A 55,099-nucleotide genomic window follows, 5' to 3' on the forward strand; every position below is an offset into this window, starting at 1 on the left:
GTGAACGCGAGCGACGCGACCATCGCGGCGAGCATCCGCAGCGTGGTGCGCAACGCGTATTCGGGCAGGTTCGACGGATCGAGCGAGATCTTCTGCGTCTGCAGCACGGCGATCGGCGCCATCGTCTGATGAAAGCCAACGATCGCCATTGCGAGTATGCCGATGATCAGCGGAAACGCGACCGCATCCCAGCGGTTGGGGAGCACGCGCCACGCGGACGCGTTGGCGGTGCGATTCGGATCGAAGAAACTGATATCCATCGGTAGCGTCTTGGTCGAATTGAAAATCGATGGGATCGGCCGCGTGACGCGCGGCCGGATGCGCCGTTAGCCGGCGCGGCTCAGAACGGCTTGTGGCGGGCCCGGCACAGGACCGCCGAACGCGCGATCGACGCAGGCAAGACCAGCACCCGCGCGACGGCGGGCAGCATGATCGGCAGGACCGAACCTTCCTTGACCGGACCGGGATCCGCGCTCAGGTGAACGCCGACATAGACGATGCCGCAGGCAACGATCGGCACGAACGGCGCGAAGCCGATGGTGCGCGTGCGATGACCGCCCGCACCGCTGGTTTCCGTTGCCGCGAGATTCGGCATGAGGGGCTCCGGAGAAGTGATTCGGTGTCGCAGGCTATCGGGCGGACATGACGCAAACGTGACGTGTCACTTACAGGACATTGACAGGTCATCCGCCGGTGGTCGGTCATTGCGCCGCAAGCCGCGAGCAACCTCGCAACGCGCGGGAATAAATCCGCCGCCGCAGCGGTATGGCATACGAAGGCGCCGGCTTATTCCAGGACGATCCGGCCGTCCGGTTCCGTCACACGAATGCGAGGCTCACATGTCTTCATCGAATCCCACCCGCCCGTCGCGTCGCAAGGCCCTGCAATGCATGGCGTTCGGCGGCCTCGGCACGCTGTTTACACTGTCGGGCGGCATCCTGACGCCGTTCGACCTCGCGCTCGCGCAAAGCGGCGCCGCACTCCCCGCGGACAAGGGCCGGCCGCTGTTCGTGCAGATCAGCGACACGCACATCGGCTTCAACAAGGACGCGAATCCCGACGTCGCGGCCACGCTGCGGCAGACCATCGAGCTCGTCAACGCGATGCCTGCCACGCCCGCGCTCGCGATCCATACCGGCGACATCACGCACCTGTCCAAGGCAGCGGAGTTCGACCAGGCGTCGCAGCTGCTGTCCGCGCTGCGCGTGCCGGAGCTGCATACGGTGCCCGGCGAACACGACGTGACCGACGGCTCGGGTGCCGAATATTTCAGCCGCTTCGGCAAGGCGTCGGACAACCGCGGCTACTACAGCTTCGATCACGCGGGCGTGCACTTCGTCGCGCTCGTCAACGTGATGCACTTCAAGCCGAACGGGCTCGGCAGCTTCGGCGACGAGCAGCTCGCGTGGCTCGCGCAGGATCTGAAGGGGCAATCGTCGAGCACGCCGATCGTCGTGTTCTCGCACATGCCGATGTGGACCATCTACGAGCCGTGGGGCTGGGGCACCGGCGACGCACCTCAGACGATGGCGCTGCTGCGCCGCTTCGGCTCGGTCACCGTGCTGAACGGGCACATTCACCAGATCGTGTCGAAGGTCGAAGGCAACGTGACGTTCCACACCGCGCGCTCCACCGCGTTCCCGCAGCCGACCGCCGGCAACGGCCCCGGCCCGGTGCCGCTCACCGTGCCGCGCGACCGGCTGCCCGCGATGCTCGGCGTGACGACCGTCGACTTCGCCGGCCATCCCGTGGCGGCGTCGCTGCGCGACACGACGCTGGCCTGATCCCTCGCCCGATTCCGCTACGCAAGGAGACCGACATGACCATCCTCAAGCCCTCGACGCTGCTGGCGGCGCTGACCCTGTGCGCGGCCGCCGCCGGCACGCCGCTCGCCGCATTCGCGCAACCCCCGGCCGGCCCGCTCGTGACGATCCACAACTTCATGTTTTCGCCGATGTCGACCACGATCAAGGCCGGCACGACGGTCACGTGGAAGAACCTCGACGCGGAACCGCATACCGTCGTCAACGACGCGGGCATCTTCCATTCGAATGCACTCGACCAGGACGAGACCTACTCGTTCCGCTTCGACAAGCCGGGGGTCTACAAGGTGTTCTGCGGGATTCATCCGTACATGAAGGAGACCATCACCGTGGAATGATGCGGCGCGGCGCGCCGCGCCACGCGCGCGAAGGTCCGGCACCGCGGAGCGACGCCCGCCGATCGCCTACACTGGTTCCAACCGGCCGGCCCCCGCCGGCCGTCACCGACCACGAGGCAAGCGATGACGGCAAGTCAACCCGCACACCCGAAGCTACCCGGGCAGGTCGTGCTCGTGCTCCAGGGCGGCGGCGCACTGGGCGCATACCAGCTCGGCGTATTCGAGGCGATGGACGCGGCGGGCATCCAGCCCGACTGGGTGATCGGCACGTCGATCGGCGCGATCAACGCGGCGCTGATCGCCGGCAACGCGCCCGCGCACCGCGCGCAGCGAATGGCCGAATTCTGGCGCCACGTCACCGAACGGCCCGCCGTGACCGTGCCGGGCTTCCCGACGACCTGGGACAAGATCGGCTCGGAACTCGCGGTGATCGGCGCGGGCCTCACGGGATTCTTCCGGCCGAATCCCGCCGCGTGGCTCGGGCCGCTCGCGCGGGTCGGCGTCGAGCACGCGTCGTACTACGTGGTCGAACCGCTGCGCGACACGCTCGCGTCGCTGATCGACCTCGATCTGCTGAATGCGTGCCGGCCGCGACTGACCGTCGGCGCGGTCAACGCGTGCACCGGCACGATGCGCTATTTCGATTCGCGCGACCGGCCGCTCGACCTCGACCACGTGATGGGCTCGGGCGCGCTGCCGCCCGCGTTCCCGGCCGTGCGGATCGACGGCGCACCCTACTGGGACGGCGGCATCTATTCGAATACGCCGGTCGAGGTCGTGCTCGACGATGCGCCGCGCCGCAGCTCGATCATCTTCTCGGTGCAGATGTGGAATCCGGTCGGGCCCGAGCCGCAAAGCATCTGGCAGGTGTCGGAGCGGCAGAAGGACATCCAGTACGCGAGCCGCACGGACGGCAACATCGCGCGGCAACAGCAGATTCACCGGCTGCGCCACGTGATCAAGGAACTGGTGATGCGGCTGCCGGAGGCGGAGCGCACGTCGGCCGACGTGCAGGCGCTCGCCGCGTGGGGATGCCAGACGACGATGCACGTGATCAAGCTCGCGGCGCCGCGGCTCGACGGCGACGATCAATGGAAGGACATCGATTTCACGCCGGACGGCATCGCGGCGCGCCGGCAGGCCGGGTTCGACGCGACGATGCAGGCGATCGCCGCGCGGCCGTGGGATCAGCCGATGGACCCGACGGAAGGGCTCAGCGTCTGGAGCCCGGAGGAGAACCGGATCGGCGAACGGCACAACTGAGGCAGCCGGCGCAACGTCCGCGCGCACCGCCCTGTCCGGCACCGGCTTAAAGCGCGCGGACGATGCCGCCGTCGACGCGAATGTTCTGCCCGGTGATGTAGCCGGCGCCTTCCGACAGCAGGAACGTCACGGTCTGCGCGATCTCCTGTGTCTTGCCGAAACGGCCGGCCGGAATGCGGGCCACGATCTCGGGCGTCTCCGGCCAGCTGTCGATGAAGCCGGGCAGCACCGAATTGATGCGGATGTTGTCCTTCGCGTACCGGTCGGCGTACAGGCGCGTGAAGGCACTGAGCGCCGCGCGCAGCGCGGACGACACCGGCATCGCCTGCTCGGGCGCGTCGGCCGCGAAGCTCGAGATGTTGACCACCGCGCCGCCGCCCTGCTTCAGGAAGACCGGCGTCACGCGGCGCAGCACGCGCGCGACGTTGAGCACGATCAGGTCGAGCCCTTCGTGCCATTTGTCGTCGTCGATCGAGAGCAGGTCGCCCTTCGGCGGATGCCCGGTATTGTTGACGACCGCATCGATACGGCCGTACTTCGCGAGCGTCTCGTTCACGAAGCGCGCGATGTCGGCGTCTTCGGTGACCGACCCCGCCACGCCGAACCCGCCGAGTTCCTTCGCCAGTTCGACCGCGCTGCCGGACGGCGACATCAGCGCGACGCGATAACCGTTGCCCGCGAGATCCCGCGCGATCGCGGCGCCCATGCCCTTGCCCGCCGCCGTCACCAAAGCCACTTTCTCTACAGTCATGCTGTTCTCCTGAATGGGTCGGCGCAGCGCCGCGATCATCGTCTATCGCAGCACTGTAGGACTCTATAATCGGCTTGTCGAACCATGATTTCTCCACCCACACTGTAGAATTTCTACTGCATGAAGGCGCTATCGCGTACCCGCCGGTTCCCGCCGCTCAATGCGCTTCGCGCGTTCGAGGCCGCCGCGCGACACCTCAATTTCCGGCTGGCCGCCGACGAACTCGGCGTGACCCAGGGCGCGGTGGCGCAACAGGTCAGGCATCTGGAGGACGTCGTGGAGGTTCAGCTGTTCCGGCGGCTGCCCAGGGGGCTGGCGCTGACGCGCGAAGGGCTCGAGTATTTTTCGTCGGTCCAGCGTGCGCTGCAGATCATCTCCGACGCCACGGACGCGCTCGGGCAGCGCCCGACGGTTCTGGCGGTCAGCACGACGCCGTCGTTCGCGTCGAAGTGGCTGATTCCGCGCCTGTCGGACTTCGGCCGGCTGCATCCCGACATCGAAGTGCGCGTGATCGCCGACGAAAGGCTTGCGTCGTTCCGGGCCGACGGCGTCGACATCGCGATTCGACTGAGCAAGCCGCCGTTCCCGGCCGGCCTGGTCGCCGAGTTGCTGTTTCCGCTCGACATCTTTGCCGTCGCCAGCCCGAAACTGCTCGACAGCGGCTCGCCGATCCGGACGCCCGCGGACCTCGCAAAGCATGTGCTGTTGCACGACGCGCACGATCTGTGGCCCGAGTTCATCGACAAGCTCGGCGGCAAAGGCCGGGCCGATCCGACCAAGGGGCCGCGGTTCAGCCAGTCGCTGCTCGCGATCGACGCCGCGGTCGCCGGCCAGGGCATCGCGCTGACCAGCGAGCCGCTGGTCGAACGCGATATCGCGGATGGCCGACTGCGGCGCGTGTTCGATTTTTCGTTTCCAATGTCGCTCGGGTTTTACGTCGTCTTTCCGCAGGCCAGTGCGCACTCGGAAGCGCTCGATGCGATGCGGCGGTGGCTGTTCGCGCAGTACGGGAACGGGTGACGCGCTGAAGTCCGACCGACCAACAACCCCACTTCCATCAGTGCCTTCACATGTATCGTTATTTTCCGATATATGATTCGCCCATCGACGATACCCGTATGCCCAGAACACCACGCCCTTCCATGCCGACCGAACTCGACATCGACGCGATCCTGAAAGCGCTCTCGAACCCCGTGCGCCGGGAAATCCTCGTCTGGCTGAAAACGCCGGGCGCGCATTTCCCGGAGCAGACGCTGCCGTACGACCACGGCGTCTGCGCCGGGCAGATCGACGCGCGCTGCGGGCTGTCGCAGTCGACGGTTTCCGCGCACCTCGCGACGCTGCAGCGCGCGGGGCTCGTGACGTCGACGCGGATCGGCCAGTGGGCGTTCTTCCAGCGCAACGAGGCCGTCATCGACGCATTTCTCGACGCCCTGCGTCGCGAACTCTGACCCAGGCCATGCGGGCCACCCGTCGCGCACGACGCGACGGCCATCCCGCCTTTCGTGAAGAGGTTATCTCCATGCCTACCCTGTTCGATCCCGTTACCCTCGGCGACCTGACTCTACCGAACCGCGTCGTGATGGCGCCGCTCACCCGTGCCCGCGCCGGCAGCGCGCGCGTGCCCAACGACCTGATGGCCCGCTATTACGCCGAGCGCGCATCGGCCGGCCTGATCATCAGCGAAGCGACTTCGGTCACGCCGCAGGGCGTCGGCTACGCGGACACGCCGGGCATCTGGTCCGACGAGCAGGTGGAAGGCTGGAAGCGCGTGACGCAGGCCGTGCACGCGGCGGGCGGCCGCATCGTGCTGCAGCTCTGGCACGTCGGCCGGATTTCCGATCCGGTGTTCCTGGACGGCGACCTGCCGGTCGCGCCGAGCGCGATCGCCGCGGGCGGTCACGTGAGCCTCGTGCGGCCGCCGCGTCCGTACGTGACGCCGCGCGCGCTCGACATCGATGAAATTCCGGGTATCGTCGCCGCGTACCGCAGGGGCGCGGAAAACGCGAAGAAGGCGGGCTTCGACGGCGTCGAGATCCACGGCGCGAACGGCTACCTGCTCGATCAGTTCCTGCAGGACAGCACCAACCTGCGCACCGACGCGTACGGCGGCCCGATCGAGAACCGCGCGCGCCTGCTGCTCGAAGTGGTCGACGCGGCGATCGACGTGTGGGGCGCGGGCCGTGTCGGCGTGCACCTCGCACCGCGCGGCGACGCGCACACGATGGGCGATTCCGATCCGGCCGCGACGTTCGGCTACGTCGCACGCGAACTCGGCCGCCGCAAGATCGCGTTCATCTTCACGCGTGAATCGTATTCGGGCGACCAGCTGAGCCCGCGTCTGAAGGAGGCGTTCGGCGGCCCGCTGATCGCGAACGAGCAGTTCACGCTCGAATCGGCGCAGGACACGCTCGCAAGCGGCCACGCCGACGCGATCGCGTGGGGCAAGCTGTTCATCGCGAATCCGGACCTGCCGCGTCGACTCGAACTCGGCGCACCGCTGAACAAGCCGGTGCCGGAGACGTTCTACGCCGAAGGCGAGACGGGTTACACCGACTACCCGGCGCTCAGCGACGCGGCCTGACGGCCGGCGGCACGTTCATGCGCGCACGTCCGCGCGCATGAACACGCGCTGCGTCTCGTCGAGCCCGCGTGCGACGTGATGCGCGCGGACCGCATGCAGCGTGTCGTCGAGCGATGCGTCGTCGATGATGTCGAAGCCCAGGCGCGCGTAGTACGGCGCATTCCACGGCGCGTCGCGAAACGTCGACAGCACGACCTGCGCGATGCCGTCTTGCGCGGCGCGCGTCATGATCCGATCGATCAGGCGCGCGCCGATCCGCTGCCCCGCATGCGACGGCGCGACGTCCAGCTCCTCCAGATAAAGCCGCTGCGCATCGAGCAGCCGGTAGAACGCGAAACCCACGCAGGCCCCCGCTTCGTCCGTCGCCACATACGCGCGGCCGTCGTCGATGCGTGCGAGCACGTCGGCCGCATCGGTCGGCTCGCCTTCGGCGATGTCGGACATGCCGATGTCGCGAAAGCGCTGCGCGGCGGCCACTTCCACGGCGGCCATCGCGGCCGCGTCTTCCCGCGTGGCGGGACGAATCCGGATCGATACTGTCATCACGACGAGGTAGGCAGGCAGGAACGGCCGTCACTATAATCGAAACTTCATACCTTTCGAACGCCTTGCCCACGAGGTTCGCCATGACGCTGTCCGCGCTCGCCGTGTTCGCCATCGCCCTGCTCGTCACCGCCGGCACGCCCGGCCCGAGCGTCGCCGCGCTCGTCGCGCGCGTGCTGACGAACGGCGTGCGGGACGTGCTGCCGTTCCTCGCCGCGATGTGGATCGGCGAGGCGCTGTGGCTCACGCTGGCGGTGGCCGGGCTGTCGGCGTTCGCACGCACGTTCGAGACGGGCCTGCTCGTGCTGAAGCTGCTCGGCGTCGCGTACCTGCTGTTCCTCGCGTGGAAGATGTGGACCGCGCCGACCGACACGCAGGCCGGCGACCTGCCGCGCGGGCAGTCGCCGTGGCGCATGTTCGTCGCGGGCACGCTGGTCACGCTCGGCAACCCGAAGATCATGCTGTTCTATCTCGCGCTGCTGCCGACGATCGTCGATCTGACGCATGTCGGTGTGCTCGCGTGGGCCGAGCTGGTCGGCACGATGCTCGCGATCCTGATCCTCGCCGACTGCTTCTGGTCGCTGCTCGCGGTGCGTGCGCGCGCATTTCTGACGTCGGCACGCGCGAAGCGGGTCGCGAACCGCACGAGCGCGACCGCGATGGCGGGTGCGGCGGTGGCGATCGCGACGCGGTAGTCCGTCGATCGCACACCATCCCGTTCTCCGTAGACCTGCAATGCCGCAACTCGAGAAAATTCCCGCGGCACTTGCCGCACTGTCGATTTCTCGTCGCGAGATCGTGCTTCCGCTCGACGCCGCGCTCGAATGCATTGACTATTGCGAGCGTCATCGCATTCCGATCCATGGTTGGGAAGGTTGGGTCCTGACTGTCGGCGAGTTCGCGGTCTTCAATGCGAATGCGCTAACAACCCATTAGCCTGCGCCTGCCACCCACCACGGGCCCATCCTCATTACACTCGACCAGCGCCCGCACCAACGCCCAGTCATCGTCGTCGCAGAAGTCGAGCAGCATCGCACCGCACGGCCCGCGCGCTTCGCGCAACCGCGCCGCGAGCCGCGCCTGAATCCCGACTACCCTGCCGTCGCCGCGCGCGACCACCGACGGATTCGCGCCCATCCCCGTGCCGCTGCAGAAATTGATCGCCCAGCGCCCGCTCTCCGGCGACGGCATGCGGCTCAGCAGCGCATCGATCACACGCCACTTGTAGTGGATCGACCCGGCGACAGGCACACGGTATTCATCCTGGATCACGAACGCCGCATCCGGATGATCGACCGTAAACGTCGCATTGTCGGGCCACGCGGTCAGGTCGATGCCCAGCGGCCGGCTGCTGCGGAACCGCCGCAACAGCACCACCGCGCCGCGCACGTCACCGAGCGCCGGCAGCGCGCGGCCCGCATGCCAGCGCAGCCGCGGATGCCGCGCGCAATGCGCATCGAACGTCGCGTCGAAACTGCGCGTGCACGCATGCGCGGGCCATTCGTCCTTCACCGACATCACGATGCATTCGCGCGGATGCGCATCGAGAAAGCGCGTGCAGTCCGCGAGCACGTCGTCGAACGACAGGCCGAGCGCGATGCCGCCGTGATGGATGTCGAACGTATCGCCCCGGTGCCGGCAGCGAATGTCGAGCAGCCGCACGCCATGCGCGAGCTGCGCATCGAGCGGCGCGCGCTGCGTGCGTACGAGCGGATCGTCGACCGTATACGCACAGGTGTCATGGCTGCCCGGTAGGGTCAGCGTATGCAGCGGCCGCGCGTCGTCGAGCGCCGACATCCAGTCGGCCAGCGGCGTGGAGGCTTCGTGTCGCGAAGGGATCATGAATCGATGACTGACAAGGAAAGAAAGACGTGGGTGACCGCGTCGGATGTCGCCGTGCGGGCCGGCGTGTCGCGCTCCGCGGTGTCGCGCGCGTTCTCGCCGACGGCGAGCATCGCGCCCGAGACGCGAGAACGCGTGATGGCGGCCGCGCGTGCGCTCGGCTACCAGGTCAACCTGATCGCGCGCGACATGATCACGCAGCGCAGCAGCATGATCGGCGTCGTGACGGCCGGTTTCGAGAATCCGTTCCGCGCACGGCTGCTGTCGGACCTGATGGCCGCGCTCGGGCAGCGCGCGTTCACGCCGCTCGTGACCAATGCGGACGATCCGCATCAGGTCCGGCAATCGCTGGAACGGCTGCTCAGCTACCGGATCGCGGGCCTGGTGATGACGTCCGCTTCGCCGCCGCTGTCGGTCGCGCAGCAGTATCTCGACCACCGGATTCCCGTCGTGATGATCAACCGCGAAGCGAACCTGCCGGGCGCGGACGTCGTCGTCAGCGACAACGCGGCGGGCGCCGTCCATGCGGCGCAACGGCTCGTGCGGGCCGGCGCGCGCCGGCTCGCGTTCGTCGGGCCGCGCACCGCGAGCTACAGCGCACGCGCGCGCGCGGATGCGTTCGAGCAGGCGCTGCAATGCGGCGACGCGTACGATGCGGCGCTCGTCCGCGTGATCGATACGGACTCCGACACGCATGCATGCGGCCTCGACGCCGCACGGCAACTGTTCGCGACGGGCGAGCGGCCGGACGGTGTGTTCTGCTCGTCCGACCTGCTCGCGCTCGGCATGATCGACGCCGCGCGCGACGCCTTCGACTTGCGCGTGCCCGACGACCTGCGCGTGATCGGCTTCGACGACATCCCCGCCGCCGCATACGACGCCTACCGGCTCTCGACGCTGCGCCAGGACACGCAAGGCCTCGCGCACGCGGCCGTCGACCTGCTCGCCGACCGGATCCAGACGTTCGACGGCGCCTCGCGCACGCGGGTCGTGCCGGTTACGCACGTGGTGCGGCATAGCTGCGCGTAACGCGTCGCGTCACTTCAGCCCGCCGGCGAAGCCGCGCAGCAGGTAGCGCTGCACGTAGCCGGCCACCGCAAGGGTCGGTAGCGACGCCAGCAGCCCCGCGCTCATCAGGTCGCCCCAGTCGATGCCGTTCTCCGTCACGTAGCCGGCAATCGCGAGCGGCAGCGTGAAGCGGCTCGGCGTCGACACGAACAGCAGCGCGATCAGGAACTCGTTCCATGCGGCGATGAACACGAAGATCGCGGTCGCGATCAGCCCCGGCGCGCACAGCGGCAACACGATCTGCACGAGCCGTCGCGCGAGCCCCGCGCCGTCGATGCACGCGGCCTCCTCGTATTCGACGGGCACGTCGCGCACGAACGCGAGCAGCATCCAGATCGCCATCGGCAGCGCGTAGATCTGGTAAGCAAGCATCAGCCCGAGCGTCGAATCGAGCAGATGCAACCGCTTCGCGAGCGCGAACAGCGGCACCGCGATCGTGATCGGCGGCATCAGCTTCAAGGCCAGCACGAGCATCAGGAACAGCACATCCAGCCGCGCCGGAAACCGCAGCCGCACGAGCGCGTATGCGGCCGGAAACGCGAGCGTCAGCGCGAGCAGCGTCGTGCCGAACCCGACCAGCAGCGAATTGGCGAGCGGCGCGCCGATACCGTTCGACCACACCGACGCGAAATGCTCGAACGTCGGTGCAGCCGGCCAGATCCGTAGCGGATGATCGAGGCGTTCGAGCGTCGGCATGAACGCCGCGCCGGCCATCCACAGGCACGGCAGCAACAACAGCGCGAGCGCAATGATGCGCAGCGCCCACGGCGCGGCATGCGCGAACGCGGCACCCTTTCGCGCGTGCGCGAGGTACGCGGATCGCGCCGTCATGCGCGCCGCTTGCGAACCGTCTGCCATACGTACCCCGAAACGAGCAGCGCGGACGCCGCGAGCATCAGCACCGACGCGGCGCTCGCCGGCCCGACGTTGAAGAAGCGGAAGCCCGTGTCGTAGATGTAGGTCGACAGCGTCTGCGTCGCGTTGCCGGGGCCGCCGCCCGTCAGCGCGTAGACCTTGTCGAACAGCTTGAACGTGTCGATCGAGCGCAGCAGCAGCGCGAGGCCAATCTGCGGCGCCGCGAGCGGCAGCGTGATGTCGCGCAGGCACTGCCATTCGCTCGCGCCGTCGGTGCGCGCGGCTTCGTACAGTTCCTGCGGGATCGATTGCAGCCCGGCCAGCACGATCAGGAACGCCATCGGCGTCCACTGCCACACGTCGACGAGCGCGAGCGACCACAACGCAAGATGCGGATCGGACAGCCAGCGCACGCCTTCGACGCCGAACGCGGCGAGCAGCGCGTTCAGGAAGCCGTCGAAGTTGAGCCAGTTGCGCCAGATCGCCGAGCACACGAGCGTCGACAGCATCATCGGCAGGATCGCGAGCGGCAGCGCAATGCGCCGCCCCGGAAACGCGCGCACGAACAGCAGCGCGAGACCGAAGCCGAGCCCGACCTCGACGAGCGACGCCGCGATCGTGAAGCGCAGCGTGTTGCCGAAACCGGCCGCGAACGCGTCGTCGCCGAGCACCGCGCGATAATTCGCGAGCCCGATGAACGCGCGCCGGCCGGCCGCATAGTCGACCTGGCAGAACGAGTCGATCAGCACCTGCGCGACGGGGTACAGCGCGAGCGCGGCCAGCACCAGCAGCGCGGGCCCGAGCAGCGCGACGAACGGCAGGCTGCGGCCGAGGGCTTTCATGCGCGGTTTCCGGACGATGCGTGGCGGCGTGCCGTCACTTGCCGGCCGCGGCCATCGCCTGCGCGATCTTCTGCTGCGCCTGGCGCAGCGCGGCGTCGGGAGCGGCCTGCCCGGTCAGCGCGAGCTGCAGCTGGTCGCCGAGAATGCTCTCGACCTGCTGCCAGTCCTTCACGCGCGGCCGCGCACGGCCGGCCTCGAGCGCCTTCAGCTGATCGGGGTACCAGCGGTACTGGCGCACCAGCGCCGGATCGGCGAACACGCTGCGGCGCGTCGGCGGAATGCCGATCCCGGCGAGACGCGTTTGCGTGTCGCGCGAGCTCAGGTAGGCCAGAAAATCCTGCGCGAGCTTCGCGTGCGGCGCATCCTTCGGAATGCCCATCTGCCAGATGCCGAGCATCGGCGCCGGGCCGGCCGTCTGCCCGGGCGGCGGCTGCAGCGCGATCTGCCCGACCACGCGCGACTGCTTCGGATCGTCGAGCGCCGGGATCCACGCCGGCCACACCTCGATCGACTGCGCGGCCGTGCCGCGCTGCAGTGCGTCGCGCACCTCGGCGGCGCCGTACACGTCGACGTCCTTCGGCGCGGCGGTCTTCAGCGCAAGGAAAGTCTTGAGCGCGGCCTGCGACTCACGCGAATCGATCGTCACGTTGCCGGCACGGTCGAACACGTCGCCGCCGTAGGCCCACAGGATCGGCAGGAAGCCCGTCACGACCGGGTTGCCCTTGGTGCCGCGGAACACGACGCCCGACACGCTCTTGTCCGCGCCGCCGATGGTCTGCGCGATCTTCAGCACGTCGTCCCAGTTGCGCGGCGGCTGCAGCTGGTACTTCGCGAGCAGATCCTTCCGGTACGCGAACATCTCGACGTTGCCGACGATCGGCAGCGCGTACAGCGCGCCCGCCGCGTTGCGGCCGAGCGCGACCGCGGACGGCACGAGATCGGCGTCGGCGAGCGCTGCCGGCAGCGGCTTCAGCCAGCCGTTGCCGATGAATTCGGGTGCCCACGTATCGTCCATCATCACGAGGTCGTACGTGCCGGTGCCTTCGCGCATCGACAGCTTCAGCTTCTGGTACAGGTTCGCGTTCGGCAGCTTGAGCAACTCGATGTCGGTGCCCGGATGCAGCTTGGTGAAGCCGGCGACGGCGTCGGCCAGCCCCTTGCCGTAGATGTCGTCGCGGCCCGCGATGACGAGGTCCGCCGCGAAGGCGTGCGAGGCGGCAAGGGACAGCGCAACGGCGGCGGACAGCGCGCGCAGGCGGCTCAGCAGGGTCATGTGGTCTCTCTCGATCGGCGTGGTGGCGAGCCGCCGGGCGTTGCACACGTGTGCAACGCGGGCGACGCTTCGGGCGGCCTGAAGCGAACGCCATTGTTCACGTCGATCGTTAAGAATTTGTGGCACGCGGCGAAAGCGGCCGACGGTGCGGCCGCCCGCCCCGCCCACCGCCCGTGCCACCGTGTGCGTGCCGTCAGAAGTTCACGCGAATCCCGGCCATCACCGCGAGTTGCCGGCTCGAATTGCTGTTCGCGAGCACCGGAATCTGCGCGTAGTTCACCGCATTGCCGTTCGCGTCGGTGCCGAGCCCCGTGCCGCTCGCGATCTGGCCGATCGCGACCGCATACAGCGCGGTGCGCTTCGACAGGCTGTAGTTCGTGCCGACGTCGACCTGGTGAAAGCGCGTCGTGCCGCGGCCGTCCGTGTGCGCGGCGTTGAAGATGTACGCGACGCCGCCTTGCAGCGCGGGCGTGAACATGTACGTGACGTTCAATTCGCCGATGTCGAACGTGAACGCCTGCGTGCGCGGCTGCGCGCCGGTCGAGAAATAGCGGCTGTCGCCGAGGCGCGTGTGCGTGTAGGTCAGCGCGAGCGTCGCCGCGCCGAGCGTCACCGAGCCGCCCGCGCCGAACGCGCGCATCGAGCCGGCGTCCTGCAGCAGGCAGTACATCGCGCCCGGGTTGCTGCACGCGAAGTCGCCGATATAGCCGCTCGCGCCGCCGAGCGCCGCGTCGAGCGGCTGGTGCAGGTCGAGATAGCCGACCGAGAACGCGACCGGCGCACGCGTGTAGGTCGCGGCGACCGCATAGCCGCGCTTCGCGGAAAAATCGCCGGCCTGGCCGCCGAAGCTGAACGTGCCGCCGAACGTCAGGCCGTTGAAATCCGCGCTGGTGAACTTCACCGCGTTGTTGAAGTTGAACGCGGCGTTCAGGTTGTCGACGTCGCCGAGGTGCGAGCCGTACGGCGTCGCCCAGTTGTTGCTCGATACATAGGCGCCGAGCATGTCCGTGTACGAGTCGTATTGCCGGCCGAGGCCGAGCGTGCCGATCGCATCCTGGCGCAGCCCGACCCACGCCTGCCGGCTGAACGCGGTGCCGCCCTGCAGCGCCTGCCCGTTCGCGGACAGGAACTGCTGCTCGAGCGAAAACACCGCGTCGAGCCCGCCGCCGAGCGGCTCGGCACCCTGGAATCCGAAGCGGGACGGCACGAGGTTGCCGCCGCCCATCTGCCATGCATGGCCGCCGCCCGTGCTGCCGTCGGCGCGCGTGAACTGCTGGTTCGTCGAATAGATGATGCCGGTGTCCACGGTGCCGTACAGCGTCACGCTGCCGGAGGTCTGCGCGTGCGCGTGCATGCAACCCAGCGTGGCCGCGGCCGCGGCCAGTCTTCGTCTGATCTTCATGTCCCGTCCCTCTGTTGTCATCGATTCGCAGCGCGAACCGACGGTGTTGTCGATATCGGTGACAGGACTCTATCCAGCGAAAATTCGGGACCCCTATCCCAAATCAGCAAATGGTGAAACGAACGGAACGGGCGACACGCGGCGGCGCCCGGCGGCACCGTCGCGATGCGAAGACGTCATTCGGGGCGCAAGGTTTGCGACGGCAGCTCGCCGAACAGGTCGCGATACTCGCGCGCGAAATAGCCGAGATGCGTGAAGCCCCAGCTTGCTGCGGCCTCGCCGACGCCGAGCTGATGCGCGGACGTCGTGCGCAGCAGGCGCCGCACCGCGTTCAGCCGGATCGTGCGCAGATAGCCGACGGGCGTGACGTCGGCGACGCGCTGGAAGCTCGTCTGCAGCGTGCGGCGGCTGCAGCGCAGCGCGCGGCACAGCTCGAGCACGGTGACGGGTTCCTCGGGCCGGTCGCGCAGGTGTTTCTCGCAACGGCTGACGATATCGCTGTAGGTGGCGTGCGTGATGTCGCGGCGCTCGACGCCGATGCCCTGCTCGAGCGCATCGAGGAACATGCCGAGCATCGTGTCGCGGAACATCTTGCGGGTGGCCGCGTATTCGAGGCAGCCGGGGTTGCGCTGCGCGTCATCGATCAGCGACGACAGCCGCGCGCCGAGCGCGACGCCTTGCGCGTCCGACAGCCGCGTGACGTGCCGCAGCTTGCGCGCGCCGGCCGCACCGAATTCGGCCTCACAGAGCTCGTCGACCATGTCCGACGCCGCGCTGATCCCGACCAGTCCCATCCCTTCCGGCGTATGGAATTCGAAATCCTCGCCGGCGCGCAGCGCGAGCAGCGCATAGCCGTCGACCGGCTGGCTCTGGAACGTGCCGGCGAGCGGCACCGACAGCGGCACCGCGAGCGACGTGCGCCCGGCCGGTGCGAGGCCGGTTTGCGCGACACGCCGGTTGGTCGTCTCGCGGAAGAAATGGAAGTCGTCGTACAGCACCTGCGTGACGGTGCCCCTGAAGCGGCCCGGCGTCATCTGGCGGTAGACCTGATGCCAACCCGCGATCGCGAGCCCGTGGTCATGCACGTCTTCGTGTGAGCGTGACTGGAACAGCATCGGCATCTCCGGTAAAACCCTGATTCCACGCTGCGGCCGCACGGCACGCAGCGCCACAGCTTACCCCCGCAAAATTCCGCGTAGTGCAGTTTCGAATGCAAGACAGGCCGCCGACAGCGCGGCGGCCTGCTCGCTGGTCACGCGCACGTAGCGGCGAAACGACGGCATCCGGTTCACGACCTCGCTGCCGCCGAACGGCACGACGGCGAGCGTCCAGCGGCCGTCGCGCGCGGCGATCGTGCAGTCGGTCAGGTGCAACGGGCGCAACGCGTCGGCGAGCGACGGCTGCGCGGCGAGTGCGGCCACCGTCCGCGCGAATCCGGGGTCGCCTCCCGGCTCGGGCGCCGCCGCGATGCCGGTGCGCCGCAGCCAGCCGGTCTGCAGCACGCGTGCAAGGCCCTGCGCGGCCGGGCCGTCCGCGCTGATCGACACCTGCACGCTGACCGTATGCATCAGGAACTGCCGGTCGACGCGCTCTTCGATGCTCACGCGCACGCCGTTCGGCAGCCGGGCCAGCGTTTCGGCAGCGCCGCCGTTCGCGTCGCGCACCGCACCGAGGTCGGCGAGCACGCGCGCGGCGATCGCGCCGGGCCGGTGGCCGGGCGGCGGTGCGTCGGGCGCCGCGCGCCAGCGGGCGAGCGCGGCCCTCACGAGGCGACGTGCTCGTTGCGCAGCACTTCCTCGACCGGCACCGGCCTGAACGGATGCCGGCGCTGCACGACGAGCGTCCAGAACAGCGCGTACAGCGCGGTGAGCCCGAGCATCGCGCCGAACGGCACGTAGATGTCGCGCGCATTCATGCCGGGCGGCGTGATGTACCAGATCGCGAGCACGATGCCGACGCTCGACACGATCTGCGGCAGCGGGAACAGCGGCGAACGGTACGGGCGCGGCAGGTCCGGGCGGCGGATGCGCAGCATCACGACCGACGCGGTGACGAGCAGGTACGCCGTGCCCCATGCGCAGGTCGCGGCGAGCACGAGGTGCAGGATGCTGTCGAGGTTGCCGTTGATCAGCCACGCATGGAAGATCGGCACGATCGCCGACGCGACGATGCCGACCACCGGCGTCTTGAAGCGCGGATGCAGATACGCGAAACAGCGCGGCAGCGCGCCGTCGATCGCCATCCCGTACAGGATGCGCGGCAGCCCGGCCATCAGCGTGTTGATCGTCGCGGCGCCCGCGCACAGGAACGCGATGCCGAACCAGATGCGGCCGAAGGGCCCGAGCACCTGCAGCGCGAACGCGGGGATCGCGCCCGGCGTGTCGAGCAGGTGCGTGAGGCCGTCCGGGCTCACCGGCACATTCGCGACCTGGCGGCGGATCGCCGCACCGTACAGGAACATGCAGATCGCGACGCCGACGAGGCCGAGCGCCATCGCGCGAGGAATCGTGCGGCCCGGCGCCTTCATTTCCGGCGCGAGCGGCGTGACGAACTCGCAGCCGACGAACATGAACATCGCCATCCCGACCAGCGACAGCACGGCCGGCACCGACGTGCCGACTTCCGAGCCGCCGAACCAGCCGTCGAGATGCACGGCCGGCGCGGCCGCGAGGCCGAGGATGCCGAAGATCATCAGCGACAGCCACATGCCGGCCGTCAGCACGATCTCGAGCTTGCTGAACACCTTGATGCCGATGATGTTGGTGATCGCGAACGTGACCACGAGGCCGACGCCGACGAGCCACGAGCTGTTGTGCTTCTCGAGCGCGGCGTTCAGCGATTCGAAGTTCACGAGCGCCATGATGCCGCTCAGGATCGTCTCCGCCGTGCCGGCGAACACGTGCACGAGGAAATACGCGGAAATCGTGCCGGTGATCGCCCAGAAGCGGCCGAGCCCGCATGACAGGTAATCGTAAACCGAGCCGGCCGTCGGCAGCATCGCGGCGGCTTCGGAGAACGTCGTGGCCTGCGCCTGCATCATCACGAACGCGATGATCATCGCGACCGCGAACGCCCAGCCGCCCATCCCGAAGCCCGAGGTCGCGGTGAGAATCACCGGGCTCGCCATGATGAGGCCGACGGCGCTCGCCAGCGCGGTCGGAAACCCGACCGCACCGGCCTTCAGCACCGTGCCGCCGCCCGCTTCAGCCGACGCACCGGCGGGCGTGTCGCCCGCTGCGCCGGTCATTCCAGACCATCCCGACATCTTCGTCTCCTTCCCTTTTCGGGCCGGAACCGGCGCTGCGGCGCCCGCTCCGAGCCATGCTTCGCGATCGGCCCGGGGCGGCGCTCAAGCGCCGGCACCCGGGCCCCTGTCGATCCAAACCTGATCCGATGTCGAAAAAATACGCAGGCAAAATAATCCGGTCATAGCGCAAATCGGCAAACCGGCGGTGGCGAACGGGTTATCCCGCCCTCCACCGCCGGTTCGGCGTCATGCGCTTCCCGTGTCACCGCCTCATGCGAACGGCACGGCCTCGAAGCCCGCCGCGAGCGCGTCGACGATCCGGTCGAGCTGCTCGCGCTGGATCACGAGCGGCGGCGACAGGATGATCTTCGTGCCGACCGGCCGCACCAGCACGCCGTGCTCGCGCGCCACTTCCGCGACCGCGTTCGCATAGCCGGACAGCGGGTCGATCGGCTCGCGGGTCTGCTTGTTCGCGACGAGATCGAGCGCGAGCATCAGCCCCTTGCCGCGCACCTCGCCGACCGCCGCGAAGCGTTCCGGGAACGACTGCAGCGCTTCGAGCAGATACGCGCCCTGCTTCGCCGCGTTCGCCGGCAGGTCTTCCTTCACGACGATGTCGAGGCTCGCGATCGCGGCCGCGCAGGCGACCGGGTGCCCTGCGTACGTGTAGCCGTGCATGATCGCGCCGCCGAAGTCCGCGTTCGCGGCGAACGCGTCCTCGATCCGCGCGTTCACGGCCGTCGCGCCGAGCGGCACGTAGCCGGACGAGATCCCTTTCGCGAGGCACATGATGTCCGGGCGCACGCCCCAGCCGCGGCTGCCGAACAGGCTGCCGCTGCGGCCGAAGCCGGTCACGACTTCGTCGGCGATCAGCAGCACGCCGTAGCGGTCGCACACCTCGCGCACGAGCGGCCAGTAGTTGGCCGGCGGCACGATCACGCCGCCCGCGCCCTGCACCGGCTCGGCAATGAACGCGGCGACCGTGTCGGGGCTCTGGAACTGGATCTCGCGCTCCAGCATTTCCGCGCAGATCCGGCCGAGTTCCTCCGGATCCTGCGTGAACGGGTTGCGGTACAGCCACGGCGTCTCGACGTGGAAACAGCCCGGCAGGTTCGGCTCGTAATTGCGGCGGAACACCGTGTTGCCGTTCACCGACGCGCCGCCGAAGTGCGTGCCGTGATAGCCCTGCTTCAGCGAGATGAACTTGGTGCGGTCGGCCTGGCCGCGAACCTTCCAGTACTGGCGCGCGATCTTCAGCGCGGTCTCGATCGAGTCCGAGCCGCCCGAGCTGTACAGCACGCGGCGCATCCCTTCCGGCTCCATCATGTCGATCAGCTTCTTCGACAACTCTTCCGCGCGCGGATGCGAGATGCCGTCGAACAGCTGGAAGTATTCGAGTTCGTCGAGCTGGCGCACGATCGCATCCTTCACTTCCTGGCGGTTGTGCCCGACGTTCATGTTCCACAGGCCCGCGACGCCGTCGACCAGCTGCTTGCCGGTTTCGTCGAACACGTAGCAGCCGTCGCCGCGCACGATGCGGATCGGCTTGCGCTGTTTCATTTCGTTCGGGTGCAGCATCGGGTGCCAGAATTTCGCTTCGTTGTAGCTCATTGCAATCTCCACTTTCGGATCGTTTGAACCTCGACCGTCCGGGGTCGGGGTTCGAGGTTTTCGGGTTGTTCGCGGGGTTCGTGGTGTTCGGAGCAGGCGCCGCGCGTCAGTGCGCAATGCAGACGGATTTGGTTTCGGTGAAGCCTTCGATCGCGTACTGGCCGAACTCGCGGCCGATGCCCGATTGCTTGTAGCCGCCGAACGGCATCGACGGGTCGAGCGGAATGTGACAGTTCACCCACACGGTGCCGGCCTCGATCTGCGGCACGAGGTTCATCACGCGCTTCAGGTCGTTGCTCCAGATGCTCGCGGCGAGGCCGTACGGCGACGCGTTCGCGAGTCGCACGGCGTCGGCCGCATCGTCGAACGGCACGACGACGATCACCGGGCCGAACACTTCGTCGCGCACGATCGCGCTGTCCGGATGCGGATCGGCGATCACGGCCGGCTTCACGTAGTAGCCGGGCAGGTCGTCGGCGGGCGTGCCACCCGCGAGGAACGTGAGGCCCGCGCGGCGCGCGCCTTCGATGTGCTGGACGACCTTGTCGCGATGGTGCGCGGACACCAGCGGGTTGATCTGCGCGGTGGTATCGAGGCCCGCGCCGAGCTTCATCGACTGCGCGGCGCCCGCGAGGCCGTCCGCCAGCTGCGCGAATTTGCTGCGATGGACGTAAATGCGCGACGCGGCCGCGCACACCTGCCCCTGGTTGAAGAACGCGCCGGCGGCGACGCCGTCGAGCGCCTGCGCGACGTCGACGTCGTCGAGCATCACGATCGGGTTCTTGCCGCCGAGTTCGAGCGAGAAGCGCGTCATGTTCTGCACGGCAGCCGCGCCGACCAGCTTGCCGGTCGCGGTCGAACCCGTGAACGAGATCTTCGCGATCGACGGATGGCTCGACAACGCGGCGCCGCACGTGCGGCCGCCGGTGACGACGTTGAACACGCCGGGCGGCACGCCGGCGTCGAGGGCGAGTTCGGCGAGACGCAGCGCGGTGAGCGGCGTTTCCGGCGACGGCTTCAGCACGATCGTGCAGCCGGCCGCGAGCGCCGGAATCAGCTTCCACACCGCGATCATCAGCGGGAAATTCCACGGCACGATCGCCGCGACCACGCCGACCGGCTCCTTGCGCGTATAGGCCGTATAGCGGGCGCCGGGCGGGAACGGGATCGACACGTCGAGCGTCTGGCCGGTGATCTTGGTCGCCCAGCCGGCCATGTAGCGCACGTATTCGACGCTCGCGCCGACCTCGATCGCGCGCGACACATGGATCGACTTGCCCTGGTTCAGCGTTTCGAGCTGCGCGAGCGTTTCGGCGTCGGCCTCGATCAGGTCGGCGAGCTTCAGCAGGATGCGCTCGCGGTCCGCCGGGCGCAGCCCGCTCCACACGCGGGTGTCGAATGCCCGCTTCGCGCTCGCGACCGCGCGGTCGACGTCGTGCGCGTCGGCATCGGCGACCGTCGCAAGCCGCTCGCCCATCGCCGGGTCGTACACGTCGAGCCGCGCGGGCGAGTGCGCGCGCTGCATGGCGCCGTCGATGAAAAGGCCGAAGTCGCGTGCGACGAAGGTGCGCACGGTGTCGCTGACCGCGACGAAGTTCGTGGTGCTCATGGGCGTCTCGATGATTGTCATGACTGGGCCGCGTGCGCTTCGGCATGCGGGTGTCGAACCACTGTATCGACGCGGGATCGCGCCCGGTGAGCGCAAATTGGCAAGCGCGTGCGGGACCGGAACGCGGGTGACTCGGGAACGTGGGATGGCGGGGTGCGAGCGTCGCGTTATCGTCGGATCGATGGCGCGGTGCGATGCGATCGGTGCGACGTGGATGCGGACGCGGACGTGGGTACGGATGCGGATGCGGATGCGGATGCGGATGCGGATGCGGATGCGGATGCGGATGCGGAAAAGCTACAGGAACAACGCGCCGACCAGCTCGGTGCGGTTCGACACGCCGAGCTTCCGGTACATGCGCATCAGATGTGTCTTGATGGTCGGCTGGCCGAGCGCGAGATCGCGTGCGATTTCCTTGTTCGAGCGGCCGTCGCGTACGAGTCGGGCGATCTGCTCCTCGCGGTAAGTCAACCGCTCCTCGCAGCCGATCCGGTGAATCCCGCGCCGCGCGCGCAGCAGCGGGGCCAGCGCGGCTTCGGCGACCGGCTGCAGCCGTGCCAGCGCGTCGATCTCGCCTGATGCGAACCGGCCCGCCGTGCGGTTGCCGTCCGCGTCGCCCGTCCCGAAGCGCAGCAGCGAAAACGCGCCGACCGTGCGGCCCGCGTCGTCGCGCAGCCAGATCTCGACGACGTCGGCCACATCGTGCCGTCGCAGGAAACGGGTCCAGTACGCGGACGCATCGCGTCTTTCGTCAGGCAATTGGGACGCGAGCGTCACGACCGCACGTTCACCTGCCGCGCAGCGCGACGGGTGCAGCGGGTCGAGCATCCGGTAGCGCGCGATGTAGGTGCGATGCATCGCCTCCGGCATCCCGAACAGCTCGAAATCGGCCGGCTCGCCGCTCAGGTCGAGCCGGTAGAACACGGTCGCGGACGGGCTCGCAAACGCGTCGAACGCATCGACGCACGCGCGTAGCGCGCGCTGCCAGTCGGCGGCTTCGTGGTCGGCGGAAACGGATGAGGTCGGCATGATGGGAGCGGCCGGCGGCCGAACGCGTCGAAGATCGGGCCAGCCTACCCGCGCCGAAATGGGCCGGTGAGCACAAATCGGCAATTCGTCCGTGGGTGACGGATGACGGGGCCGCCGGCCATGTCGCGACAACGGAGCCTGCGACGGGAAGTCTTGCGCCGCGAGCCGTTCGGACGATGATGGCTGTCGAGGGTGACGCGAGTCGTCGCACGCGCCGACGGCGACCCGACGACAGAATCCGCGTCGCGTAGGCATGCGCCGCAAGCCGTGCAGTCGAGAATGGACGTCGAGGGTGGCGCGAGACATCGCGCGCGCCGATCGGGCACGATCGGAATGATCAGCGAAACCTGCGGAGCGGCCGCACGCGCAGCCGCGAAACGGCGGCGCGGCAGCGTGTGCGCCGCATCCTGTCAGTCAGGGTCCGCGTCAGTGCGCGTTCGCGGCGAACGTGTCGCAGGCGCTTACTTCACCCGACTCCATCCCGCGCCGCAGCCAGTACACGCGCTGCTCGCTGGTGCCGTGCGTGAAGCTCTCCGGTACGACATAGCCCTGGCCTTGCTGCTGCAGCCGATCGTCGCCGATCGCAGCCGCCGCCTTCAGCCCCTGTTCGAAATCGCCGGGCTCCATCAGCCGCTGGTTCGCGCGCTGCGCGTTGTTCGCCCACACGCCGGCGAAGCAGTCGGCCTGCAGCTCCATCCGCACCGACAGCGCGTTCGAGCGCGCTTCGCTCGAACGGCGGCGCGCGGCATCGACCTTGTCGGAAATGCCGAGCAGGTTCTGCACGTGATGGCCGACTTCATGCGCGATCACGTAGGCCTGCGCGAAATCGCCGCCCGCGCCGAAGCGCTTGCGCAGTTCGTCGTAGAAGCCGAGATCGATGTACACGTTGCGATCGCCCGGACAGTAGAACGGCCCCATCGCGGTCTGGCCGGTGCCGCACGCGGTCGGCGTCGAGTTCGTGAACATCACGAGCTTCGGCGCCTCGTACTGCCCATGCAACTGGGTGTTGAAGACGCCCGTCCACGTGCGCTCGATATTGCCGAGCACCTTGCGCGTAAATACCGCGCCGGGATCGTTCGCCGGCGCGCCCTGGTGCTGCGTGGGCGCGGGCTGCGCCTGCTGCTGGCGGCCCTGCAGCGCCGATGCGCCTTCGAGCACGACGCGCGGGTCGATCCCGAAGAAATACGATGCGGCCAGCGCGACCACGATCGTGCCGATGCCGATCGTCGCACGCCCGCCGCCGAACCCGCCGCCACCGCGTCGATCCTCGACGTTCACGCTTTCTCTTTCGTCGTCCAGCCTCATTGCCGGCCCCTCCCTTCCTTGTCGTTGTGCTGACCGGACAGCCCCCGGCAGACGATTGATTCCCGTTGCGACGTGCAGCGTCCGGCGCGCCATCGCACGGCGGCACCGCCCGGTCAGTGGCGCGGCACCATGCAGTACCGCGCCGCCCCGCCGTTACACGACGCACGCGGCACCCGGACGACAGGCTGGCGCACGCGCCATTTTGCCGACCTTGGCGTCTTATCGCAAAATAAGGAGCATAGAGCGACCGGACCGGCGACATCGTCATTCTTTGCAAAATGACGGCGCGTGCGGCCCGGGAGGACGAGATGACCGGCGGAAGAACCAGGCTTGCCCGTCTGCCGCCCGGCCAGGCCTGCCGCGACTTACTTCGCGTGACCTCGACGAACGTCGCTCACTGCTTCGAGCAAGCGGTACTTGCGGATCTTTTCATAGAGCGTGCTCTTCGCGATGCCGAGTTGACTCGCTGCCTTCGTCAGATTGCCGGCATGACGCGCAAGCGCGCGACGGATCGATTCCGCCTCGGCCATCTTCAACGAGTCGCCCGCATCCGGCGCGAGCGCGTCGACGGCCCGCGCGGCGCATGCATCGATCGGCGCCCCCGCGCCGATCTCGGCAGGCAACTTGTCGGCCTTTATCACCGGGCTGTCCGACAGCAGCAGCGCCCCCTCGATCGCGTTCCGCAGTTCGCGCACATTGCCGGGCCACGGATAGCGCAACAGGCGTGCATACGCATCGTCGTCGAACGACCTCGGGGAGAGGCCATACGAGTCGCACAGATGCCCGAGCCAATGCGCAATCAGCGCCGGCAGGTCCTCGCCGCGCTCGCGCAAGTTCGGAATCGACACGGTCGTGACCGCGATCCGGTAGTACAGATCCATCCGGAACCGGCCTTTCGCGACGGCGTCCTTCAGATCCCGGTGCGTCGCCGCGACCAGCCGGAAATTCACCCTGCGCGGCGTGTTCTCGCCCAGGCGATAGATTTCGCTCTCCTCCAGCACGCGCAGCAGGTGCGGCTGGATATCGAGCGGCATTTCCCCGATCTCGTCGAGAAACAGCGTGCCGCCATCGGCCGCTTCGATCTTGCCCGCCGCACCGGACTTGCGTGCGCCGGTAAATGCGCCTTCCGCGTAGCCGAACAACTCGCTGGCCAGGAGGTCTCTCGACAACCCGCCGCAGTTGAGCGCAACGAACGGACCGTCGGCGCGATCGCTCGCCTGGTGGATACCCTGCGCGAACAGTTCCTTGCCGACGCCGGTTTCGCCGAGCAGCAGCACCGGCACCCTGGACGGCGCGAGCTGGCGCGCACGATTCACGGCCGCCCGCAATGCGGCGCTGTCGCCGACGATACGCTCGAACCCTCGCGGCTCACCGCCGTGCCGTTCCCGTCCGCGCGCGATCGGAACGGCGCCGCGGGGATTCGTGATGCCCGGCGTCACGATCATGTAGCCGAGCACGTCCGCACCGTCACGCACGGTTTCGATGTGGCTGCGCGACAGCCATGCCGGCGCACTCGCCGACAGGCGGCCGTCGCCCGCGTAGTGCTCGAGTTCGGGCAGCGCGAACGCCGCGTCGCACCGGATATCGAATCCGAGCCGGCGCAACACCGGAACGACCTGCGCGTTGGCCTTGACGAGTCGGCCGCGTTCGTCGACGACGATCACCGCATCGGAGGAAGACGCACCGAAGCGTGACGCGCAGCGGTCGAGCAGGCTCAGACGGCGCGCCATGCCCTCCTTCGCGAGCCGGCTTTCGATGCGGCCCGCAAGCGATACCGCGAGCGCAAGGCTGTATGGGTTGTAGGTCTGCGCGAGCCCCGAAATGTCGATCACGCCCAATACGTGCCCGTCGCGCGGATCCTGGATGACGGTCGCCGAGCAGGTCCAGCGCTTGATGCCCGCGCAGAAGTGCTCCGCGCCATGGATCTGGACCGGCTGCCTGAGCGCGAGCGCGGTGCCGATCGCATTGGTGCCGCAATTCAGCTCGGTCCACTCGCAGCCCGGAATGAGGCCGACCTCGCGCGCAGGCTCGACGATCCGCATGTCGCCCTCCTGCTGGAGGATCATCCCGCTCGGATCGGCCAGCAGCATCACCGTACCCGTCTGCGAAAGAAAATCCCGGGTGTGCTGCATCAGCGGCAGACTGGCATCGACGAGGCGACGGTTCGACGTGCGCCACTGCACGAGCCCGTCTTCATCGAGCGGCGGCGGCGCGCGGTCGACGCCGGGATCGACGCGACTGACGAGACAGCGCTGCCACGAATCGTCGACCACGCCGCGTACGTCGGGCGAACGCCACTCGCTGCCTGTCACCAGATGCTCCCATGCGGCCATGATGCTCGCGTCATGGCGTGGACTGGGAAACCAGTCCATCGGCGTGCCTCTCTGTTGCATGTCTGTCTCCTGGCGGTGTCGTGACGGCACCAACCGCACGGCCGTCTCAGCGGCCATTTTGTCGACTTTGTGGGGCGCCCGACCGCAGCCGGCGGCGAGCGTAGCGACTATCGTACTCCGTCCCGGCGCCTCGACGTCCGTCCGGACACCAATCACTGCAAGCAATGCGCGCGCCAGCAAGCGGTCGCCCGCGCGTCGTCGCGCGGCGCGGCACGCCGTCGAGAACCGGTGGCCGAAAAGAAACCGGCCGTTCGAAAATCGAACGGCCGGAAATCGAACGCTTTCCGCGCATGAAGCCGAGGCGAGGCCGGCGAACGCCGAGCCCGCGGACAGCGTCAAACGTCAGATCATTGCACGCGCTCCGGAACCGGCAGCTTCACCCATTCCGCGTAGAACGCATCGATGTCGGGTTCGAAGTCGTGAATGACCGGGTACCACGGCGTAGGCGCCTCGACGTCGTGCATCGCGCCGCAGGTCGGGCAGTAGTATTCGCGATAGACCTGCCATTGCGTATCGGGCGCCATCAAGCGTGGGTAGACCTCGTCCATCGCCTCTTCGGATTCGCGCACGAAGATGTTCGCGTGCAGTTTCCAGTTGTCGCGGTAATCGCAGAACACATGGCCGCAGTCGCATTGCGTGACCCAGTGCTTCGTCGCCCATTGCTGCACGATGTACAGGTGCGGGCCGAGCGGCAACACGATGCGGTCCTTCCAGCCGAGCTTCTGCTGCAGCGCATCGACGTACATCCGGAAGCGCTCGCCGTCCTTCGGCATCGACAGCATGCGCAACGTGGTGTCCCAGTCGAGCTTGCCGTCGACCATGTTCCTGATCTGTTCCTTGGTGTAGGTAGACATCTCCAGTCCTCCATGTGGGTGATAGTGCGCAGGGTCCGGCTCACTCCTCGACCAGCACCACCGTATTGACGTCGGGCATCTTCGACAGGTCCATGCGGAATTTCGAGCCGTAGGTCGGCACGTCGAGCTCGTCCTCGGTGAGCGTCCACGTGTCCGGCAACTCCCAGAACGCGCGGAACTGCTGCTCGAATTTCGTCGACAGGCCGAAGCTCGTCGCGAACATGTGCCGGACCTGCGTCGATGCATGCTTGAGCAGGATCCGCTCGCGCTCGCCCTTCATCCATTCGCGGGTCGGTTGCGAGCGCGCGAGCCGCGCGTTGCGGATCTCGATGCGCCGCAGCGCGGTCGCTTGCGGATCGACCGTCCAGATGCCGTTGGCATCCCGCGTCGCGACCGCCCCATAGACCTTCTGCGCGTATTCGGGCAGCAGCACCGCGTTGTTGAGATCGCGTTCGATCGCGTCGATCTCGCGGTCGAGCGGATCGCCGAAGCCGGGGCCGCCGCGCAGATAGTTCAGGTAGAGATCGTAGTTGCTGTAGCAGTCCTCCGTGGTCATGCATTGCTGGTCGCGCTTGACGATCGCGCCGGCGTTCAGGTGGTTTTCGTAATCCGGCAGGTCCGGATTCGTATCGCCGCCGAGCGGCAGGCTCTCGCCGAGCGCGATGCGCTCCTCGATGCCCGTGCGATGCGCTTCGAAGCGATAGCCGGTGGCGGGCGGGTAGCCGCCCATCAGGCCCCAGTCGCTGTTCATGTAGCCGTTGCCCATGAAGAACATCGTCCAGTCCTGCGCCTTCCAGACCATGCGCAGCGTCTCGAATCCGCAACCGCCGCGGTACTTGCCGTAGCCGCCCGAATTCGACTTCACGTTGCGGCCGAGGTACAGCAGCGGCTCGGCCATCTCCCAGATCTCGATGTCGCCCATGTCGCCTTCGGGGTTCCAGATCGCGGCCGCGTGATTCAGACCGTCCTTGATCGCGCACGCGCCGGTGCCGCACGACGACGCCTCGAAGCTGTTCACCGCATGGATGTCGCCGTCCTGGTTGATCCCGCCGCCCTGCAGCCAGTTCGACGTGTTGGCGTTCCCCGCGTTGACTTCCTCGAGATAGCCGCGGCTGAAGTACGCCTGCGACAGGGCGCGCCACATCGCGCTCCAGCCCGACACCAGGAAGTGCCACGCGTAAGCGTGTCCGGTGCGGCGGTCGTCCGGGTTCATCCACGCGCCCTTGGGCAGGTGGAATTCGGTGCCGAAATACGCGCCGTCGTTGATGCGCTGCGTCGGCACCAGCGTCTGCGTCATCATCACCCAGATGCCGCTCGTGAACGCGACCTGGTGCGCGTTGTACGAGTGCCAGCCCCAGCGGCTCGCGCCTTCGAAATCGAGACGCCACGAGCCGTCCTTGCGGATCTCCATCTCGACCGGCGAATGCATGATCGAGTCGAGCTTCGCAAACGCCGACGACGTCTGCACGTCCGGATGGTCGTACGGCACGTCGACGAACGCGACCTTGCGATACTTGCCCGGCAGCGTCATCGCCTTGAGGCGCGTCTGCAACCCGCGCCGTCCTTCCTCGATCACCTCGAAGCCGAATTTCTCGTAGGCGTCGAGGCCCTCCTCGTCGATCACTTCCTCGATCAGATCACGGATCATGTGGCAGCCGGCGATGCGCGTGCGCTCGTCGAGAATCCAGTACTTCGGCGTGCGAACCGAGCGCTGGCTCTCGTGCAGCCAGTCGCGCAGCGGCGTGTCGTTCACCCCTGTCTTACGGCACGTAATCATGTAGCCGTCGCCGAAACGCTGCACCTGGCCCGTCGACATCGAGCCCGGCGTCACCGCACCGGTATCGATCACGTGCGTGACGCCGCCAACCCACCCGACCAGCTTGCCGTGCGCGAAAATCGGCACGATCGTTGCGATGTCGCACGGGTGGACGTTGCCGATCGAGCAGTCGTTGTTGGTGAACATGTCGCCGGGCTGAATGCCCGGATTGGCTTCCCAGTTGTTTTCGATCATGTACTTGATCGCCGCGCCCATCGTGCCGACGTGGATGATGATTCCGGTCGACGTGAGCACGCAATCGCCCGCCGCGTTGTAGAGCGTGAAGCACAGCTCCCCTTCCTGCTCGACGATCGGGCTCGCGGCAATCTTCTTGGCCGTTTCGCGCGCATGCACGAGGCCGCCGCGCAGCTTCGAGAAGATCTTCTCGTAGCGGATCGGATCGCGCTCGCGCAGCTCGAGCCGTTCGAGGCCGTTGTAATGGCCGGTTTGCGAGGTGCGCTCGAGAATGCCGTCGCGAAACTGCTTGAGCGTCTGGCCGTTCTTCAGCAGATCGGCGAAGCCGACTTCCTGGCTGGACATCATGTTCATCGCATGTCTCCTTACTTGACTTCGCTGAGATGGAAGAGGCGGTGCTTGTCGAGCGTGGTGGCGAAGCCCTTCGGGACGACGAACGTCGTCGCGTCGGATTCGATGATCGCGGGCCCCGCGATCTCGTTGCCCGGCTTGAGCGACTCCATTCGCCAGATCACCGCGTCATGCCACTGCTTGTGCCGATACAGACGCCGCGTGCCGATACGCGCGTCCGCCGGCGGCGTGGGGCCGGCAATGGCGTCTTCCGGCAATACCGGCTTCTGCGTGACGACCATGCCGCGCATGATCGCGCCCGTGACCGAGAAACCCAGCTCCGGCGAGCGCGCGGAGCTCGCGTACACGCGGCCGTAGGTCTCTTCGAAGGCCGTCACGATCTTGTCCCAGTCGTCCGCACCGGACGCGCCCGCGATCGGCGATTCGATTTCGAGGTCGTTGAGCTGGCCCATGTACTGCATCCGGAAGCCCGGCCGCAATATCACGTCCCGCTCGCCGAAACCGTTGATGCGAAACTCGTCGATCACCTTGGCGGTCAGTTCGGCCCAGGCTTTCTGGATCGTCTGCGCGGCCTGCGCCTTCTCGGCGTCGGACGCGAGCTGCGGCAGCGCGAGATCGACGCTCTTGTCGTAGCGATACTCGAAATCCGCGCACGCGCAGCCGAATGCCGAGAAGCCCGCCGCCCACGCCGGCACGACGACATCCTTGAAGCCGAGGCCCTCGGTGTAGCCATAGGTATGAACCGGCCCCGCGCCGCCATACGAGAAGCACACGAATTCGGTCGGGTTGTACCCTTTCGCGCTGACGTTCGAGCGCAGGTATTCGCGCAGTTGCAGGTCGAGCAGCTCGATCACGCCGGCCGCCGCATCCTCCACGGAGAGTCCGAGCGGCTCGGCGATCTGCACGCGAATGTGCTCGCGGGCGCGATTCACGTCGAGCTTGATCTGGCCGCCGAGGAAGTTGTCCGGGTTCAGGTAGCCGAGCACGACATGGCAATCGGATACGGACACCGTCGTCAGGCCGCTGTCGGGCCAGCACGTGCCGACGCGATAGCCGGCGCTGTCCGGCCCGAGCTTGATGGCCCCGCTGTACGGATCGAGCCGCACGAAGCTGCCGGCGCCCGCGCCGACCGAATCCATCGTGACGAGCGGCAGCGACAGCACCAGGCGTGCCATGTCCGGGTCGGACGCGATCGCGAATTTGCCCTTCGTGATGAGCGCCATGTCGAACGACGTGCCGCCGATGTCCGAGCATGCGATGTTGTCGTAGCCGAGCGCCTCGCCGAGGAGCTTCGAGCCGATCACGCCGCCGATCGGCCCCGACACGATGGTGCGCGCCAGTTCCTTCGCTTTCCAGCTGATCGTGCCGCCGTGCGTCGCCATCACGCGCAGGTCGAATTTCGCGCCGTGCTTGCGGAAGCGGTCGCTGACTTTCCTGAGCGTCTGCCGCGACGGCTCGGCCGCATACGCTTCGAGCACCGTCGTGTTCATCCGGTGGCTTTCCTTGCGCTGCGGGTAGTAGTCGACCGATGCGAACACCGGGAGATCGACGCCGCGCGCAGCCAGCTCGTCGCGCACGATGTCCCGCGCCTGGCGCTCGCTCGCGGCGTTCTTGTGCGACTGAAGAAAACAGATGACGATCGCTTTCGCACCGGCGGCGACGAGCTCCCGCGTAGCCTGCCGCACTTCGTTTTCCCGCAGCGGAATCACGATCTCGCCCTGGACGTCCGTACGCTCGGTGACGCCGCGGGTTCGCGACAACGGCACGAGCGGCTCGTCGTAGCGGTGCGTATTCAGGTGGATGCGCTCTTCGAGCGCGTACCCGAGGTAGCTCTGGATCGCCCGCCCCATCAGGTGCACGTGCTCGAAGCCCTTGTTGACGAGCAACCCGACGTCGAGCCCCTTGCGCTGCACGACGCGGTTGAGCATCGCAGTGCCGGAATACACGCAGGTGACCAGTTCCGGATAGACGTCGTCGACGTCGCGTTGCCAATGCGCGAGCGCGTCCTGCGACGAGTTGAAGATCGCGAGTGATTCATCCTCCGGATTGCTTTGCGCCTTGCCGACGACAAACCGTCCGTCCTCGCGCACGAAGAAGGTGTCGGTCATCGTGCCGCCCGCGTCGATGCCCAAGACCTGGACTTGCGAAAGTCCTTCCATGGTGATGTCTCCAATGATTGAAGTCGTGATGAGCCGCGCTCCGGTTCGAACGGGGTCATCGTTCGATCCCGGGCGTCGGCTCATCTGCAAGGAGGCAACAACCGTGCCATTCGGTGGATCCGGCCGGTCGGCGCGCCCCGGTCAAGCCAGGCGGGGCGCCCATCGGATGAAGCGGGTTGCTTCGGGTAGGCGATTCGCCTTGGGACGTCCGGATTCCGAACTGGTCAGGCGTCCGAATATCAGTCGCCCCCCCGGCGGGCGGATGCACGCTCGCCCCGGATCCGGAACGGCAGAAACGCGGGCGCCTCGCCGTGCGGCGTTACGTCATCGCCGGCCATCGCCCCTCATTCACGTTCATCCTTTCGGCTGATACCGGCGTTCATCCGTGCCGCCTAAAGTGACCGGAACGCCCCCCCTTCCGGAGAACGACATGACGCACCCGCAACCCCGCACGATTGTGATCACCGGCGCCGGCACCGGCATCGGCGCCGCGTGCGCGCGCCGCTTCGCCGCCCGCGGCGATCACGTCGTGCTGATCGGGCGGCGCCGCGCGCCGCTCGACGCGCTCGCCGCCGAGACGGGCGGCCTCGCGCTCGCCGGCGACGCCGCGAGCACGGCCGACTGGGCCCGCTTCGTGCCGGAGATCGCCGAGCGGTTCGGCCCCGTCGATGCGCTCGTCGCGTGCGCGGGCGGCCACGGTCTCGGCCGCGCGGACGAAACCGACGACGCGCAATGGCGCGACGCGCTGCATGCGAACCTCGACACCGCGTTCGTCAGCGCACGCGCGTGCCTGCCCGACCTGATCGCGCAGCGCGGCAGCATCGTGCTGGTCGCGTCGATCGCCGCGCTCGCGGCCGGGCCCGGCGTATGCGGCTATACGGTCGGCAAGCATGCGCTGCTCGGGCTCGCGCGATCGCTGGCACGCGACTACGGGCCGCACGGCGTGCGCGCGAACGCTGTGTGCCCGGGCTGGGTCCGCACGCCGATGGCCGATGCGGAAATGGAACCGCTGATGTCCGCATACGGCGACACGCTCGACGGCGCGTATTCCCGCGTGAGCGCCGACGTGCCGCTGCGGCGCGCGGCCGATCCGGACGAGATCGCGGCCGTGTGCGCATTCCTGGCATCACCGGATGCGTCGTTCGTAACGGGCGCGACGCTCGTCGCCGACGGCGGCGCAACGGTCGTCGACGTGCCGACCCTCGCATTCGACACGCTTTGATGCATGGGGATACGCCGCCCGCACCACGCATCTTCGCTGCACGGGGACGCATCGCCCGCGCGCGCATCGTGACGGGCGGCCGCGCTCGCCCGCCGGCACGCGACCGCCCGTCCCTTCGCCCGGCGCATGCACCACGCCGCGCGCGCTTCCCGCCCCGGAAATCCGCTAACATCGACCGATCCCGCCGCCCCTGCGCGGCCCTGCCTCACCGATCGGAATTCCATGAACATCCGGTTTCTAGAAACCTTCGTCTGGCTCGCGAAGCTGGAGAACTTCCGGCTCACGGCCGAGAAACTGCACACGACGCAGGCGGCCGTGTCGAGCCGCATCGCGTCGCTGGAAGAAGCGTTCGACGTGCGGCTGTTCGACCGCAACACGCGCTCGGCGACGCTCACGCCCGCGGGGCGGCGCATGCTCGCGTACGCGGAACGCATCGTGCGGCTCGACAGCGAGATGCGGCGCGACATCGACGCGGCGAGCGACGCGGGGCTGATCCGGATCGGCGTGATCGAGTCGATCGTCCACAGCTGGTTTCCGGCACTGATGGCGCAATTGCGCGAGCGCTATCCGCGCCTCGACGTCGAGATCACCAGCGACACGACCCTGCACCTGATCCGCCTGCTGAGCACCGACGGCGTCGACCTGATCCTGCAGACCGACCCGGTGCCGGGCCCCGACTTCACGAACCTGCCGCTGTGCGAATTCCCGGTGCGCTGGGCGGCGAGCCCGCGTCTCGGGCTCGGTGGCGAACGGCTCGACGTCGCGCGGCTTGCCGCTTACCCGATCATCAGCTTCTCGCGCCACTCGGGCCCGCACGCGACGATCGAGCGGCTGTTCGCGGCCGTCGAGCGGCCGGCCAGCATCAACTGCATCACGTCGGTCGCCGCGATGATCCGGCTCGTCGCCGACGGTTTCGGCGTGGCCGCGCTGCCGCCTGCGATCATCGGGCGCGAACTGCAGGAAGGCGCGCTCGAACTGCTCGACGTCGAACCCGAATTCCCCGCGCTGCCGCTCGTCGCGTCGTATCGCACGCAGGGGCTGCCGGTCGCCGCGCGCATCGCGGAACTGGCGAGCGAAGTCGCGCGCGCGATGCCGGCGGCTTCCAGTCATGCGAAGCCCGCCGCATCGGCAAAGGCCGAGACCGACATCGTCGACAAGTCCCCCGCCCGCTCGGCGAAAAAAGCCCGACCCGCGTCAGCAAAACGCACGCCCCAATCCGCGTCGCCCGCCCCCCCGGCGAAACGCCGCCCGCGCCGCTCATAAGAAAACCTGTTCACCGCGAATTTGTTTTCTTGTTGGACGGGTGCGGCCCGTCTTCGGGACACTGCGGTTCCTGACACACCCCGTCACAAGGAACCCGCCATGTCCCGCCTTTCCCTTCCGCACGGCCAGCTCTGCGTCTGGACGGACATCGATCCCGCGCACGAAGCCGATTTCAACGCGTGGTACGACCGCGAGCACATGCAGGAGCGTGTCGCGATTCCCGGCTTCACGCATGCGCGGCGGTTTCGCGCGACCGACGGCGGCCCGCGCAAGTACCTCGCGCTGTACGTGACGGACACGCTCGACGTATTCCATAGCGACGCGTACCGGCGCGCGTTCACGCAGCAGACCGCGTGGTCGCTCGCGAACTTCGAACGGATGACGGGCACGCAGCGGCGGGTCGGCGACCTGACGATCGAGGCCGGCGACGGCGAAGGCATGCATCTCGCGCTGTTCGTGCTGCCGCCGGAGCGCGTCGACGTGCCGCACCTGCGCGAGCGCTTCGACGCGGCGCTGCACGAACCCGGCATCCACGCGGCCCGGCTGTTCCGCACCGCGCCGGACCTGTCCGCGCCGATCGGCGCCGATGCGGCCGCGCGTCCGGCCGCCGACGCGCTCGTGCTGATCGAGGGCAGCGATGCCGCGGCCACGCGCCGTGTCGCCGCCGCGATCGCCGGTCACGACGACGTGCGCACCTTCGACCTGCTGTGGCGCGCCGCCGCGCCGCTGCCGGCCGCCAGTCGCGACGCCCAAGCAAAACCAGCCGCCGCCGCGTTGCCGGCCTGAACGCCGACGCCGCCACCGGCCGCGCCGTCCGTGATCCACACGCGGCCCGCGCATCGGTCCCCGCGCGTCACCCCCGTCCTTCTTCACGACATGCCCGACACCATGAGCACTCTCGCCCAGCCCGCCGCCCACGCGCCCCGCCGCGTCCGCAACAGCCGACTCGCGACCGCGAGCATGATCGGCACGTCGCTCGAGTGGTACGACTTCACGATCTACAACACGCTCGCCGCGCTCGTCTTCAACCACCTGTTCTTTCCGTCGGTCGATCCGCTGGCCGGCACGATCCTCGCGTTCTCGACCTATGCGGTCGGCTACGTGTCGCGTCCGCTCGGCGGCTTCGTGTTCGGCAACCTCGGCGACCGCATCGGCCGCCGCGCGGTGCTGATGCTCACGCTCGTGCTGATGGGTGTCACGACCGCGCTGATGGGTGCGCTGCCGACCTATGCGCAGGCCGGCATCCTGAGCCCGATCCTGCTCGTCGCGCTGCGCTTCGTGCAGGGTGTCGCGCTCGGCGGAGAATGGGCCGGCGCGGTGCTGCTGTCGGTCGAGCACGGCGACCAGAAACGGCGCGGACTGTCCGCGTCGTGGACGCAGATCGGCCCGTCGTTCGGCACGCTGCTCGGCACCGGCTGCATCGCGCTCGTGACGCTCTCCACCACGTCCGACGCCTTCCTGTCGTGGGGCTGGCGCGTGCCGTTCGCGGCCAGCGCGCTGCTCGTCGTATTCGGTTTCTGGCTGCGGCGCGGCGTCGACGAAACGCCGCAGTTCGAGCAGCTCGCCGAATCGCACGCGACCGCCGACGTGCCTGTCGCCGAAGTGCTGAAGTGTCACTGGCGGCGCCTGCTGATCGCCGGCGGCTCGCGGATCGGCTCCGACGTGCTGTACGCGCTGATCGTCGTGTTCACGTTGACCTACGTGACGACCGTGCTGCACCTGTCGCGCCCGGTCGCGCTGACGGCCGTGATGATCGGCACGGCCTGCAACGCGCTCGCGGTGCCGTTCTTCGGCGCGCTGTCGGACCGCTTCGGACGCCGTCCGGTATACCTCGCCGGCGCGATCGCCGGGATCGTGTGGGCGTTCGTGTTCTTCGCGATGCTCGATTCGGCGCGGCCGGGCGCGATCGTCGCGGCGGTCGCGATCGGCCTCGTGATCCATGCGGTGATGTACGGCCCGCAAGGCGCGTTCGTCACCGAACAGTTCCCGACCCGCGTGCGTTATGCGGGCTCGTCGCTGGCCTACACGCTCGCCGGCATCGCCGGCGGCGGCTTCGCACCGCTCGTGATCGCCACGCTGTTCCGCCAGACGGGCACGACGACGGCCGTATCGCTGTACGTCACCGCGGCGCTCGTCGTCACGTCGATCGCGCTGCTGGCCGCGCGCGAGACCGCGCACCGGCCGCTCGCGGATTGAACATCCCCGCCGGTCGTTTCACTCATTCGCACTTCGAACGGATACCCGCATGCAAGCCCTGTCGTTCAACGTGATGTCCCTGCAAGGCGCGCCCGCCCAGGTCGACGTCGAGATCGAACGTGTCGTGATCGCCGGCTGGGCCGGCCGCGATCCGGCTGCGATCCGCGCGCACATCGACGAACTCGCGGCGCTCGGTGTCGCGCCGCCGTCGGCCACGCCGTGTTTCTATCGCGTGTCGTCCGCGCTGCTCACGCAGGCGCCGTCGATCGGCGTGCTCGGCGCACGCTCGGGCGGCGAGATCGAGTGCGTGCTGATCGACAGCCCGGTCGGCACGCTGGTGACGGTCGGCTCCGATCATACGGATCGGGAAGTCGAGGCCTACGGCGTCGCGGTGTCGAAACAGGTGTGCGCGAAACCACTCGGCCGCGAGGCGTGGCGTCATGCGGACGTCGCCGATCATTGGGATGCGATCGAGATGCGTTCGTGGTGGATCAAACCCGGCGGCAGCCGCATCGCGTATCAGCACGGCGCGGTCAGCGGGCTGCTTGCGCCCGCCGCGCTGTGGCATCGCTTCGACGACCGGCGCACGATGCCCGCGCGCTGCGCGATGTTCGGCGGCACGGTCGCCGTACACGGCGCGATCGCGGCGATGGGCGACGGTGACGCGTTCGAGATGGAACTCCACGATCCGGTGCTCGGGCGCAGCCTGCGGCACCGGTACGAGGTCGAGGTATTGCCGGTTGTCGCGTAAAGGACGGTGGCGGGTGCGCAGGCAATAAAGAACATGACCCGCACGCGGCCCCGTCACCCGCCTTGAGCGCTCGCCGTCATCGCAAGCAGCCCAGCGCGGCCAGCGTCGCCTCCACCGCCGTATCGAGCGGCGTCACCGGCTCGCGGCCCAGCACCGCCGTCACCCGCGCGTTGTCCATCCGGAGCGGCTCGCGCCACAGATAGCGCATCTCGAGCATCTCGCGCATCGTCGTGACGAACGGCGCCGCGACCCACACGAGCCACCACGGGAAACGCCGCACCGTCGGGCGCATCCCGTGCCGCTGCGCGACGCGGCGTACGGCCTGCGCCATCTGCGTGCCGTCCGCGTCCCAGTGACCGCCGAAGTGGAAGCGCGCGAACGGCGCCAGCGTGTCGCGCCGCTCGAGCAGCTCGACCATCGTGCGCGCGACGTCCGGCAGGTACGCCCATTGATGGCCGACGCCCGGCCGGCCCGGCACGCTGATGGCCGCGACGGGCCGCCCGGCCTTGACGAGCGCCTGCCCGAACCAGTTGTTGCCCGCGTGCGCCCCGAAGAAATCGCCGGCCCGCACGATGATCGTCCGGACGCCCTGCGCGGTCGCCGCCTGCAACCGCCGCTCCATCTCGACGCGGATCGCGCCCTTGCGCGTCACCGGATGCTGCGGCGCTTCTTCGCGCAGCACCGGAAACGCGTCGGGGCCATAGTTGTAGACCGTCCCCGGCAGCACGACGGTCGCCTGCGCCAGCGTCGCCGCCGCGATCGTGTTGTCGAGCATCGGCAGCACCTGCGTCGACCAGTTCCGGTAGCCGGGCGGATTCACCGCATGCACGATCACGCTGCAGCCGCGCGCCGCGCGAACCACCGCCTCGCGGTCGAGCGCGTCGCCGCGCAGCCACGCGATCCCGTCGCGCTCCACCGTCTCGGCGTCGAGCCCGCGCTTGAGCGCGCGCACCTGCCAGCCGGCATCGCGCAACTGACGCGCGACCTCGCCGCCGATACCTCCGCTCGCGCCGAGCACGAGTGCCTGTCGTTGCGTCCCGCCTGCGTTCGCCGTCATTGCCGTTCTCCGTGAATGAACCGTTGTCAGCACCCATTCTGGCGCGAGGCAGCCTAACAAGGAATTGCCTAACCCGATGCATCGGCTATACATTTATGCATGGCCATCGATCTGAACTGGGAACGCTACCGCACCTTCCTCGCCGTGCTGACGGAAGGCTCGCTGTCGGGCGCGGCGCGCGCGCTCGGCATCACGCAGCCGACGGCCGGCCGCCACGTCGCGGCGCTCGAAGCCGCGTTCGGCCAGACGCTATTCACGCGCTCGCCGTCGGGGCTGCTGCCGACCGAGGCGGCCCTGGCGCTGCGCGGCCATGCCGAGGCGCTGCGCAGCGCGGCGGCCGCGTTCGAGCGCGCGGCCGCGAGCCACGGCGCGGGCGTGCGCGGCACCGTGCGGATCTCGGCCAGCGACGTGATCGCGGTGGAGGTGCTGCCGCCGATGCTCGCGCAGTTGCGGCGCGACCATCCGGGGCTCGTGATCGAACTGGTGCCGACCGACCGCATCCAGGACGTCCTGAATCGCGAGGCCGACATCGCGGTGCGGATGGCGCCGCCCGCGCAGGAGGCGCTCGTCGCGCGGCGCATCGGCGCGCTGGAAGTCGGGCTGCATGCGCGCGACGACTACCTGGCGCGCAACGGTACGCCGTCATCGACGGACGAACTCGCCCATCACGCGCTGATCGGCTTCGATACGGTCACGCCGTTCATCCGCGCGGCGGGGCGCGGGATGCCGCTGTGGAACCGCGATGCGTTCGCGCTGCGCACCGACAGCAATCTCGCGCAGCTCGCGATGATTCGCGCGGGCTACGGGATCGGCTTCTGCCAGAACCGGCTCGCGCAGCGCGATGCGCGGCTCGTGCGCGTGCTGCCGGACGGGCCCGCGACGAAACTGGAAACCTGGATGGTCATGCACGAGGATCTGCGGACGAGCCCGCGTTGCCGGGCCGTGTTCGATGCGCTGGCGAACGGGCTGCGTGCGTATGCCGAAGGGACGGCCGACTAGGCCGTTCCCGCCCGCCGCACGCGCGAATCGCCGCGGCGCGCGCTATTCGTGGATCTTGCCGGCGAACAGGATGTCGGCCATGCGCCGCCACGGGTTGTCGGGCAGGTCGTAGCAGCGCAGCCCCTCCTCGGACGCCTCGGCCCAGTCGACCATCGCCTCCAGGTACTCGCCGATCGAGCGGTTTTCCCAGCCGAGCGCGGCGGCCGCATACGGCGCCGGCGGCAAGTCGGCCTCGAGCTGGCGCTCCTTGTGCCAGTCATGGCCGAGCACGCGCAGGAAACGGATCAGCGAGCGCTCGTCGATCACCCGCTCGAGCGCGTGCGCCAATCGCGCGGCCATCTCGCTTTTCAGTTCGTCGTTCATGCGTATCGCCCCCTGCTACGCAACGTTCAGAACGCTTCCAGCTCGCACCAGCCGGGATACGTTTGCTCGACGATGAAGAAATCGTCGAAGTAGACCAGCCCGCGCCGTTCGAGCGACCTCATGCACGCATCGACGGCGTCGCCGCCGAAGAACGGGCCGAGCGACACCAGCCGGTCCGACTCGTCGAAACAGTCGGCGAAATTGAATTCGCGCATGAGCGCGGACAGGTCGACGTCTTTCTCGACCAGCGCCGCGCGTCGAACGACGATCCCGAAATCTCTCGATATTTTCATCGGTACCGACTCCCGTCGAATACGTGCCGCTGCGCCGACGCGCATGCGTGCTTCACGCTTTACATCAGCAACTGCCGCGACAGCACCTCGCGCGCCTGCGTGACCGTCTCGCGCTCGCCCGGCATCGGCGGCGTCAGCGAGAACACCGCGTCGGGCAGCGTCGGCAGCCGGTATTTCGCGCCGAGCCGCACGAGGCCCTCGCCGATCGCCGACGCGCACAGGCAGCCGACGCCGAGCCCCGCCGCCAGCATCGACTGCAGCCCCGCGACGCCCGACGCGCTGTGCACGAGCACGTACGGCGCGTGCTGCTCGTCGAGCGAGCGCACCGCGATCTGATGCATCATGCAGTCGTCCGGCAGCAGCACGAGCGGCAACGGCTCGGGCAACTGCTCGGCGAGCGCGGGCGACGTGACCCACGACAGCGGCTCGCGCCGCAGCATCCAGCGCGTATCGGCCGACGCGGGCCGGAACGGGCCGCTCGACAGGTTCATCACGACGCCAAGATCGATCTGCCCGCGCGCATGGGCAGCTTCGATCTCCGCGCTCTTCATCGCGCTCACGTGCAGGCTCAGTTGCGGGTAGCACTCCCGCAACCGCGCGAGCAGGCCCGCGACTTCATGCGTCCGGTAGTAGTCGGTGATCGCGACGCGCAATTCGCCCTTGATCGCCTGTCCGCGCACTTCGTCGAACGCGGCCTCGTTCAGCGCGACGATGCGCCGCGCATGCTGCAGCAGGCGCGCGCCGGCCGGCGTCGGCTCGACGCCGCGCTTGCTGCGCACGAACAGCGGCACGCCGGCGCGCGACTCGAGCTTGCGCACCTGCTCGCTGACCGTCGACTGTGACAGATGCAGCAGCGGCGCGGCCGCCGTAAGGCTGCCCGCATCCGCCACCGCCGCGAACGTGCGTAACTGATCCAGATCGAAACCGCGCATCGCACCCCTCCATCCATCGAATAACCCGATGGATGCTACCACCAATTCCCGCTTTTCCGATTCATCGGCGGTCCGCAGAATATCGGTTCAACGGCCCGCCGAACCCGTTTCCACGGGATTCGGCATGCGTTGCGGCCACCATTCTTCCGGATTTCCTTTCATGACCGACAACACCCTCGCCCGTTGCGCGCCGGCCGGCGCGGCTGCCGCGACACCGCCGCGCAGCCATCACGGCTGGGCGCTCGTGGTCCTGCTGGTCGGCGCCATTCTGCCGCCGCTCGACTACTTCATCGTGAATCTCGCGCTGCCGGCCATCCGCGACGGCATCGGCGCGCGGCCGGCCGAGCTGCAGCTCGTCGTGTCGGCCTACGCGTGCGCGAACGCGGTCGTGCAGATCACCGGCGGGCGTCTCGGCGACCTGTACGGCCGCAAGCGGATGTTCATGATCGGGATGGCCGGGTTCGTCGTCGCGTCGGCGCTGTGCGGGCTCGCCGGCAGCGGCGCGGTGCTGGTCGGCGGCCGCGTGCTGCAGGGCCTGTTCGCCGCGATCCTCGCGCCGCAGGTGCTCGCGACGATCCGCAGCGTGTTCAGCCCGCAGGAGCAGGTGCGCGTGATGGGCTTCTACGGTTTCGTGTTCGGCCTCGCGGCCGTGATCGGCCAGCTCGGCGGCGGCGCGCTGATCGACCTGCATCCGTTCGGGCTCGGCTGGCGCGCGATCTTCCTGGTCAACGTGCCGATCGGCATCCTCGCGCTGCTCGGCAGCTGGCGCTTCATCCCGGAAAGCCGGCCGCCGCGCGGCCAGCGCATCGACGTGCCCGGCACGGTGCTGCTGTCGCTGTTCCTGCTGATGCTCGTCTATCCGCTCACGCACGGACGCGAGGCGGGCTGGCCGCTGTGGATGATCGCGTGCGTCGTCGGTGCGCTGCCGATGCTCGGCGCGCTGCTGGCGGTCGAAGCGCGCCGGCTCGCCGGCGGCCGCGACCCGCTGCTCGACGTGCGCCTGCTGCGCAATCCGGTCGTCGCGCTCGGGCTCACGCTCGCATTCCTGTTCTACATGCTGAGCGCGTTCTTCCTGAGCTACGGCATCTATCTGCAGGGCTGCCTGAACTGGTCGCCGCTCGCGTCGGGGCTCGCGATCCTGCCGCTCGGCATCGGCTTCCTCGCGAGCCCGCTGCTGATGCCGCGTCTCGTCGCGCGGTTCGGCGGCTATCGCGTGCTCACGCTCGGCTTCGCGATGCTCGCGGCCGGTGTCGCGACCGCCGCCGCGCTGGCCGGCGATCATGCGCCCGGCCCGGGCTTTTACGCAGGCATCGCGGCGATCGGCATCGGGCAAGGCCTCGTGCTGCCGTCGGTCGTGCGGATCGTGCTCGCGGAAGTCGACGCGGCGCGCGCCGGGGTCGCATCCGGCATGGTCACCGCGATGCTGCAGATCGGCGCGGCCGTCGGCGCCGCGACGCTGGGCGGGCTGTTCTTCGCGCGGCTCGGCGTGCAGCCGCGTGCGCTCGACTACGTGCAGGGGTTCAGGACGGCGATGTGGGCGCTGGCGGCCGTGCTGCTGGCGTGCGTCGCGTTGTCGGCCGCATTGGGGCCGCTGCATCGGCGGGGGCGCACCATCGCGTGACGACGCCGGCCAGGGAAGCCCGCCCCGGCAGCAAATCGCAGCATGCGCGCCCGCTTGCCGGCGGCGGGCTCACTGGTGATGCTTGAATTGCGCGTGCCGTGCTTCCCATTCGGCCAGCTCGACGCGATAGCGCGCCAGTGCTTCGTCGTACAGGTCGAACACGCACGGCGAGCAGCCGCTGTTGCAGCAGTCTTCCAGTTCGGGTTGTTCGGGCGGGGTCGGACGCGGATCGTCGGCGGGCGCATCCGCGGAGGCAGGCTTGGTCACGGCTTCAGTCATATGGTGCGGAGCGCCCAGTATACGGTGATGGTCAGCGGCATGCAGGCACGCACCGGGCGCAGCCGCGCATCCACCCCGCGGACAGGAGTCGCGCCACGGCCGAAGCCGTGAATCCGCCGGAACGCCGGGCGCCATTCGGCGCCTTCTCGATGGCCGCGATCCAGGGGCGACGGCGAGATCCGATCGAAATCGCGGCGATCGCGGAAATCCCGCGTGCGCGATTTCGCATGCCCTGACGTCGCACTCGAGTGCGATCACCCGCTCCCTGCTACGCCACGCGACCGCTCACCGGAATCGATGCGCCGGTGATCGCCTGCGCGTCGGTCGACAGCAGGAATCCGATCGTCGCCGCCAGCTGTTCGGGCCGGACCCAGCGCGTGAAATCCGCATCCGGCATGTCCGCACGGTTCGGCGGCGTGTCGATGATGCTCGGCAGCAGCGCGTTCACGGTCACGCCGCGATCGAGCAGTTCCGCCGCCAGCGCCTCGGTGAGCCGCGCGACGCCCGCCTTCGCGGCCGCATATGCACCCATCCCGGCGCCCGCCTTGAACGCCGCGCCCGCGCCGATGTTGACGATGCGGCCGGCCGGGCTCGTCACCAGATACGGCAGCGCGGCCTTCGACGCGTTCAATGCCGTCTTCACGTTCAGTTCGTACATGCGGTCCCACGTGGCCGCGTCGCCGTCGGCGATCGTCTGCCAAACGAACGCGCCCGCGATGTTCAGCAGCGCGTCGACCCGGCCGAATTCGCGATTCACCGCTTCAAGGGCGCGCGCAGCCGCCTGCGGATCGACGAGGTCGATGCCGCCGATGCGCAGCGCATCGGCCGGCACGCCGGCCAGCGCCTGCGCGTCCGGCGCCGCGCCGCGGCCGATCAGCGCGACGCGCGCGCCGCGCTGGCCGAGCCAGGCGGCCGTGGCGACGCCGAGATGGCCGAATCCGCCGGTGATCGCGACTGCCTTGCCTTTCAGGTCGTGTTCCATCGATATGCTCTCCTGGGTCGAGGGGGTTGGATGATACGTGGTTCGGGGCGATGCCGGTACCGACACGGACGCGCGTGGCCACCGTTTCGACAGCGTAGCGCCGTTCATGCCGCGTGCGCACGGCGATAAATGCGTCACCGCCAACGCAGCCGCTCGGTTGATCCGCAGCCGTGAAGGCGCGCACCGCGCATGACGGTGGACGGCAGGAGGTAGGCGTTAGGCGGTGGACGGTGGGCAGTGGGCAGTGGGCAGTGAGCAGTGAGCAGTGGGCGGTGGGCGGTGGGCGGTGGGCGGTGGGCGGCGGACAGCGGACAGCGGACAGCGGACAGCCGACGGCCGGGCATAATGCGCGAACACGGTGCGCCGCGCGGTGCCCCGTGATCGCGCCGGGTCCTTGAACGGCCCGCGCCGTTTCCGTAACGAAACCCGAACCTCAACCCGTCTATCCCATGCAAGTACTCGTCGTTGGCACCGGCAAGCTGGCAACCGAACTGCTCGGCTCGCACCGGCTCGACCCCGCAACCTGTCGCGTGACGGCCTGGTCGGACCCCGCACGCACCGAGACGCGTTCGATCGTCGTGCACGCCGGATCCGGCCGCGAGCTACCTGCCGCGATCGAATTCTGCCGCGCAACGGGCTCGCTGCTCGTCGAGCTGTCCACCGGCTCCGAGCTCGAAACCGGATCGCACGACTTTCCCGTCGTGCTTTGTCCGAATACGAACATCCTGATGCTGAAGTTCATGAGCATGCTGGAAACCAGCGGTCATCTGTTTCGCGACTGCCGCATCAGCGTGACGGAGTCGCACCAGGCCAGCAAGACGTCCGTGCCGGGCACCGCGGTCGGCATCGGTCAGTCGCTCGGCGTGCCGGCGCAGGACATCCGCTCCGTGCGCGACCCCGACGAACAGCGCGACGCCCTGCAGATTCCCGACGATCAGCTCGGCCGCCATGCGTTCCACCGGATCCGCATCGAGGATGGCGCATGCAGCCTGCAGTTCGAATCGCGCGTGTACGGCGCGTCGCCTTACGCGGACGGCGTGTCGCGGATCGTCGAGACCGTCCGGCAGCACGAACTCGAACCCCGCCGATACTCGATCGTGGAGTTCATCCGCAACGGCTGGCTGTAGGCGCGACGGTGCGCGGCTTGGCCGACGACACCGCGGCCGGCACATTCGACGGCCGCGATCGCACGATCGCGCACGCTCCGCTTACCCGTCGCCCAGCACGGCCCCGCTCTCCGGCAGCGTCGCGCCGCCGTCGACGACGATCGTCTGCCCGGTGATGTACGCCGCATCGGCCGACGCGAGAAACAGCATCGCGTTCGCGATGTCCTCCGGCTCGCCCATCCGCGCGAGCGGAATGTCGCGCGCGATCTGCGCGGCGACCGACGCGTCGCCGAGATTGCCGGCGGCCGGCGTGCGGATCATCCCCGGCTCGACGCCGTTGACCGTCACGTTGCGACGCGCGAGTTCGAGCGCCGCCGCGCGGATGAAGCCGTTCACGCCGGCCTTCGACGCCGCGTAGTGCGCGAGCCCCGGATAGACGACGCGCGGCCCGGTCACCGACGACGTGACGAGCAGCCGCCCCGCTCCCGCACGCTCGAACGCCGGCAGCGCGGCCTGCGCGAGCCAGAACAGCGCCGACAGGTTGACCGACAGCGTGCGCTCGAGCATCGGCTCGTCGATCTGCGCAAACGGGGTCAGCGGGAAGTACGCGGCGTTGTGAACGACGACGTCGAGCCGGCCGCCGTCGCGCTCGACCGCCGCGACGAGCGCGACGAGTTCGTCGCGGCTCGCGGCGTCGACGCGATACGCGCGCGCGTCGCCGCCCGCACTGGCGAGCGCGTCCGCCTGCGCGGCAGCGGCATCGCCGTTGAGATCGGCGAGCGCGACGAATGCATCGGATTCCGCGAAACGGCGCGCGATTGCCGCGCCGATCCCCTGCGCGGCGCCCGTGACCAGCACGACGCGTCCGCTGAAATCCGCACGCAGGCGGGCGCTGCCCGGCACGGCGCTCATCATTGCGCCTCGCCGCCGAGCGGATGCACGGTTTCGTTCAGCACCTGCGCATGCGCACCGATCGGGAAGTTCGACAACGTGCCGAAGTCGCCGCCCTGATAGCCGAAGATCTTGCCGTCCGTCTTGCGTTGCGCGAGATCGATCAGCACGACGCCGAGCGTCGGCACCACTTTTTCGCGCCACACGAACAGATACAGTTCATCTGCAATCCTGAAGTAATGGCAGCGATCCACGTCCGCCAGCCCGCCTTCGACGCCCTGCAGGCACTGCCATGCGTAGAAGTTCTCGTTCAGGTAGATGTGCTCGTAGCATTCGGTCGGGCTGTAGCGATACATCGTCCGCTTGCCGATCAGTTCGCGCGTGGGCCCATGCAGCGGGCCCGGCTGCGCATGGCCGCCGAGCGTGCCGTGCCGGAATGCCGCGTCGACGCCAGTCAGCGGCAACCCGCGCGAAACGCGCGTGAACGCGTCGACATGCGTGTCGGCCTCGGTCGGCAGCGTGCCGATCACCGACGTCCACGCGCCGATGCCGATGTCGATCACGAGGCTGACCGACGTCGCGCGCGCCACCGGATCGATGTAGTCGACGAAGTACAGGTCGTCGCGCAGCCGCGTGACGCGGCACGGCGCGCGGCCACCCGTGTCGGTCGCCGCATCGCGCCATTGCAGCGCACCCGCCTCGAACGTATAGACGCGCCATGCGCCCGTTGCGTCGCCAAGGGCCAGGGACCGCCCGACGAGCGCGTTCACGGGCGTGAGGATGTTCGCGTCCGGCGCAAAGCCGTCCGCGAGCGCGCCAACCTGAATGAATACCGGATCCTGTCGTTCCACCTGCCGTCTCCCGCGCAGCTTCAGGCCCGGCGGGCCGTGTACGCTGCTCATGTGCACATGGTGCGGGCTGCACGCGCCGAACGGTATCGGCCAAAAGGATGAAGGGCGCGCGCCGCCGGAACGCGCTACAGTGCACGTGATCCGCGCCGCTGCCGGCGCGAGGAGCCCCCATGCACCGTGTCACCCACTACCGACGGACCGATGAAGGCATCGAGGCGATCAGCCTCGAGTCCGACCGCACGTTTCCGCGGCACGCGCACGACGAATTCGGGGTCGGCGTGATCGTCAGCGGCGCGCACCGGTCCTGGAGCGGCCGCGGGCAGGTCGATGCGCTGGCCGGCGACGCGATCATGGTCAATCCGGGCGAGATGCACGACGGCATGCCGATCGGGACGGGCACGGGCCGGCGCTGGCGGATGCTGTACCTCGCGCCGGCGCTGGTCGCGGGCGTCGCGGCGGAAGAAGGCGTCGGCGGCGTCGAGCTCGCGCATCCGGCCGTGCGCGACGCGCGGCTCGCGGCCGCGTTCGGCCGGTTGCATGCTCGAATCGTCGCAGGAGATACCATGCCGCTCGCCCGCGACGAGGCGCTCGTGACACTGGTCGCCGGGCTGCTTGCGCGGCATTCGAACCGGGCGCTGCCGGCCGCCGGCGTCGCGCCGGCGATCCGCGTGGCCCGCGAGCGGCTCGATGCGGCGCCCGCCGCACCCGTCTCGCTGGCCGAACTCGCCGGCCTGAGCGGCGTGAGCCGCTTCCAGTTGCTGCGCGGGTTCGCGCGCGAACTCGGCATCACGCCGCACGCGTATCTGGTGCAGGCGCGCACGCGGCTGGCGCGGGCACTGCTCGCGAGCGGCCGGCCGATCGCGGATGCCGCGGCCGAAGCCGGTTTTGCCGACCAGAGCCACCTGACGCGCGCGTTCGCACGCCAGTTCGGGATCACGCCGGGACGATTCACGCAGGCCGGCTGACGGACGTCACGGTCCCGGCACGGCCGCCGCCGTAGCGCGACGTCGCCGATCGCCGCCGTTCCGCACCAGCAATGGCGCTTGATGGCAGCCCCACCGGTCATCCGGAGACACCGAGCGCAATACCCTTCCCCTCACCCGCTCCGCTCGCCGGCGCCGCTGCAATTTCGTTCAAGACGCCCGCGCCGCCGCACGCGACCATGCGGCACATGAAAACACGACTGATCGGCTATCTCTATCTCGCCACCGCCATGGCGGGCGTCGGCAGCACCGTCATCGCGAGCCGCCTCGCGGCCGGCGGCCTGCCGCCGTTCGCCGCTACCGCGCTGCGCTTCCTGATCGCAACCCCGTTGCTGTTCGCGCTGATGCGGGCGCAGCGGCTGCGATGGCCACGGCTCTCCGCACGCGACGCCGTGCTGCTGGTCGTGCAGGCTGCGGCGGGCGGGGTCGGCTATACGGTGCTGCTGATCAGCGGCACGAAGCTGTCGTCGCCGGTCGATGCGGGCGTGATGCTCGGCACGCTGCCGGCGATGTCGACGCTGATCGCGGCGGTGGTGCTGCGCGAGCGGCAGACGCGGCGCGACTGGAGCGCGGCCGCGCTCGCCACCGCCGGCGTGGTGTTGGTCACGTTCGCGCCCGGCCAGGCCATGCCGTCGCTCCGGACGCTCGCCGGCGACGCGCTGGTGCTGGCCGCCGTCGCATGCGAGGCCGTGTTCATCCTGCTCAACCGGCGGCTGTCGGCGCCGTTGCCGCCGCTCACGCTGTCGACGGCGATGTCGGGCCTCGGCTTCGTGCTCGCACTGGTGCCGGCCGCGTTCGAATGGCACGCGCTGGCGACGAACTGGAACGTCGGCGCGGTGTCGGCGATCGTGTACTACGCGCTGGTGCCGACCGTGCTCGGCTATCTGTGCTGGTATGCGGGTTCGGCGCGCACGAGCGGCACCGAAGCCGCGCTGTTCACGGCGGTTGCGCCGGTCTCGGCCGTGCTGTTCGCGGTCGCGCTGTTCGGCGAGACCCTGGGCGGCACGCGACTCCTCGGCATCGCGCTCGTCGTCGCGGGAATGCTGGTGGGCGCGACGCGGCGGCGCGAGCCGCCGGCACGCGCAACGGACTCACGGTCGAGGTCGCCAGCGCGCCCAGCGGCATCCACGTCGACTGCTACCGATTGATCCGCGTGCGCGGCGACTGTAGGAATGTGTCCGCCCGCGGCAAAATCGTTGCGCACCGTCGCACAAGATGCAATATTCGCGTGGCCGGGCCATTTGACAACCACCGAACAATAATTCGCATCATCATGAACAAGAAGGAAGCCAAGACAAGAATCGCGGCGCTGCTGTCCGCGGGTGCGAGGAAAGCCGACGTGCTGGCCGAGCTGGCCGGACAGGGCCTCAAGGATCGCGTGCTCGCGCGCCTGATCGCGTCGCGCCCCGACCCCGAGCTGTGCAGGAAGAACAAGGTGCATACGCGGGTCCTGATCGGGCTCGGCATCGCGCAGTTGGTGATCAGCGTCGCACTCGCCTATCTCATCCTGGTGGACACACTCAGCGTCGGCGCCGCGGTGCTGTTCCTCGCACTGACGGTGCCGCTGTCGCTGCTGTTCATCTGGGGCTTCGCGACCCATCGCGTCGGCGCATATCACGCGTTCATCATTCTGTCGCTGCTGCAGGTACCGAAGACCATCGCCGACCTCGGCCGCGATCCGTCGACCGCGCTGCCTACCCTCGGGGTGACGGTCATCCTGGTCGGCTACGTCTGGTTCGTCCGCAACCGGCTGTTCCCCGACTTCGGCTGGTTCACGCCGCGCAAGGTCGAGGGCCGTTACGCGTTCGTGGAAACCGCCTGATACCGCACACCACGCACCACGCACCGTGAAAAAGGCGCCGGGCCGCCCCGCAATCGCGGGACGGCCCGGCGCCTTCTGCATTCCGGAACCCGGCAGCTTATTTGGCCTTCTCAGCCGTATCGCTGATTGCCTGGCCACCCTTCGAAATGTCCTGCCCCATGCCTGCAACGGTATTGCAACCGGCGAGCGCGGCGGTCACCACCAGCAGCACTGCAGCAATCGTACGCGTCATGCTCATTCTCCTTCGAGTCAACATGCCCGACCGGGCGAATCGTATGCGGCGTGGTGCCCTGCGGCGTGCAGGACACGGGGCCTGACCTGATTATACGGAGACGGCCGCCGTGCGCCAGTGCCGACCGCGCCAGTGCCCGAGCACGACACGGCCGGTCGCACAGATTTTCCTTGACTTCGTCGGCGCGCGAACTAATATACGCACCGCGTATATTTCTCATCAGGTGCCGCCGATGACCGTTCCCCAGCAAGCCTTCCTGCGCGACGCGATGCGCCGCCTCAACATGACCCGCGAAGCGTTCGCGAACCGCATCGGCGTGAGCCGCCGCGCGCTCGACACGTGGCTGTTGCCCGACGACTCGCAGGAATCGCGCGGGATGCCCGAGATCGTCGAACGCTTCGTGTCAGAAATCGTCGAGCGCTCGGCACCGGACGGCGGAGACTATACGCAAAGCGTAGACAAACAGGAGCTCGCAAAGCAGTTCCTGTTCGAAGGCAAGCCGCAACTGATCTCGGTGGACCAGTTCTCGCGCGACTCGGTCGAGGCGCTGTTCCGCGTCGCCGACGTGATGCAGCCGATCGCGCGCCGCCACAAGATCTCGCGCGTGCTCGAGGGCGCGGTGCTCGGCAACCTGTTCTTCGAAGCCAGCACGCGCACGCGCGTGTCGTTCGGCGCGGCCTTCTGCCGGCTCGGCGGCTCGGTGTGCGACACGACCGGCTTCACGTTCTCGTCGATGGCCAAGGGCGAATCGATCTACGACACGAGCCGCGTGATGGCCGGCTACGTCGACGCACTCGTGATCCGCCACCCGGAGAAAGGCTCGGTTGCCGAATTCGCGCGCGCGACCAACCTGCCGGTGATCAACGGCGGCGACGGCCCGGGCGAGCACCCGAGCCAGGCACTCCTCGATCTCTATACGATCCAGCGCGAGTTCTCGCGGCTCGGCAAGATCGTCGACGGCGCGCATATCGCGCTCGTCGGCGACCTGAAATACGGCCGTACCGTGCATTCGCTCGTCAAGCTGCTCGCGCTGTACCGCGGGCTGAAGTTCACGCTCGTGTCGCCGCCGACGCTCGAAATGCCCGCGTACATCATCGACCAGATTGCGACGAACGGCCACGTGATCGAGCAGACGAACGACCTCGCGGGCGGGCTGCGCGGCGCGGACGTCGTCTATGCGACGCGGATCCAGAAGGAGCGCTTCACCGACGAGTCGTTCGAGGGCTATACGCCGGATTTCCAGATCAACCAGGCGCTCGTCGACTCCGTCTGCAAGCCCGACACGCTGATCATGCACCCGCTGCCGCGCGACAGCCGGCCCGGCGCGAACGACCTGTCGGTCGACTTGAACCGCGATCCGCGACTCGCGATCTTCCGGCAGACCGACAACGGCATTCCGGTGCGGATGGCGATCTTCGCGGTGCTGCTCGGCGTCGAGAATCTCGTCCAGCATTCGATGCGCGATGCGACGTGGCGCCCGCCGGCGTACCTCGGGCCGGAGGATGCGGTGTTTCACGGAATCGATTGACCCGCATCCAGTGTCGCGCGGCCAGACTCGAGATTGCTGAAGATCGAGCGCCGCGCGCCGAAGCAACGCACGACGCGCCGCCTTGCACGGCGCGTTTTCATTTTCGGTGCGGGTGATATCGAGGCGACCGGCCGGAAGTTAGCGAGCCCACGGATCGATCACGCGCAGGCCCGCTGCTTCGAACGGTGCGACGTCGCGCGTAGCCACGATCAACCCGTTGGCTGCGGCGGTTGCAGCGATGAAGCCATCGGCAGGCGCCATCGTGTGCCCCAGGGCGCGCGCCTTCGCGCGTAGGCTCGCATATGCGTCACTGGCCGCATCGTCGAACGGCAGAATCCGCCCGCGAAACAACGGCACGACGCGTTGCTCGATGTTTTGGTGCAGCCAGTCTCGCCTGCGCCCCTCCGGCAACGCGGCCACGCCGAATCGCATCTCGGCCAGACTGATCGCGGCAAGAAACAGCGTCTCGACGTTTTGCGCGTCGAGCCATTCGATCACGGCCGCGCTCGGTTCGCGTCGCAGCGGCTCCGAAATGACGTTGGTATCGACCAGAATCATTCGAAGCTCATCGGATCGGCTGGCGATTGATCGCGCTGAACCTCGAAATCGATGCCGCCGGCCTCTCTCCCGATCTCCGCCAGCAGCGTTCCCAGCCTGGGACGTCCGCCGGGCCGAACGGCCTGCTCGAGGATATCGCGCACCTCGGCCTCGGTACTGCGGCCATGTTGTGCAGCACGGATTCGAAGCGCGCGATGCACCTCGTCGGGCAGGTTTCTAACAGTGATCACAGGCATGATGTGCCTCACTACATTTGCTTTCAATGCAGTCATATTATCACCTTGCTGTCATTTTGGACGAGTGAAGACCCGATCACTGTAAATCGCCCGACACGCCTTTCCCACTCGGCCATTCGGCCATTCGGCCATCGCCGCGGCCCCACGCGCCCGGCAGCCCTCCGCCACATTCGTCAACATTCTCCTCACAAATGAGAACAAGAACGCTTCTCATTTAAAAAGAAATTACATAGAATGCCGCCTGAAAACAAATCGTAATAATTCCGGGCGGCATGCACATTTCCGTAGCGCGTCGTTCCCGGGGCCATACTGCGAGGTCGAAACGCACCATGAAGTCCCGTCCTGACGAGCAGAAGCTCGGCAAATTCACCACCCTGTGCAGCGTACTCGCCGCGAGCCCGGCGTTCGCCGACGGCACGCCGCCATCCGCCCCGGTCGGCACCGAAGGCCATCTCGCGCCGATCGAGGTCCAGGGCAAGGCCGAGCACAGCTACAAGGCCGACTTTTCCGCATCCGCGAAATTCACCGCGCCGCTCGTCGACACGCCGAAGTCGGTGACGGTGATCCCGCAGGAACTGATCCGGAACAGCGGCGCGGCGACGCTGACCGAAGCGCTGCGCACCGTGCCCGGCATCACGTTCGGCGCCGGCGAAGGCGGCAACCCGCTCGGCGACCGCCCGTTCATCCGCGGCTACGACACGCAGGGCAGCATGTTCGTCGACGGGATGCGCGACACGGGCGCGATCACGCGCGAGATCTTCAACACGGAACGCGTCGAGATCACCAAGGGCTCCGACGGCGCGTACGGCGGCCGCGGCGGCGCAGGCGGCAGCATCAACCTGATCACGAAGGCGCCGCATCTCGGCACGACGGCCGCCGCGAGCGCGGGCCTCGGCACCGACCGCTACCGCCGCTTCACCGCCGACGGCAACTGGCAGTTCGCCGATCACGCCGCGTTCCGCCTGAACCTGATGAGCCACAACAACGACGTCGCCGGCCGCGACGCCGTCAACAACGAGCGCTGGGGCGTCGCGCCGTCGATCGCGTTCGGCCTCGGCACGCCGACGCGCGTGACCGCGAGCTACTACCATCTGTCGACCGACGACATGCCCGACGGCGGCATCCCGTACTTCTACACGACGTCGAACAAGCCCGCGAACGTCGACACGATCTATCCGGCGCCGGTCGACCGTCACAACTTCTACGGCCTGATCGACCGCGACTTCCGCAAGACCACCTCGGACATCAGCACGATCAAGATCGAGCACGACATCACGTCGAATCTGACGGTGCGCAACACCACGCGCTACACGGAATCGACGCAGGACTACATCTGGACGCAGCCCGACGACAGCCAGGGCAACGTGGTCAACGGCCGTGTCTGGCGCCGCAACAACAATCGCGACAGCTCGATCAACAGCCTCGCGAACCTGACCGAACTGTTCGGCGAATTCCGCACCGGCCCGTTCAAGCACAGCTTCACGACCGGCATCGAGCTGACGCGCGAATGGGGCAAGCGCGATTCGTACACGGTCGCGACCGACAAGGGCACCATCTGCCAGAAAGGCATCGGCGCGCCGTCCGGCTACAACTGCACGAGCCTGTGGTCGCCTGATCCGAACGATCCGTGGGCCGGCTCCGTCACGCGCAACAACGACTACGCGCATGCACGCACCACGACCAAGTCGATCTACGGCTTCGACACGATCGAGCTCACGCCGCGCTGGCAGGTGAACGCCGGCGTGCGCGTCGACGATTACTCGACCCGCTTCACCGACACCAAGGCCAACGGCAGCAAGACCTACACGCGCGACGACACGCTCTTCAACTGGCAGGCCGGCCTCGTGTTCAAGCCCGCGCAGAACGGCAGCATCTACGCGTCGTATGCGACGTCGTCGACGCCGGCCGGCATGCTGCTCGGCGAAGGCAGCGAAACGCAGTCGCTCACGCCGGGCCGCGGCGGCGTCGGCCCGAACGCCGATCAGATGGCCCCCGAGAAGAACCGCAGCATCGAACTCGGCACCAAGTGGAACGTGCTGAACGACAAGCTGTCGCTGACCGCCGCGCTGTTCCAGATCGACACGACGAATGCGCGCGTGACGCTGCCGAACAACCAGTACGCGATGGTCGGCAACAAGCGCGTGCAGGGTCTCGAACTCGGCGTCGCCGGGCAGATCACGAAGCAGTGGCAGGTGTTCGGCGGCTATACGTACATGAAGAGCGAGCTGCGCGACAACGGCAAGGATGCAGCGAACGACGGCAACCGCTTCCCGAATACGCCGAAGCACAGCCTGACGATGTGGTCGAACTACGACGTGACGCCGAAGTTCACTGTCGGCGGCGGCGCGTTCTACATGTCGGAAGTGTTCGGCGATCCCGCGAACCTGCGTGCGGTGCCGTCGTACTGGCGCTTCGACGCGATGGCGCAATACCGGATCAACAAGAAGCTCGACCTGCAGCTGAACGTGAACAACTTGTTCAATCGCACGTACTTCGATCAGGCGTATCCGGCGCACTATGCGTCGATCGCGCCGGGCCGCTCGGCGTTCGTCACGCTGAACGCGCGCTACTGATCGATGGAAACCGTCTCGCTGAAGGCGCTCGCGTCAGTGTCGCCGCGCGCGTTCGCCGACATTCTGGCCGGGCCGCCCGAGCGCGCCGCCGCGTGGGTCGCGGCGGCCGCCGATAACGGGATCGTCGACGCGCAGGCCGTCTACGGCCAGTACCTGCTCGACGGGCACGGCGTCGCGCGCGATCCGGCCGCCGCATGCGGCTGGTTCCGGCACGCGGCGCGGGCCGGTCACCCGATGGCGATGAACATGCTCGGCCGCTGTTACGAGTTCGGCTGGGGGACGGCGGCATGCGCGCCGGTGGCCGTGTACTGGTATCGGCTCGCCGCGCAGGCCGGGCTCGACTGGGGCATGTACAACTACGCGACGGCGCTCGCGCTCGGCAACGGCATCGACGAGGATCGCGCCGCCGCGCTCGACTGGTTTCGCCGCGCGGCCGCGCTCGGCCATGCGAAATCGATCAACCTGATCGGCGGCTTCTACGAGGACGGCTGGGTCGTGACCGCCGATGCCGACGCCGCGTTCGACCACTATCGGCGCGCCGCCGAGGCCGGCGACTTTCGCGGCCAGTTCAACCATGCGCGACTGCTCGCCGAGCGCGGGCGCGTCGACGAAGCCCTCGTCTGGCTCGCGCGCGTGCCGGCCACCGCTACCCCCGCGTTCGTCGCGAAGATGCGCGCCTATCTCGCGTCGTCGCCGCTCGATGCGTTGCGCGCGGCGGCGATGCAGTTGCCGTCTCACGGCATGGAATCCGAATCATGATGCTTCATATCCCCGGCGTGTTGACCAAGGCCCAGGTCGCGCGATGCCGCGAGATGCTCGATGCCGCCGACTGGGTCGACGGCAACGCGACATCCGGCGCGCAGTCGGCGCTCGCGAAACGCAACCGGCAGTTGCCGGAAGGTTCGCCGGTCGCGCGCGCGGCGGGCGATGCGATCCAGGATGCGCTGGCCCGGCATGCGCTGTTCTTTTCGGCGGCGCTGCCGCTGAAGGTGTTTCCGCCGCTGTTCAATCGCTATGAAGGCGGCGAGACGTTCGGCACGCACGTCGACAACGCGATCCGGCTGCTGCGCGGCACGGATTTCCGCGTGCGGAGCGATCTGTCGGCGACGCTGTTTCTGGAGGAACCGGACGCGTACGACGGCGGCGAGCTGTGCGTGGAAGATACGTACGGCGTGCATCGCGCGAAGCTGCCGGGCGGCGATCTCGTG

Annotated in this window: 54 protein-coding genes and 1 pseudogene (1 of these 55 cut by a window edge); 24 read left to right on the plus strand and 31 right to left on the minus strand. The window is 68.4% G+C overall.

The window, feature by feature from the left end; genetic code table 11:
• A pseudogene (locus tag DIE16_RS17960) lies at positions 1–260 on the minus strand (sulfonate ABC transporter permease); the annotation flags it as partial.
• Between the two features lie 80 nt (positions 261–340).
• Positions 341–595 (minus strand): phosphate transporter, encoded by a 255-nt coding sequence (locus DIE16_RS37145; RefSeq protein WP_260434408.1) that lies wholly within the window; start codon positions 593–595, stop codon positions 341–343.
• Positions 596–839: 244 nt separating this feature from the next.
• On the opposite strand from DIE16_RS37145, the gene DIE16_RS17970 reads away from it, so the two are divergent.
• The 3 genes from DIE16_RS17970 to DIE16_RS17980 all read left to right on the plus strand — a co-directional run bounded on the left by DIE16_RS17970 (position 840) and on the right by DIE16_RS17980 (position 3,424).
• Complete coding sequence (locus DIE16_RS17970) at positions 840–1,784, plus strand: metallophosphoesterase (RefSeq protein ID WP_044846687.1); 945 nt, start codon at positions 840–842, stop codon at positions 1,782–1,784.
• A gap of 35 nt (positions 1,785–1,819) precedes the next feature.
• Positions 1,820–2,161, plus strand: a complete 342-nt coding sequence (locus DIE16_RS17975; protein ID WP_124489034.1) for a cupredoxin domain-containing protein — start codon at positions 1,820–1,822, stop codon at positions 2,159–2,161.
• A 123-nt stretch (positions 2,162–2,284) separates the two neighbouring features.
• Positions 2,285–3,424 carry a patatin-like phospholipase family protein gene (locus DIE16_RS17980; RefSeq protein WP_124489035.1) on the plus strand — a complete coding sequence of 380 codons (1,140 nt, stop codon included), beginning with the start codon at positions 2,285–2,287 and terminating at the stop codon, positions 3,422–3,424.
• Between the two features lie 46 nt (positions 3,425–3,470).
• On the opposite strand, the gene DIE16_RS17985 is transcribed toward DIE16_RS17980, so the two are convergent.
• A complete protein-coding gene (locus tag DIE16_RS17985) occupies positions 3,471–4,175 on the minus strand; it encodes an SDR family oxidoreductase (protein ID WP_124523727.1) in 705 nt (234 codons plus the stop codon).
• A gap of 120 nt (positions 4,176–4,295) precedes the next feature.
• On the opposite strand from DIE16_RS17985, the gene gcvA reads away from it, so the two are divergent.
• From gcvA to DIE16_RS18000, 3 genes are all read left to right on the plus strand, one after another.
• Positions 4,296–5,195 (plus strand): transcriptional regulator GcvA, encoded by a 900-nt coding sequence (gene gcvA, locus DIE16_RS17990; protein ID WP_124668144.1) that lies wholly within the window; start codon positions 4,296–4,298, stop codon positions 5,193–5,195.
• A gap of 122 nt (positions 5,196–5,317) precedes the next feature.
• Positions 5,318–5,626: a helix-turn-helix transcriptional regulator gene (locus DIE16_RS17995; RefSeq protein ID WP_044846683.1), complete on the plus strand. Its 309-nt coding sequence runs from the start codon at positions 5,318–5,320 to the stop codon at positions 5,624–5,626.
• A 71-nt stretch (positions 5,627–5,697) separates the two neighbouring features.
• A complete protein-coding gene (locus DIE16_RS18000) occupies positions 5,698–6,759 on the plus strand; it encodes an alkene reductase (RefSeq protein ID WP_044846682.1) in 1,062 nt (353 codons plus the stop codon).
• Positions 6,760–6,774: 15 nt separating this feature from the next.
• Here DIE16_RS18000 and DIE16_RS18005 read toward each other — a convergent pair whose 3' ends face one another.
• On the minus strand, positions 6,775–7,302 hold the full coding sequence (locus DIE16_RS18005; RefSeq protein WP_124892974.1) for a GNAT family N-acetyltransferase: 528 nt from the start codon (positions 7,300–7,302) through the stop codon (positions 6,775–6,777).
• Between the two features lie 83 nt (positions 7,303–7,385).
• Between DIE16_RS18005 and DIE16_RS18010 the strand changes: the two genes are divergently transcribed.
• A complete protein-coding gene (locus tag DIE16_RS18010) occupies positions 7,386–7,997 on the plus strand; it encodes a LysE family translocator (RefSeq protein ID WP_044846680.1) in 612 nt (203 codons plus the stop codon).
• 40 nt (positions 7,998–8,037) lie between these two features.
• Positions 8,038–8,238: a hypothetical protein gene (locus DIE16_RS18015; protein ID WP_124892977.1), complete on the plus strand. Its 201-nt coding sequence runs from the start codon at positions 8,038–8,040 to the stop codon at positions 8,236–8,238.
• Here the strand turns inward: DIE16_RS18015 and DIE16_RS18020 are convergent.
• Entirely contained in the window at positions 8,224–9,144 is a 921-nt protein-coding gene (locus tag DIE16_RS18020; protein WP_185735480.1) for a phosphatidylinositol-specific phospholipase C, read from the minus strand. The two genes, DIE16_RS18015 and DIE16_RS18020, sit on opposite strands and share 15 nt — an antisense overlap.
• Positions 9,145–9,150: 6 nt before the next feature.
• Here DIE16_RS18020 and DIE16_RS18025 point away from each other — a divergent pair, with 6 nt between their 5' ends.
• Positions 9,151–10,173 carry a LacI family DNA-binding transcriptional regulator gene (locus DIE16_RS18025; protein WP_124892979.1) on the plus strand — a complete coding sequence of 341 codons (1,023 nt, stop codon included), beginning with the start codon at positions 9,151–9,153 and terminating at the stop codon, positions 10,171–10,173.
• 9 nt (positions 10,174–10,182) lie between these two features.
• On the opposite strand, the gene DIE16_RS18030 is transcribed toward DIE16_RS18025, so the two are convergent.
• The 15 genes from DIE16_RS18030 to DIE16_RS18100 all read right to left on the minus strand — a co-directional run bounded on the left by DIE16_RS18030 (position 10,183) and on the right by DIE16_RS18100 (position 31,153).
• Positions 10,183–11,043, minus strand: a complete 861-nt coding sequence (locus tag DIE16_RS18030; protein ID WP_044846678.1) for a carbohydrate ABC transporter permease — start codon at positions 11,041–11,043, stop codon at positions 10,183–10,185.
• Positions 11,040–11,909: a carbohydrate ABC transporter permease gene (locus DIE16_RS18035; RefSeq protein WP_124489042.1), complete on the minus strand. Its 870-nt coding sequence runs from the start codon at positions 11,907–11,909 to the stop codon at positions 11,040–11,042. Before DIE16_RS18035 ends, DIE16_RS18030 begins: the two co-directional genes overlap by 4 nt.
• Positions 11,910–11,943: 34 nt before the next feature.
• A complete protein-coding gene (locus DIE16_RS18040; protein ID WP_124489043.1) occupies positions 11,944–13,182 on the minus strand; it encodes an ABC transporter substrate-binding protein in 1,239 nt (412 codons plus the stop codon).
• Between the two features lie 193 nt (positions 13,183–13,375).
• Complete coding sequence (locus DIE16_RS18045; RefSeq protein ID WP_124892981.1) at positions 13,376–14,584, minus strand: porin; 1,209 nt, start codon at positions 14,582–14,584, stop codon at positions 13,376–13,378.
• A 176-nt stretch (positions 14,585–14,760) separates the two neighbouring features.
• A complete protein-coding gene (locus tag DIE16_RS18050) occupies positions 14,761–15,699 on the minus strand; it encodes a helix-turn-helix domain-containing protein (protein WP_044846726.1) in 939 nt (312 codons plus the stop codon).
• A 60-nt stretch (positions 15,700–15,759) separates the two neighbouring features.
• Positions 15,760–16,350 (minus strand): DUF3156 family protein, encoded by a 591-nt coding sequence (locus tag DIE16_RS18055; protein ID WP_124489045.1) that lies wholly within the window; start codon positions 16,348–16,350, stop codon positions 15,760–15,762.
• Entirely contained in the window at positions 16,347–17,849 is a 1,503-nt protein-coding gene (locus DIE16_RS18060; protein ID WP_124489046.1) for an APC family permease, read from the minus strand. Before DIE16_RS18060 ends, DIE16_RS18055 begins: the two co-directional genes overlap by 4 nt.
• Positions 17,850–18,101: 252 nt before the next feature.
• Entirely contained in the window at positions 18,102–19,442 is a 1,341-nt protein-coding gene (locus DIE16_RS18065) for an aspartate aminotransferase family protein (RefSeq protein ID WP_124892983.1), read from the minus strand.
• A 106-nt stretch (positions 19,443–19,548) separates the two neighbouring features.
• Positions 19,549–21,051 carry an aldehyde dehydrogenase family protein gene (locus DIE16_RS18070; protein ID WP_124892985.1) on the minus strand — a complete coding sequence of 501 codons (1,503 nt, stop codon included), beginning with the start codon at positions 21,049–21,051 and terminating at the stop codon, positions 19,549–19,551.
• 297 nt (positions 21,052–21,348) lie between these two features.
• Entirely contained in the window at positions 21,349–22,080 is a 732-nt protein-coding gene (locus tag DIE16_RS18075) for a LuxR C-terminal-related transcriptional regulator (RefSeq protein ID WP_124892987.1), read from the minus strand.
• Between the two features lie 426 nt (positions 22,081–22,506).
• Entirely contained in the window at positions 22,507–23,385 is an 879-nt protein-coding gene (locus DIE16_RS18080) for a neutral zinc metallopeptidase (protein WP_124892989.1), read from the minus strand.
• Between the two features lie 365 nt (positions 23,386–23,750).
• On the minus strand, positions 23,751–25,778 hold the full coding sequence (locus DIE16_RS18085; RefSeq protein ID WP_260434409.1) for a sigma-54-dependent Fis family transcriptional regulator: 2,028 nt from the start codon (positions 25,776–25,778) through the stop codon (positions 23,751–23,753).
• Between the two features lie 347 nt (positions 25,779–26,125).
• Positions 26,126–26,632 carry an acetone carboxylase subunit gamma gene (locus DIE16_RS18090; RefSeq protein ID WP_034180969.1) on the minus strand — a complete coding sequence of 169 codons (507 nt, stop codon included), beginning with the start codon at positions 26,630–26,632 and terminating at the stop codon, positions 26,126–26,128.
• A 40-nt stretch (positions 26,633–26,672) separates the two neighbouring features.
• Complete coding sequence (locus DIE16_RS18095) at positions 26,673–28,997, minus strand: hydantoinase B/oxoprolinase family protein (protein ID WP_124892991.1); 2,325 nt, start codon at positions 28,995–28,997, stop codon at positions 26,673–26,675.
• 11 nt (positions 28,998–29,008) lie between these two features.
• Positions 29,009–31,153: a hydantoinase/oxoprolinase family protein gene (locus DIE16_RS18100; RefSeq protein ID WP_185500298.1), complete on the minus strand. Its 2,145-nt coding sequence runs from the start codon at positions 31,151–31,153 to the stop codon at positions 29,009–29,011.
• A 430-nt stretch (positions 31,154–31,583) separates the two neighbouring features.
• Here DIE16_RS18100 and DIE16_RS18105 point away from each other — a divergent pair, with 430 nt between their 5' ends.
• From DIE16_RS18105 to DIE16_RS18125, 5 genes are all read left to right on the plus strand, one after another.
• Positions 31,584–32,375: an SDR family NAD(P)-dependent oxidoreductase gene (locus tag DIE16_RS18105; RefSeq protein ID WP_124489051.1), complete on the plus strand. Its 792-nt coding sequence runs from the start codon at positions 31,584–31,586 to the stop codon at positions 32,373–32,375.
• Positions 32,376–32,597: 222 nt separating this feature from the next.
• The gene (locus tag DIE16_RS18110) at positions 32,598–33,638 is read left to right on the plus strand and encodes a LysR family transcriptional regulator (RefSeq protein WP_124892993.1); all 1,041 of its coding nucleotides are present in this window, start codon (positions 32,598–32,600) and stop codon (positions 33,636–33,638) included.
• A gap of 99 nt (positions 33,639–33,737) precedes the next feature.
• Positions 33,738–34,424 carry a DUF4286 family protein gene (locus tag DIE16_RS18115; RefSeq protein WP_124524216.1) on the plus strand — a complete coding sequence of 229 codons (687 nt, stop codon included), beginning with the start codon at positions 33,738–33,740 and terminating at the stop codon, positions 34,422–34,424.
• A gap of 90 nt (positions 34,425–34,514) precedes the next feature.
• Positions 34,515–35,834: an MFS transporter gene (locus tag DIE16_RS18120; protein WP_044846663.1), complete on the plus strand. Its 1,320-nt coding sequence runs from the start codon at positions 34,515–34,517 to the stop codon at positions 35,832–35,834.
• A 49-nt stretch (positions 35,835–35,883) separates the two neighbouring features.
• Positions 35,884–36,585, plus strand: a complete 702-nt coding sequence (locus DIE16_RS18125) for a DUF2848 domain-containing protein (RefSeq protein WP_124524215.1) — start codon at positions 35,884–35,886, stop codon at positions 36,583–36,585.
• A gap of 76 nt (positions 36,586–36,661) precedes the next feature.
• Here the strand turns inward: DIE16_RS18125 and DIE16_RS18130 are convergent, their stop codons facing one another.
• Positions 36,662–37,642 (minus strand): NAD-dependent epimerase/dehydratase family protein, encoded by a 981-nt coding sequence (locus tag DIE16_RS18130; RefSeq protein WP_124524214.1) that lies wholly within the window; start codon positions 37,640–37,642, stop codon positions 36,662–36,664.
• Between the two features lie 99 nt (positions 37,643–37,741).
• On the opposite strand from DIE16_RS18130, the gene DIE16_RS18135 reads away from it, so the two are divergent.
• Positions 37,742–38,641 carry a LysR family transcriptional regulator gene (locus DIE16_RS18135; protein ID WP_124489057.1) on the plus strand — a complete coding sequence of 300 codons (900 nt, stop codon included), beginning with the start codon at positions 37,742–37,744 and terminating at the stop codon, positions 38,639–38,641.
• A 42-nt stretch (positions 38,642–38,683) separates the two neighbouring features.
• On the opposite strand, the gene DIE16_RS18140 is transcribed toward DIE16_RS18135, so the two are convergent.
• The 3 genes from DIE16_RS18140 to DIE16_RS18150 are packed head-to-tail and all read right to left on the minus strand — an operon-like array spanning position 38,684 to position 40,229.
• Positions 38,684–39,004, minus strand: coding sequence for a hypothetical protein (locus DIE16_RS18140; RefSeq protein ID WP_124489058.1), 321 nt, complete (start codon positions 39,002–39,004; stop codon positions 38,684–38,686).
• Positions 39,005–39,030: 26 nt separating this feature from the next.
• Positions 39,031–39,297 carry a hypothetical protein gene (locus DIE16_RS18145; RefSeq protein ID WP_124524213.1) on the minus strand — a complete coding sequence of 89 codons (267 nt, stop codon included), beginning with the start codon at positions 39,295–39,297 and terminating at the stop codon, positions 39,031–39,033.
• A gap of 59 nt (positions 39,298–39,356) precedes the next feature.
• Positions 39,357–40,229: a LysR family transcriptional regulator gene (locus DIE16_RS18150; RefSeq protein ID WP_124489060.1), complete on the minus strand. Its 873-nt coding sequence runs from the start codon at positions 40,227–40,229 to the stop codon at positions 39,357–39,359.
• Positions 40,230–40,389: 160 nt separating this feature from the next.
• Here DIE16_RS18150 and DIE16_RS18155 point away from each other — a divergent pair, with 160 nt between their 5' ends.
• Entirely contained in the window at positions 40,390–41,850 is a 1,461-nt protein-coding gene (locus DIE16_RS18155; protein WP_124892995.1) for an MFS transporter, read from the plus strand.
• A 69-nt stretch (positions 41,851–41,919) separates the two neighbouring features.
• Here DIE16_RS18155 and DIE16_RS18160 read toward each other — a convergent pair whose 3' ends face one another.
• A complete protein-coding gene (locus DIE16_RS18160) occupies positions 41,920–42,117 on the minus strand; it encodes an oxidoreductase-like domain-containing protein (protein WP_409364455.1) in 198 nt (65 codons plus the stop codon).
• Between the two features lie 280 nt (positions 42,118–42,397).
• Complete coding sequence (locus tag DIE16_RS18165) at positions 42,398–43,111, minus strand: SDR family NAD(P)-dependent oxidoreductase (protein ID WP_124892999.1); 714 nt, start codon at positions 43,109–43,111, stop codon at positions 42,398–42,400.
• A 449-nt stretch (positions 43,112–43,560) separates the two neighbouring features.
• Here DIE16_RS18165 and DIE16_RS18170 point away from each other — a divergent pair, with 449 nt between their 5' ends.
• Positions 43,561–44,238, plus strand: coding sequence for a dihydrodipicolinate reductase C-terminal domain-containing protein (locus tag DIE16_RS18170; protein WP_124893001.1), 678 nt, complete (start codon positions 43,561–43,563; stop codon positions 44,236–44,238).
• A gap of 81 nt (positions 44,239–44,319) precedes the next feature.
• On the opposite strand, the gene DIE16_RS18175 is transcribed toward DIE16_RS18170, so the two are convergent.
• A complete protein-coding gene (locus DIE16_RS18175) occupies positions 44,320–45,129 on the minus strand; it encodes an SDR family oxidoreductase (protein WP_124893067.1) in 810 nt (269 codons plus the stop codon).
• Positions 45,129–45,959 carry a molybdenum cofactor biosynthesis F family protein gene (locus DIE16_RS18180; protein WP_124893069.1) on the minus strand — a complete coding sequence of 277 codons (831 nt, stop codon included), beginning with the start codon at positions 45,957–45,959 and terminating at the stop codon, positions 45,129–45,131. The genes DIE16_RS18175 and DIE16_RS18180 overlap by 1 nt, the downstream gene beginning before the upstream one ends.
• Before the next feature lie 170 nt (positions 45,960–46,129).
• Here DIE16_RS18180 and DIE16_RS18185 point away from each other — a divergent pair, with 170 nt between their 5' ends.
• The 3 genes from DIE16_RS18185 to DIE16_RS18195 all read left to right on the plus strand — a co-directional run bounded on the left by DIE16_RS18185 (position 46,130) and on the right by DIE16_RS18195 (position 48,764).
• Positions 46,130–46,924, plus strand: a complete 795-nt coding sequence (locus tag DIE16_RS18185) for an AraC family transcriptional regulator (RefSeq protein WP_124893003.1) — start codon at positions 46,130–46,132, stop codon at positions 46,922–46,924.
• Positions 46,925–47,130: 206 nt separating this feature from the next.
• Positions 47,131–48,090, plus strand: coding sequence for a DMT family transporter (locus DIE16_RS18190; RefSeq protein ID WP_124893005.1), 960 nt, complete (start codon positions 47,131–47,133; stop codon positions 48,088–48,090).
• A gap of 125 nt (positions 48,091–48,215) precedes the next feature.
• Positions 48,216–48,764: a permease gene (locus DIE16_RS18195; RefSeq protein WP_124893007.1), complete on the plus strand. Its 549-nt coding sequence runs from the start codon at positions 48,216–48,218 to the stop codon at positions 48,762–48,764.
• Positions 48,765–48,861: 97 nt separating this feature from the next.
• Here DIE16_RS18195 and DIE16_RS18200 read toward each other — a convergent pair whose 3' ends face one another.
• On the minus strand, positions 48,862–48,996 hold the full coding sequence (locus DIE16_RS18200) for an entericidin A/B family lipoprotein (RefSeq protein WP_059449563.1): 135 nt from the start codon (positions 48,994–48,996) through the stop codon (positions 48,862–48,864).
• 232 nt (positions 48,997–49,228) lie between these two features.
• On the opposite strand from DIE16_RS18200, the gene DIE16_RS18205 reads away from it, so the two are divergent.
• Positions 49,229–50,524, plus strand: a complete 1,296-nt coding sequence (locus DIE16_RS18205) for an aspartate carbamoyltransferase (protein WP_044846652.1) — start codon at positions 49,229–49,231, stop codon at positions 50,522–50,524.
• Between the two features lie 138 nt (positions 50,525–50,662).
• Here the strand turns inward: DIE16_RS18205 and DIE16_RS18210 are convergent, their stop codons facing one another.
• Positions 50,663–51,082, minus strand: coding sequence for a type II toxin-antitoxin system VapC family toxin (locus DIE16_RS18210; protein WP_124668168.1), 420 nt, complete (start codon positions 51,080–51,082; stop codon positions 50,663–50,665).
• On the minus strand, positions 51,079–51,318 hold the full coding sequence (locus DIE16_RS18215) for a FitA-like ribbon-helix-helix domain-containing protein (RefSeq protein ID WP_124893071.1): 240 nt from the start codon (positions 51,316–51,318) through the stop codon (positions 51,079–51,081). The genes DIE16_RS18210 and DIE16_RS18215 overlap by 4 nt, the downstream gene beginning before the upstream one ends.
• A gap of 329 nt (positions 51,319–51,647) precedes the next feature.
• On the opposite strand from DIE16_RS18215, the gene DIE16_RS18220 reads away from it, so the two are divergent.
• The 3 genes in view from DIE16_RS18220 to DIE16_RS18230 are tightly spaced (at most 3 nt apart) and all read left to right on the plus strand, a layout consistent with a single transcriptional unit that may run on beyond the window.
• Positions 51,648–53,891 carry a TonB-dependent siderophore receptor gene (locus DIE16_RS18220; protein ID WP_124893009.1) on the plus strand — a complete coding sequence of 748 codons (2,244 nt, stop codon included), beginning with the start codon at positions 51,648–51,650 and terminating at the stop codon, positions 53,889–53,891.
• 3 nt (positions 53,892–53,894) lie between these two features.
• Positions 53,895–54,650 (plus strand): tetratricopeptide repeat protein, encoded by a 756-nt coding sequence (locus DIE16_RS18225; protein WP_124489071.1) that lies wholly within the window; start codon positions 53,895–53,897, stop codon positions 54,648–54,650.
• Positions 54,647–55,099, plus strand: the 5' portion of a protein-coding gene (locus DIE16_RS18230; RefSeq protein WP_124893011.1) for a Fe2+-dependent dioxygenase. Its footprint extends 231 nt past the window's final position; 453 of the gene's 684 nt are visible here — the first part of the coding sequence; it begins with the start codon at positions 54,647–54,649; the stop codon falls past the right edge of the window. The genes DIE16_RS18225 and DIE16_RS18230 overlap by 4 nt, the downstream gene beginning before the upstream one ends.

This window comes from Burkholderia sp. Bp9090 (assembly GCF_003857985.1).
In the GTDB taxonomy this organism is placed as follows: domain Bacteria; phylum Pseudomonadota; class Gammaproteobacteria; order Burkholderiales; family Burkholderiaceae; genus Burkholderia.

What these genes read in the sequence shown, in the direction of transcription:
- DIE16_RS37145 (WP_260434408.1), bottom strand. Translation starts at nt 595, where the DNA reads ATGCCGAATCTCGCGGCAACGGAAACCAGCGGTGCGGGCGGTCATCGC.
- DIE16_RS17970 (WP_044846687.1), top strand. Translation starts at nt 840, where the DNA reads ATGTCTTCATCGAATCCCACCCGCCCGTCGCGTCGCAAGGCCCTGCAA.
- DIE16_RS17975 (WP_124489034.1), top strand. Translation starts at nt 1,820, where the DNA reads ATGACCATCCTCAAGCCCTCGACGCTGCTGGCGGCGCTGACCCTGTGC.
- DIE16_RS17980 (WP_124489035.1), top strand. Translation starts at nt 2,285, where the DNA reads ATGACGGCAAGTCAACCCGCACACCCGAAGCTACCCGGGCAGGTCGTG.
- DIE16_RS17985 (WP_124523727.1), bottom strand. Translation starts at nt 4,175, where the DNA reads ATGACTGTAGAGAAAGTGGCTTTGGTGACGGCGGCGGGCAAGGGCATG.
- gcvA (WP_124668144.1), top strand. Translation starts at nt 4,296, where the DNA reads ATGAAGGCGCTATCGCGTACCCGCCGGTTCCCGCCGCTCAATGCGCTT.
- DIE16_RS17995 (WP_044846683.1), top strand. Translation starts at nt 5,318, where the DNA reads ATGCCGACCGAACTCGACATCGACGCGATCCTGAAAGCGCTCTCGAAC.
- DIE16_RS18000 (WP_044846682.1), top strand. Translation starts at nt 5,698, where the DNA reads ATGCCTACCCTGTTCGATCCCGTTACCCTCGGCGACCTGACTCTACCG.
- DIE16_RS18005 (WP_124892974.1), bottom strand. Translation starts at nt 7,302, where the DNA reads ATGACAGTATCGATCCGGATTCGTCCCGCCACGCGGGAAGACGCGGCC.
- DIE16_RS18010 (WP_044846680.1), top strand. Translation starts at nt 7,386, where the DNA reads ATGACGCTGTCCGCGCTCGCCGTGTTCGCCATCGCCCTGCTCGTCACC.
- DIE16_RS18015 (WP_124892977.1), top strand. Translation starts at nt 8,038, where the DNA reads ATGCCGCAACTCGAGAAAATTCCCGCGGCACTTGCCGCACTGTCGATT.
- DIE16_RS18020 (WP_185735480.1), bottom strand. Translation starts at nt 9,144, where the DNA reads ATGATCCCTTCGCGACACGAAGCCTCCACGCCGCTGGCCGACTGGATG.
- DIE16_RS18025 (WP_124892979.1), top strand. Translation starts at nt 9,151, where the DNA reads ATGACTGACAAGGAAAGAAAGACGTGGGTGACCGCGTCGGATGTCGCC.
- DIE16_RS18030 (WP_044846678.1), bottom strand. Translation starts at nt 11,043, where the DNA reads ATGACGGCGCGATCCGCGTACCTCGCGCACGCGCGAAAGGGTGCCGCG.
- DIE16_RS18035 (WP_124489042.1), bottom strand. Translation starts at nt 11,909, where the DNA reads ATGAAAGCCCTCGGCCGCAGCCTGCCGTTCGTCGCGCTGCTCGGGCCC.
- DIE16_RS18040 (WP_124489043.1), bottom strand. Translation starts at nt 13,182, where the DNA reads ATGACCCTGCTGAGCCGCCTGCGCGCGCTGTCCGCCGCCGTTGCGCTG.
- DIE16_RS18045 (WP_124892981.1), bottom strand. Translation starts at nt 14,584, where the DNA reads ATGAAGATCAGACGAAGACTGGCCGCGGCCGCGGCCACGCTGGGTTGC.
- DIE16_RS18050 (WP_044846726.1), bottom strand. Translation starts at nt 15,699, where the DNA reads ATGCTGTTCCAGTCACGCTCACACGAAGACGTGCATGACCACGGGCTC.
- DIE16_RS18060 (WP_124489046.1), bottom strand. Translation starts at nt 17,849, where the DNA reads ATGTCGGGATGGTCTGGAATGACCGGCGCAGCGGGCGACACGCCCGCC.
- DIE16_RS18065 (WP_124892983.1), bottom strand. Translation starts at nt 19,442, where the DNA reads ATGAGCTACAACGAAGCGAAATTCTGGCACCCGATGCTGCACCCGAAC.
- DIE16_RS18070 (WP_124892985.1), bottom strand. Translation starts at nt 21,051, where the DNA reads ATGAGCACCACGAACTTCGTCGCGGTCAGCGACACCGTGCGCACCTTC.
- DIE16_RS18075 (WP_124892987.1), bottom strand. Translation starts at nt 22,080, where the DNA reads ATGCCGACCTCATCCGTTTCCGCCGACCACGAAGCCGCCGACTGGCAG.
- DIE16_RS18080 (WP_124892989.1), bottom strand. Translation starts at nt 23,385, where the DNA reads ATGAGGCTGGACGACGAAAGAGAAAGCGTGAACGTCGAGGATCGACGC.
- DIE16_RS18085 (WP_260434409.1), bottom strand. Translation starts at nt 25,778, where the DNA reads ATGCAACAGAGAGGCACGCCGATGGACTGGTTTCCCAGTCCACGCCAT.
- DIE16_RS18090 (WP_034180969.1), bottom strand. Translation starts at nt 26,632, where the DNA reads ATGTCTACCTACACCAAGGAACAGATCAGGAACATGGTCGACGGCAAG.
- DIE16_RS18095 (WP_124892991.1), bottom strand. Translation starts at nt 28,997, where the DNA reads ATGAACATGATGTCCAGCCAGGAAGTCGGCTTCGCCGATCTGCTGAAG.
- DIE16_RS18100 (WP_185500298.1), bottom strand. Translation starts at nt 31,153, where the DNA reads ATGGAAGGACTTTCGCAAGTCCAGGTCTTGGGCATCGACGCGGGCGGC.
- DIE16_RS18105 (WP_124489051.1), top strand. Translation starts at nt 31,584, where the DNA reads ATGACGCACCCGCAACCCCGCACGATTGTGATCACCGGCGCCGGCACC.
- DIE16_RS18110 (WP_124892993.1), top strand. Translation starts at nt 32,598, where the DNA reads ATGAACATCCGGTTTCTAGAAACCTTCGTCTGGCTCGCGAAGCTGGAG.
- DIE16_RS18115 (WP_124524216.1), top strand. Translation starts at nt 33,738, where the DNA reads ATGTCCCGCCTTTCCCTTCCGCACGGCCAGCTCTGCGTCTGGACGGAC.
- DIE16_RS18120 (WP_044846663.1), top strand. Translation starts at nt 34,515, where the DNA reads ATGCCCGACACCATGAGCACTCTCGCCCAGCCCGCCGCCCACGCGCCC.
- DIE16_RS18125 (WP_124524215.1), top strand. Translation starts at nt 35,884, where the DNA reads ATGCAAGCCCTGTCGTTCAACGTGATGTCCCTGCAAGGCGCGCCCGCC.
- DIE16_RS18130 (WP_124524214.1), bottom strand. Translation starts at nt 37,642, where the DNA reads ATGACGGCGAACGCAGGCGGGACGCAACGACAGGCACTCGTGCTCGGC.
- DIE16_RS18135 (WP_124489057.1), top strand. Translation starts at nt 37,742, where the DNA reads ATGGCCATCGATCTGAACTGGGAACGCTACCGCACCTTCCTCGCCGTG.
- DIE16_RS18140 (WP_124489058.1), bottom strand. Translation starts at nt 39,004, where the DNA reads ATGAACGACGAACTGAAAAGCGAGATGGCCGCGCGATTGGCGCACGCG.
- DIE16_RS18145 (WP_124524213.1), bottom strand. Translation starts at nt 39,297, where the DNA reads ATGAAAATATCGAGAGATTTCGGGATCGTCGTTCGACGCGCGGCGCTG.
- DIE16_RS18150 (WP_124489060.1), bottom strand. Translation starts at nt 40,229, where the DNA reads ATGCGCGGTTTCGATCTGGATCAGTTACGCACGTTCGCGGCGGTGGCG.
- DIE16_RS18155 (WP_124892995.1), top strand. Translation starts at nt 40,390, where the DNA reads ATGACCGACAACACCCTCGCCCGTTGCGCGCCGGCCGGCGCGGCTGCC.
- DIE16_RS18165 (WP_124892999.1), bottom strand. Translation starts at nt 43,111, where the DNA reads ATGGAACACGACCTGAAAGGCAAGGCAGTCGCGATCACCGGCGGATTC.
- DIE16_RS18170 (WP_124893001.1), top strand. Translation starts at nt 43,561, where the DNA reads ATGCAAGTACTCGTCGTTGGCACCGGCAAGCTGGCAACCGAACTGCTC.
- DIE16_RS18175 (WP_124893067.1), bottom strand. Translation starts at nt 45,129, where the DNA reads ATGAGCGCCGTGCCGGGCAGCGCCCGCCTGCGTGCGGATTTCAGCGGA.
- DIE16_RS18185 (WP_124893003.1), top strand. Translation starts at nt 46,130, where the DNA reads ATGCACCGTGTCACCCACTACCGACGGACCGATGAAGGCATCGAGGCG.
- DIE16_RS18190 (WP_124893005.1), top strand. Translation starts at nt 47,131, where the DNA reads ATGAAAACACGACTGATCGGCTATCTCTATCTCGCCACCGCCATGGCG.
- DIE16_RS18195 (WP_124893007.1), top strand. Translation starts at nt 48,216, where the DNA reads ATGAACAAGAAGGAAGCCAAGACAAGAATCGCGGCGCTGCTGTCCGCG.
- DIE16_RS18200 (WP_059449563.1), bottom strand. Translation starts at nt 48,996, where the DNA reads ATGACGCGTACGATTGCTGCAGTGCTGCTGGTGGTGACCGCCGCGCTC.
- DIE16_RS18205 (WP_044846652.1), top strand. Translation starts at nt 49,229, where the DNA reads ATGACCGTTCCCCAGCAAGCCTTCCTGCGCGACGCGATGCGCCGCCTC.
- DIE16_RS18210 (WP_124668168.1), bottom strand. Translation starts at nt 51,082, where the DNA reads ATGATTCTGGTCGATACCAACGTCATTTCGGAGCCGCTGCGACGCGAA.
- DIE16_RS18215 (WP_124893071.1), bottom strand. Translation starts at nt 51,318, where the DNA reads ATGCCTGTGATCACTGTTAGAAACCTGCCCGACGAGGTGCATCGCGCG.
- DIE16_RS18220 (WP_124893009.1), top strand. Translation starts at nt 51,648, where the DNA reads ATGAAGTCCCGTCCTGACGAGCAGAAGCTCGGCAAATTCACCACCCTG.
- DIE16_RS18225 (WP_124489071.1), top strand. Translation starts at nt 53,895, where the DNA reads ATGGAAACCGTCTCGCTGAAGGCGCTCGCGTCAGTGTCGCCGCGCGCG.